The following is a 55,672-nucleotide window of genomic DNA, read 5'->3' as shown; positions in this document are numbered from 1 at the left end:
CGCGCGTCGAGGCCCGGCGGTGAGCCGGGCTCGACGCCTCGGCGCGCTCCTGTGCGGGGCCGCCGCGCTGTCCGCGCTCGTCGCCTGCGGCGGCAGCGAAGGCACCGTGGTGGCCAAGGCCGACCAGGGTGTGTACGACTACGGCTGTCAGGCGGGCGGCACCGTGACCAGTCCGGTCGGCACGCCCGCCTGGGGGTCGTGTGCCGCGCCCAAGTGCTGGAGGCTGGTCGTCCAGGGCAACGACGGCAACACGACGCAGCCCTGCGTGAGCCGTGCGGAGTTCGACCGCGCGCAGCTGGGCGCGTTCTGGCACGGACGGACCGACCTGTGAGCCCTCGCCGCTGATGGCCGGCGCACGCACCGCCGTGATCGTCGGCTCCGGGATCGTCGGCCTGACCACCGCGTGGCACCTGCAGGACCGCGGCTGGCGGGTGCGGCTGCTGGCCGACCGTCCGATCACTGCGACGACCTCCGCCCGGGCCGCCGCCGTGTGGTTCCCCACCCGTGTCGGGCCACGCGGCCGGGTCGCCGAGTGGGGCGCCAGGACCTACGACGTGCTTGCCGCCCAGGCCCGCGACGGCGTGCCGGGCGTGCTGATGCGCGAGACCCTGGCGCTCTACCGCGACCCGCCCGAGCACCCCTGGTGGGCCGAGGCGGTGCACGGCGTCCGGCCGGCGACCCCTGACGACCTGCCCCGCGGTTACGGGCACGGGCTGCGGTTCACGGTGCCCCTGGCCGACATGTCCGTCCACCTGCCCTGGCTCGTCGACGAGGTCCAGCGCCGCGGAGCGGTGACCGAGATGCGGCACCTGACGAGCCTCGCCGACGCCGGTCCCGCCGACCTCGTGGTCTGCTGCGCCGGTCTCGGCGCCCGCACGCTCGCCGGCGACGACAGCGTCGTCCCGGTACGCGGACAGATCGTGCGGGTGGCCAACCCCGGCCTCACGCTCTCGATCCGCGACGAGCACCATCCCGACGGCCGCGCCTACGTCCACCCGCGGGTGGACGACGTCATCCTCGGCGGCACGCTGGACGAAGGCGAGTGGGACGACATCCCCGACCCGGACACCGCGGCCGCCATCGTCGCGCGATGCACCGACCTCGCCCCGGCAGTCGCCGACGCTCCGGTGCTCGAACACGTCGCCGGCCTGCGCCCCGGACGTCCGACGGTGCGCCTGGAACGGGGAGCCGACCTCGCCAACGGCACCCCGCTGATCCACCACTACGGCCACGGCGGCTCCGGCATCACGCTCTCGTGGGGCTGCGCCGAGGAGGTCGCAGCGCTGGCCGAACCCCTGGCCTGAACCCCACGTCGCGCGCCGATCCGGGCGTGGCGCGTGCCGGAACCCGTGCACGGCCCGGCACGCCGCGCGGGGTGCCGGGGCGGGCGAGGTGCTCAGCCGTCGTCACGGCGCGAGCGGGCCCGCGGGATCTCCTGCGCGAACTCGACCACGAATCCGTCCGGGTCGGCGACGTGCAGCGTGCGGTGGCCCCACGGCCGGTCCGCCGGACCGCTCAGCAGCGGGACGCCGCGGTCCCGCAGCCCGGTCGCCACGGCGTCGACGTCCGGGACGAGCAGGACGACCTCGGCGCCCGGCCCCGGCGTCACCGGGTGGCCCGTCAGCCACTCCGCCCGGCGCCGCTCGTAGAGGGCGAAGCGGGTGGGACCCGTGGCGAACTCGGCGTACCCGGCGTCGGTGAACCGGTGCTCCAACCCGGCCACGTCCCGGTAGAACGCGACCGACGCGGCCAGGTCGGAGACGTAGACGATCACGTGGCCCAGGTGCGGCACGAGGCGACGGTATCCCGGGCCGATCGCGATCACCGCTCCTGGAGGAACTCCATGCGGTTGCCGAACGGGTCGTTCGCGTAGAAGCGCCGGAACCCGGGGAAGTCGTCGTCCCAGCGCAGGGGCCAGTCCGCGCGGGTCAGGCGGGCGGCCACGTCGTCGAGGTCGTCGACGAGGATGCCGGGGTGCCCCTTGCGGTCGGGGACGAAGTCGTCCTCGGCGCCCAGGTGCAGCTCGACCCCTCCGGCGCGGAACCACGCCCCGCCGCGCCGGGCCATGACCTCGGGCTTGGGCACCTCGGTCATGCCGAGCACGTCGACGAAGAAGGCCCGCGCCTGCGGTTCGGCGTCGCGGGGCATGGCGATCTGCATGTGGTGAAGCCGGGTGAACATCGGTCCACCTTCGCACGGTCCGGACGATCACGGGACAGCTGTTTCGGCGCCGCCGCCCGCCTCCACTCGGGGGTCACCTCACCCCGTCTCTGGGGGGTCCTCCCCGGCAGCCCCGCCCATAACGTCGTTGCATCCGTCCGACCGACGTGGGCACGCGGACCGGCCGGGCACGCACACCGGGAGGGTTGATGATCGAGAACGTGAACGGTCGACGGAAGACGGCGTCGTTGAGGAGGGTGGCCCTGACGTCGCTGTTGGTGGCGTCGGGTATCGGTGTCGTCGGCGTCGTGCCGGCGCTGGCCGCCAACGACAGCTCCCCCGCACCGGCGGCCTTCCAGTCCGACAACGACCGGGACCGCGGACGGGGCCACGACCGCGTGTTCCGCGACCGCGGCGACGTCCGCTACGTCTGGTACCGGGTCTGCGACGGCACCGCCGTCGGCGCGACGACCACCACCACGACCGCCCCGGAGACGACCACCGAGACGGTGGCCCAGGAGGCGCTGGCGGCCGCGGTCGACGGCGCCGCCACCGACACCACCACGACCACGACCCCGGAGACGACGACCACGACGACGTCCGACAATTCGGACGACGATTCGGACGACGATTCGGACGACGAGGCCTACCCGACCTTCGTCGTCGTCCCCCTGCCCAAGGACGAGGCGAAGGCGGTCCGCAAGCTGGACGAGCGGCCGTGCTACGACATGACCACCGGTGCGCCGAAGGCGACCACATCCACGACGGCATCCACGACCACGACGGACGCCACCACCGACGCGACGACCACCACCGCGACCACCGAGACCACGACCACCGCTCCGGCGGGCACCGGCTGACCCTTGAGGGCAGGTAGCCGTGAGCGGGTCATCAGTCGGGTCGGGCGCCGACTGGTGCTCCGCTCAGCCGCGCGCTGCAGCGCGACCGGCCGGTGTTCTCACCCTGCGGACGACGTTCCGCGCCCCGGCGGCCCGGTCTCCACCAGCCGTCCGCCCTCCAGCCGCAGCCACCGGTCGACGCCGATTCCGGCGAGGAACCGCTCGTCGTGGCTGACCACCACCAGTGCACCCGCGAAGGCGCCGAGTGCACTCTCCAACTGCTCGACGCTCACGAGGTCGAGGTTGTTGGTCGGCTCGTCGAGCAGCAGCAGCTGGGGCGCCGGCTCGGCGTGCAGGACGCACGCCAGCGTGGCGCGCAGCCGCTCCCCGCCCGACAGCACCCGTACCGGGAGGTGGATGCGGGAGCCGCGGAACAGGAAGCGGGCGAGCACGTTCATCTGCTGCGGCTGCGGCAGTGCCGGCGCGAAGTCGGCGAGGTTCTCGGCGACGCTGCGGTCGAGGTCCAGCAGATCGAGCCGCTGGGACAGGTACGCGACCCGGCCCGCCGCACGCGTGACCGCACCGCCGTCCGGCGTCCGTTCCCCGCTGACGACGCGCAGCAGGGTCGACTTGCCGGTGCCGTTGGCGCCGGTGAGCGCGATCCGCTCGGGGCCCCGGATCACGAGGTCGACGCCGTCGGCCGCGAACAGGGCCCGGTCACCGAGGCGCACCTGGATCCGCTCGCCGAGGAAGACCGTGCGCCCGGCCGGCACGCGGGTGTCCGGCAGCTCGAGCCTGATCCTCTGCTCGTCGCGCACCGCCCGGTCCGCCTCGTCCAGCCGCGCCCGTGCCTGGCCGACCCGTGAGGTGTGCGTCTGGTTCGCCCGCCCCGCCGACTCCTGCGCGTTGCGCTTCATCGTCCCGGCGAAGATCTTGGGCAGCCCGGCGTCGTCGAGGGACCGCGCGGCGCTGCTCGCCCGTCGGGCGGCCCGTTCCCGGGCCTGCTGCATCTCCCGCTTCTCGCGCTTGAGCTCCTGCTCGGCGTTGCGGACGTTGCGCTCCGCGACCTCCCGCTCCGCGCGCACGGCCTCGGCGTAGCGGCTGTAGCCGCCGCCGTACACCCGGACCTCGTCCGGCTCCAGCTCGGCGACGGCGTCCATGCGGTCCAGCAGCGCGCGGTCGTGGCTGACCACCAGCACGCAGCCGGGGAATCCCTCCACCAGCTCGTGGAGCCGCCGGCGGGCGTCGAGGTCGAGGTTGTTGGTGGGCTCGTCGAGCAGCAGGACGTCCGGCTGTCTCAGCAGCTGCGCCGCCAGCCCGAGGGTGACGACCTGGCCGCCGCTGACGGTGCCCAGGCGCCGGGTCAGGGGCACGTCGCCGAGACCGAGCCGGTCCAGCTGGGCCCGCGTGCGTTCCTCGACGTCCCAGTCGTCGCCGATCGTGGCGAAGTGCTCCTCGCTCGGATCCCCGGACTCGATCGCCGCCAGCGCGTCGAGCACCGGTGCGACGCCCAGGACCTCGGCGACGGTCAACTCAGCGGTCAGCGGCAGGCTCTGCGGGAGGTAGCCGAGCACCCCGGCGACGGCCACCGAGCCCGCGCGGGGCCGCAGTTCACCGGCGATCAACCGGAGCAGGGTGCTCTTGCCTGCCCCGTTCGGCGCGACCAGGCCGGTGCGGCCCGGGCCCACCGAGAACGACAGGTCCTGGAAGACGGGGGTGTCGTCCGGCCAGGAGAACGACAGGTGCGAACAGACGATCGACGCGTCGGACATGCGGGAGACCTCGACAGCGAGAGCGGGGGACGGGGGCGCGATCAAGGCACCTCCGCGCACACCGGCAACACAACGTTGCGGGCATCACCCGGAGATGCCGACGCCACCCGTCACGGTCGCTCCTCGCCTCTGCACTACTCGCTCCGAAGCTACCAGCGGGGATGCGCCCTCGCGAACGGGTCACCAGTCGGGTCCGGAGCCCACTGTTGACCCGTTCGTGACACTGTTCGGCGTCCCCTGACCCCACCTTTGCGGAAGGGCGCCGCCCGTGAGCCACGGCATGCAGATCGGTCTGCTCACCGACAGCCTGTCCACGATGACGCCGTCGCCACCCTCCGCGGTGCCCTCGCCGCGCCGCCCGCCGCCCGATAGCGGCCGGTGGCAACGCGTGAAAGGCACGCTGTTGCTGTTCGCTCAAGATCGAAAACCATGGTGCGCCTTTCACGCGCATCGCTCCGGGCTGTCGATGCCCGTAAGGGCAGGCAGGTGTGCCCGATCGGTGATCCTCCGCACTGGCACACTCGACCGGTGGTCGTCGCACGAGGCAGGGACCGCTCCGGCGACACGACCGGCGACGTCGCGGCTCCGCCAGCACGAGGCGACAGGACCGGAAACGGGCCCGCGGCGCTGATCCGGCTCCAGCGGACGGCCGGCAACGCCGCGGTCTCCGCGCTGCTCGGACCTGCCGGCGGGCTCAGCCGGCCGCCGGGCCTGGCCGTCCAGCGCGACAAGAAGAAGAAGGCGCCCGCGAAGAAGCCGCCCTCGACGGATCCTCCGCAGAAACAGCTCGCCGACATCCAGGGCCACGCGATGGACGCGCTGCTTCCCGAGCTCCAGGCGCTGGAACCGGAGGTCCGCGGCGACGAGGCACTCGGCGTGGCGGTCGGCGGGACGCGTCTGGTGATGGCGATGCAGACCATCGCCGCCAAGGTCGCCAAGACGTCGTGGACGACGTTCCTCGCCGCCAAGAAGACCGACTTCATGACGTGGCCGCCCGATCAGGTCGGCTCCATCCTGCGCTACCTCGGCGCCCCGTCGGAGACGGCTGCCATGCAGGAGCTCGCGGTGAGCGAGCTGCCCGAGATCGTGCAGAACACGCAGGGCGACCTCCCTCTTGTCGAGAAGGGCCGCACCGACCTGATCAGGACGACCGTCGCCGAGATGACGAAGAAGGAGCTGGGCTACGGGTCGACGACGCCGTTCGTCCAGGACGTCAAGCAGCGCGTCTTGGTCGCCCTGTACATGCGGGGGTCGCAGATGGTCGACAAGGACGTCGCCAAGGGCTTCAGCTACCCGAACCGCGAGAGTGACGGGACGAAGGGCGTCGCGGCCAAGGTGAACGACGCCGCGACGGCGTACTGGGGCCCCAACAAGAGCGGCGAGGCCTATCTCTTCCCCCTGTCCGCCGAGGGCAAGAAGCACGCGTACACCGCGATCACGTCTCTGTTCACGCCGCAGACCGACCCGAAGGCGCGCACGCTCATCCATTGCGACTATCTGGTGAGCCTCATCGAGTACCGGGCGTGGGCGGAGACGATCGGGATCGACACGTTCGACAAGAACGTCGCGTACGGCAACATCGAGCCCGTCCTGAAGTACGACGGCTTCGCCGACCTGGTCGGCGACGTCAGGGTCTCCGACGGCACGAAACCAACGACGATGCGGCCGCTCGAGAAGGTCACGCTCGGGAGCGAGACCGAGCTGGTGGTGGGCGACCACGTCGTCTTCTACAACCACCCCACCTACGACGCGCTGACCGTCGGCGACCCCGACGTCTGGAAGCTCGAGAACGCCATCGTCGTCGGCGCGAACAAGGGCGGGTTGCTCTTCCAGGGCCACGGCTACCCGAGCCCCGTCGACAAGAGCGTTCTCATGGCGGCCATGTGCAGCAAATACAACCTCCACGTCGACCGCGCACTGGAGCTCATCAACATCGAGAAGCAGGCGAAGGGCAAGGCCGCCAAGGACAGCGCCAAGGCGAACAGGCTCGCCAAGTACCCCGCCGTGACGCGGAAGCCCGGTGGCGGCTGGGAGGTCGTCGGCATGAGCACGGTCACCAACCGGGTGGAGCGCCGCGACCTCGGCCACCTCACACCGACGACCGCACCGGGGCTCCGGCACCCGAAGGACAACGCATTGATCGCCCGCCGGCCCACCCACGAGTGAGCGGCCGGCTCACCCGCGCCTCAGCGTCCGGCCCGCACCTCGGGCACGAGTGCGTCCTCCAGCGGGCGCCCCCGCGTCTCCACCCCGAGCAGCCCGACGACCGCCGCGCCGAGCAGGAAGCCCAGCGCGTACACCCCGAGCGGAAGCACGAGCGACGACGCGAGGAGCGCACCGCCGATCAGCGGAGCCAGCGCGCCGGCGATCCGGCTCATCCCGCTCGCCGCGCCGAACCCGGTGCCCCGTACCGCGGTCGGGTAGAGCTCGGGTGTGTAGGCGTAGAGCGCGCCCCACGCCCCCAGGGAGAACGCGCTCATCAGGATCCCGCCCGTGAGCAGCAACCCGGTGCCGGGCGCCAACGCGAAGAGGAAGGTCCCCGCGGCGCTCACGACCAGGTAGCTCACGATCGTCGGACGGCGGCCCCACCGCTCCACCAACCAGGCCGCGGAGAAGTAGCCGGGCACCTGGGCCAGGGCGAGGACGAACGCGTAGCCGTAGCTGGCCAGGAAGCTGTAGCCCTGCCGCACGAACACCGTCGGCAGCCAGGAGAACAATCCGTAGTAGCCCAACGCGATGCCGAACCACGCCGCCCACAGCATCACCGTGATCCGGCGCAGCCGGGGCCGGAACAGCGTGCGGACGCCGACCCGCTCCCCCGGCGGCTCGGGCACGATCTCCTCCGCCGGCATCGGCCGGCCGTTGACCGCGGCCACCTGCGCGACCACCGCTCGGGCTTCGGCCGTGCGACCGGCGACCACCAGCCACCGCGGCGACTCTGGAACGCGCGCCCGGATCCACAGCACGAGCAGGGCCGCCAGGGCGGACGCCGCCATCAGGGGACGCCAGCCCACGGTCGGCACGAGCAGCCACGCCAGTCCCGCGGCAATGATGGTGCCCACCGCCCAGAAGCTCTCCAGGAGCACCAGCCGACGTCCGCGCCCCTCGCTGGGCAGGTACTCCGCGTACAGCGAGAAGTCCAGGGGCAGCGCCCCGCCGAGGCCGAAGCCGGCGAGGAACCGGAACAGCATGAGCCAGCCCGGGCTCGGCGCGAACGCCGCTGCCAGCCCGAACACCGCGAACACCGCGACGGTGAGGACGAAACCGCGCCGCCGTCCGATCCGGTCGGCCATGGGCCCCCAGAACCACGCGCCGAGCAGCATGCCGACGAAGCCGGCCGTCGCGAGCAGACCGCCGGTGATGGCGTCGAGGCCGAACTCGGCACGGATCGACGGCAGGGCGAACCCGACGAGGAGCACCTCGGCGGCGTCGGCCGCCCACGTCACGCCGCAGACCGCCAGCAACCGGCGCTGGAATCTGCCGTAGCCGATCTCGTCGATCGCCTCTTGGACGGTGGCCGTGGCCCTGGTCGTCACATCACCTGGTTCCCACAGGATCCACCGGCCATACCGGCTACGGCACGACGGTCACCGGCCACCGCCCGGCGCGCACCAGCTTGAGGGCGAGGGAGCCGACGAACCGGTGGCCGAGCTGGGTCGACGAGCCCACGACGACCGCGTCGGCCTGGATCTCGTCGGCGATGCGGCAGATCTTCGTGTACGGGTCGCCGTGGCCGACCCGGAAGTCGACCTCCATCCCGTGGTAGCGGACGCCGGCGTCGACCATGGCGCGGACCTCGGCGACGGCTTCCTCCTCGGATCCCTCGAGCGCGGCGAGGCTCCCGGGTGCCAGGCCGGCCACGACGGGATGAGCGGGCACGACGTACACGACGGCGAGCCGGGCCTGCTGGCGCCGGGCGAGTCCGGCGGCGTAGGCACCGGCCCGCAACGACGTCGGCGACCCGTCGATCCCGACCAGGATGACGTCGGGCCCGTCTTTGGTCGTCATCCGGCGACCGGGGACAGGATCTTGTTCATGCGGCCATCCTCCGCTCCGAGGGAAGATGGCGGTCGTGACGGATCGGCTGCTGGTGATCGAGGACGACCCGACCATCGGCGAGGTGCTCACGTCGAGCCTGCAGGCGCAGGGCCACGAGGTGGTCTGGGAGCGCACCGGGCACGCCGGGCTGGCCGCCGCCGCGGCGACGGAGTTCGACCTCGTCCTGCTCGACCTCGGGCTGCCCGACCTCGACGGAGTGGAGGTCTGCCGGCGGCTGCGGCGGCAGCAGATCGGCGCCGTGGTCGTCGTGCTGACCGCCCGGGCCACGGAGATGGACGTCGTGGTCGGCCTGGAGGCGGGAGCCGACGACTACCTGACCAAGCCCGTCAGGTTGATCGAACTACATGCACGCATCCGGGCGCACCTGCGCCGCGGTGCGCCCGCCGCGACGCCGAGCACGACCCGCACGATCGGCGATCTCGTGATCGACACGGCCGGTCGACGGGTGACCGTCGCGGACACGGAGGTCGCGTTGCGGGCCCGCGAGTTCGATCTTCTGGCCAGGCTGGCGGCGGAGCCCGGCGTGGCGGTGTCCCGTTCCACGCTGATGTCGGACGTGTGGGACGAGCACTGGTTCGGCTCGACCAAGACCCTCGACGTGCACGTGGCGGCGGTGCGCCGCAAGCTCGGCGCGGCGCGTGCGGGTGCCGACGTGCGCCTCCCGGAGATCGCCACCGTCCGCGGACACGGCTACCGGCTCGAACTCGCGGCGTCCACGCAGAACCGGTGACCGCCGGGGTCAGCCCGGCCCGGCCGCCGAGGCGGCCATGTCGACCTGCTCCTGCCGGGCCGCGGGCAGGAGCAGGGTGAACGTGACCGGCGACCCGGCCTGGGTCAGCTGCAGCCGTCCCCCCTCCGCCTCGACCAGCCGGCGGGCGAGGGCGAGCCCGATGCCGTGCCCGTCGGTCCGATCGGCCCGCCGGGCGAACAGCTCCCCCTCGGTCAGCCGGATCCCGGGACCGGCGTCGGAGACGTCGATCGCGACGGCGTCGGTCGACTCCCGGACGACGACGGTGACGGTGCCGGCACCGTGCCGGTCGGCGTTGTCCAGTAGGACACGGAGGACCTGCCGGACGGCCGCGGCCGAGGCCAGCGGGCCGGGTGTTCCGGGCTCACGGATCAACTGCAGGTCCCGGCCGTCGCGAGCGAACGCGGCGCGCCAGTCCTGGTCGATCTCGGTCAGGAGCGCGACGGGGTCGAGGGGCCGGACCGCTGCGCCCCGGATATCGCGCGCCAGCGCGAGCAGCTCGTCGATGGTCTGTTCCAGGCGGTCCGCCTCCAGCAGGCTCGCCTGGATCGCGGGCCGCAGCTTGGAGTCGGGACGTTCGAGCGCGGCTTCGAGCCGCAACCGCAGGCCGGCGAGCGGCGTGCGCAACTGGTGCGAGGCGTCGGCGGAGAACGCCCGTTCCCGGGCCAGCAGGTCGTCGAGCCGGGCTGCGGTCGTGTTCAGCGACGCGCCCACCGCGTCGATCTCCGAGATCCCCTCCGGGCGGGTCCGCACGCTGAAGTCGCCGTCACCGAGCCGGCCCGCCGCCGACGTGAGGTGTTCGAGCGGCACGGCGAGCCGCCGGGCCTGACGACGCGCGACCAGCCAGGCCGCAGTGATCACGAAGACGGCGAGCGCGGCCATCGCCCCCCACGCCACCGCGACCTTCTGGACCACCTCGGTCTGCGGCCCTGACGCGCGTACGGCACCGATCACGTCCGCGTCGTGGGTGATCGGGACGACCACCACGAGGTCGTCACCGGACTTGTCGACGGCGTGCTTGCCGCGCAACGCCTCGGCGACCGGCGACCCGCCTCTTGACGGTCCGTCGCCCGCGATGCGGTCGAGGTCGTCGTCGTACACCGCGATCCTCGTCGAACCGGTCCAGTCACTGTCGTCGATCGAGTCCTTGCGCAGGACGTCCGCCGCGACCGCGACCGCGACCGCGTTGGCGTGGCGCTCGAGGTCGGTGCGCTCGGCGGTGAGCACGTACCGCCACACGCCGATCGCGAGCGGGACACCGAACAGCGCGACGGTCAGCACCGAGATCCACACCGCCAGGCCGACGATCCGCGTCCGCACGCTCACCTCCCGTCCGCGGCGCGCTCGAGCGCGCCGGGTTCCGCTCCAGCATGACTGCAGATCCGACGGGTCGGGTGTGGAGCCGGCCGACTTTGCCATCCGCTAACCCTGAGCTGGCCGACCGGCTACCGGTCGGTTCCTACCGTCGGAGTCATGGGTCCCCACCTCACGAACCAGGCAGTTGCCGACGCACCGACCGACGACCGTCTCGTCGACCGTCCGGCGGCCCTGGCGGTGCGGGTCGAGAGCCGGCCGGATACCTCGACTCTCGACGCGTGGGACCGGCTGGTGACGCGGACCTCGCGCAGCGACGTCGCCCAGCTGTCGTCGTGGGCGGACGTCCGCCGGACGGCCGGCTACGAGCCGACGTTCATCACTGCTCGTGCGGGCGGTGACGTGGTGGGGGACGTGGTGGGGGACGTGGTGGGCGGCGCGATGGTGCTGCACCGCCGCGTGGTGCCGGGCCTCGGCCCGGTGGCGTACCTGCCGCTCGGCCCGGTGCTCGCCCCCGGCACCCACCGCGCCGAGGCCATGGACGCGGTCTGCGACGCGATCGCCGACCTCGCCCGCCACTACTTCGCGGCGACGTTCGTGCAGCCGATGACCGGCGACCAGGGGGTCAGCGACCGGCTCCTGCAGCGCGGCTTCCGCCGGTCGGCAGCGGGCATCGCGCCGGTGGCCTCCATCGCCGTCGACGTCGCGGAGCCCTACGCCGGCCTGCGCAGCGGCACCCGGGCGAGCATCAAGCGCGCGGCCCGCGAGGGTGTGCAGGTCCGCCGGGCGGACGCGACCGACCTGCCGCTGGTGGCCGGACTGCTGGCCGAGACCGCCGAGCACCACCACTTCTCCGCGGCGTCGCTGGAGCACCTCCAGGGCCTGCACGAGGCCCTCGCGCCCGGCGGACACCTGCAGATCTTCCTCGCCGAGCGCGACGGCACGCCCCTCGCCGCCGACGTCCTCACCGGTTCCGGCGGCGTTCTCACCCTGCGCCTGACCGGTATGCGTCGCGACCCGGAGACCCGCAAGATCGGCGCAGCGGCGCTGTTGCGGTGGAGGACGATGCTCTGGGCCCGGGCCAACGGCTACGAGACCGTCGATGTCGGGGGCATCCCCCCGACGGCCGTCGACGCCCTGCGCACCGGGCATGCCGGTCTGGCGGCACGGGTGGACGGCCGGACCTACTTCAAGGCGTCGTTCGGCGGCGAGGCGTTCCACCGCCCCGAGGCCGTCGAGCTGCTGTCGACCCCGGTCCGCCTCGGCTACGACCTGATCCGTCGATCCCCGCAGGGCGGCCGGCTCGTCAGCGCCGCCGCACGGTTCCTCCGTGGGTCCCGGCACCGCTGATCCCGCGGAGTGGCGTGTTCCCTGAGGCGTGTTCCCTGAGACGTGTTCCCTGAGGCGTGTTCCCCGGGGCGTGTTCTCAGTGACGTCACAGTCGACTGGTGGGATCGTCGTCGGGCGGTGGACGACGACAGCCGCGACAGGAGATCGACAACGGTGCAAGAACGACCTCGCGTGTCCGTGTGCATTCCCGTCTACAACGGCGAGCGGTTCCTCGCCGAGACCATCCGCAGCGTGCTCGACCAGACCTACCGCGACTTCGAGCTCGTCGTGCTGGACAACGCCAGCACCGACGCCACCGGCCGCATCGCCCGCTCGTTCGGCGACCCCCGGGTCCGCGTGGAGACCAACCCCAGCACCATCGCGCAGCCCGAGAACTGGCGCGCCGCGGTCCGCCTGTGCCGCGCCCCCCTGATCAAACTGCTGTGCGCGGACGACCTCCTGCACCCGCGGTGCCTGGAGTACCAGGTGGGGCCGATGGTGGCCGACCCCGGGCTCGCCGTCGTCGCTGCCCGACGGCACATGGTCGACGAGCGCAGCCGGGTGCTCGCCCCCCGCCGCGGCCTGGCCGGCCTGACCGGCGTGCGCTCCAGCGTGGAGGTCGCACGGCGCGTGGTCCGCAGCGGCGCCAACCCGATCGGTGAACCGGGCGGGGTGCTGTTCCGCCGAGAGCACTACGACGCCGTCGGCGGCTGGCACCCGGAGCGGCGCCACGCGATGGACCTCGACCTGTGGATGCGGCTGCTGCAGTGCGGTGAGTTCCTCGGCCTGCCCGAGACCCTCGCCGCGTTCCGCGTGGTCCAGCAGAGCCTGAGCGTCGACAACGAGGCCGGTGTCTACGAGCACCAGAAGGCGATCATGGCCGAGCTTGCCGCTTCCCGGCACCTCCAGATCCGGCGCGTGGACTCGACGGTCGGGCACGTGCTCGCCCCGACCGGGCGGTTCCGCCGTCGAGTCCTGTTCCGCATGTCCAAGCACGCCACGCGCCGTGACGCGCGGCTGCCGAGCGCCGGGCGACCGGGCGGCTGACCGGCCTCAGCCGACGACGAGGCGAGCGGCGAGGTCCTTCAGGGAAGCCACGTTCAGATCGGCCTCGGGATCCGTGGCGGGCGGAGCGCCGCGGGGGCCGGCCTCGTCCGGGCGATACACGTACGCCGTCCGCAGGCCGCGCCGCCGCGCAGCCGCCAGGTCGTCGACGTGCGCGGCGACCATCAGCACCTGCTCCGGGGCGAGGCCGAGCAGGCGGGCCGCGCCGTCGTAGACCTCGGCGTCCGGCTTGTAGTGCCCGAACAGCTCCGCCGACAGCACCGCGTCCCACGGGAGGCGCGCGCGCTTGGCCATGTCGACGAGCAGGGAGACGTTGGCGTTCGACAGCGATGCGACCACGAAGCGTTCGCGCAGCTCGGTCAACCCGGCGACGGAGTCCGGCCACGGGTCGAGCCGGTGCCAGGCGAGCACCAGCTCGGCGCGCGTCACCTCGTCCGCGTCCTGCCCGAGCTCGTCGAGCAGCGCGTCGAGCGACTCGCGGTGCAGCGTGTCCAGGACCGCCCACGCACGCTCGCCGCGGCGCACCCGGTCCATCGACGGCTCGTACCGCCTCCGCCAGGCAGCGGCGAACGCGTCGGCGTCCACCCCGGGCAGGAGGCGCCGCACGTCGCGGGCCACACCGCCGTACCAGTCCACGACGGTGCCGAACACGTCGAACACCAGCGCCCGCACGTCCATGACGTCGACCCTACGATTTCAGTTGCCCACGCCGAGACCGGCCATGAACGCCGACGGGTAGCGGTCGCCGCGCGCCGCGCCTGCCGGAACCGCCTTCTCGATCTCGGCGAGGTCGTCTGCAGTCAGGTCCAGCTCCATCGCGGGCAGCGCCTCCGCCAGCCGCTCGCGGGTGCGGGCGCCGACCAGCGGCACGATGCCGCCCGCGTCGGAACCCTGCGCGGCCACCCAGGCGATCGCCAGCTGCGCGACCGTGCACCCCTTCGCCTCGGCGACCCGGCGTAGCGCCTCCACCAGGGCCAGGTTGTGCTCGACGTTGCCGCTCGAGAACCGGCGCCAGCGTCGGCCTGGTTGTCGGCGGAGCCCTGGCCGACCTGATCTCCTGGCGGGCCGGATTCTTCCTCAACGTCCCCATCGGCGCCGCGATGACGGTCACCGCCGTCCGGTACCTGCCCGACACACCTCCTGCATCCTGTTCGCCGGCACCATGATCGCCTACTTCTTCTTCACCACCCAGTTCCTCCACGGCGTCTACGGCTACAGCCCCCTGCAGGCCGGTCTCGCCTTCCTGCCCATGACGGTCGTGAACTTCTTCGTCGCGCTGCCCGTCCCCCGCCTGACCGCACGGTTCGGCAACGCAGCCCTGCTGGCCTCCGGGCTGGCCGTCACACTCGCGGGGATGAGCTGGCTGGCCCAGCTGACGGCCGCCGCGCCCTACCTCACCGGGGTCGCGCTGCCCATGGTCCTCATCGGCATCGGCCAGGGCCTCGCGTTCGCCCCGCTCACCGCGGCCGGCCTTGCCGGCGCGACCGCCCGGGACGCCGGAGCGGCATCCGGGCTGGTCAACACCACCCACCAGCTCGGCAGCACCCTCGGCGTGGCCGTCCTCGTCGCCCTGTCCTCCGACGTCGGCGCCGCCACCCTCGCCGACCGCGTGACCACCGCCTACAGCGGCGGCGCCGTCATGCTCGCCGCCGCGCTCGTCGCCGTACTCGTGCTGATCGTCCCGGCCGAAGCCGCAGCCCGGCGGTACGCCCGGGACATGTTCGATTCTTCACACATGTAGTTCGAGTACGCTCACGGATCACGCCTCGAAGTGCGGCCGGCCCGGCCGGAGGTCATGCAGGACGAGAAAACGATCTCCGAGCAAGGAGCAGACCGTGTCGGGCGGACGTCACCCGAGCACACCCCGCACCGTCACCGGTCGGGCGATGACCATCCTCGGTGCGTTCTCACCCGAGCGGCCGGCGATGGGGGTGAAGGAGATCAGTCGGCGAACGGGTCTTGCCAAGTCGACCACCCACCGGCTCGTGAGCGAACTCGTCGAGTGGGGGGCGCTCAGCCGTGGTGACGAACACGGCGACGAGTACACCTACCGGGTCGGGCCGCTGGTGCTCCGCCTCGCGGCGACGGCGACGCGCAGTGCACCCGGGAAGTCGGCCTGACGGCAGACGGCCCCGGGGGCCGGGCGGGTGCGAAGCACGCCGGGCGGTGGGACACTGACGGGACCAGCACGTCGGCATGGACCTCGTCGGGCGTATCCGTCACCCTCGTACCGACCGGCATGCACCTCGTCCGCCTCCTGGAGCCCGATGACAAAGCCCTGTGCCGTGATCGCCGGCATCGGCCACGCCCTGCCGACGACCATCGTCACGAACGACGACCTCGCCGCCCGCCTCGACACCACCGACGAGTGGATCCGCACCCGTAGTGGAATCCGGCAACGCCACATCGCGACGCCGGACGTGGGCACCGCGGACCTCGCGGTCGAAGCCGGCGCTCACGCGCTGAAATCCGCTTCGGTCGACGCCGTGGACCTCGTGATCCTCGCGACCAGCACACCCGACCGCCCGTGTCCGGCGACCGCACCCGCGGTGATGAGTCGGCTCGGTCTCGGACGGGTGCCGGCGTTCGACATGGACGCCGTCTGCTCCGGGTTCCTCTACGGCCTGGCGACCTCGGTCGCGATGCTGACCTCGGGCCAGTTCGGCACCGTCCTCCTGATCGCGGCCGACACCTTCTCGCGTCTCATCGACAACGACGACCGTGCTACGGCGTTCCTGTTCGGCGACGGCGCCGGAGCGGTCGTGCTCCGGCGCGGCGAGCAGGACGAGCCCGGGGCGGTGCTCGGGGTGAGCATCGGCAGCGACGGGAGCCAGGAAGACCTGATCACCGTCGTCGATCGGCAGTCGCACTTCACCATGCAGGGCCAGGCGGTGTACCGCCAGGCCGTGGTGAGCATGGCCGACTCCGCTTCGCGGGCGATGGCGGACGTCGGCTGGACGGTCGACGACGTCGACTGGTTCGTCGGGCATCAGGCGAACCAGCGGATCCTCGACGCGGTCGCCAACCGCGTCGGTATCGCGCCGGATCGCGCGATCAGCAACGTCGCCCACGTCGGCAACACCGCGGCGGCCTCGATCCCGCTCGCGCTGTCCGAGGCGGCCTCGGCAGGCCGGCTCCGAGCAGGCGACCGGGTGGTCCTCTCCGCGTTCGGCGGGGGCGCGACGTGGGGAGCCGCCACCCTCACCTGGCCCCGGCTCGACTGAACTGTCGAGAACGGCCCGGCGGCTCCGTCCCCGGGTGGACGCGGCCGCCGTGGCCGTCCGACACCAGGGAGAACACGCATGGCGATCCAGCGGATGGACAACGTCCTCATCGTCGTCGACGACCTCGACGCCGTCATCTCGTTCTTCGTCGAACTGGGTATGGAGCTGGAGGGCCAGGGGCCGGTCGAGGGCCGCTGGGTGGAGCGTGTCATCGGGATCGACGACGTCCGACAGGACGTCGCCATGCTGCGGATCCCGGGTGGCCACGGCCGGATCGAGCTGGCGAGGTTCCACACGCCCGAGGCGATCAGCGCCGAGCCGAAGGATGCGCCGGTCAACACGCTGGGCATCCGGCGCATCATGTTCGCCGTCGACGACATCGACGACGTCGTCGACCGCCTGCGCGCCCACGGCGCCGACCTCGTCGGCGAGGTGGCGCAGTACGAGGACGTCTACCGGCTCTGCTACGTCCGAGGCCCCGAGGGCATCATCGTCGGGCTTGCCGAAGAACTCCGGTGACCGCCGCCGGTTCCGTGGACGGCGCGGCGGCCTGGCGACAGAAGCACCAGGCCGCCGGACACTGCGCAGCCGTCAGACGAGCGAGGCGGTGTCGATGACGAAGCGGTACCGCACATCCGACTTCAACACGCGCTCGTACGCCTCGTTGATGTAGTCGGCAGTGATCAGCTCGGTCTCCGGGGCGATGCCGTGCTCGGCGCAGAAGTCGAGCATCTCCTGCGTCTCACCGATGCTGCCGATCCCCGAGCCCGCGAACGAGCGACGGTTCCCGAACAGCGTGAACACGTGCAGCGGCAGGGCCTCGGCCGGGGCGCCGACGTTCACCAGGGTTCCGTCCAGACGCAGCAGGCGCAGGTACGCGTCCAGGTCGAGCGGCGCGCTGACCGTGTTGATGATCAGATCGAACGTGTTCGCCAGCTGCTTGAACGTGTCCGCGTCGCTCGTGGCGTAGTAGTGGTCGGCACCGAGCTTGAGCCCGTCGTCCTGCTTGCGCAGCGACTGCGACAGCACGGTCACCTCGGCACCCATCGCGTGTGCGATCTTGACGGCCATGTGGCCCAGGCCGCCCATGCCGACCACGGCGACCTTCTTGCCGGGGCCCGCGTTCCAGTGGGCGAGCGGCGAGTACGTGGTGATGCCGGCGCACAGCAGCGGTGCAGCCGCGTCGAACGGGATCGACTCGGGCACCCGCAGCACGAAGTCCTCGACGACGACGACGTGCGTCGAGTAACCGCCCTGGGTGATCGAGCCGTCGACGTCGACGCTCGCGTAGGTCCCGACGTTGCCTTTCAGGCAGTACTGCTCCATGCCGGCGAGACAGTTGTCGCACTCCCGGCACGAGTTGACCATGCAGCCGACACCGACGCGGTCGCCGACCTGGTGGAGAGTGACCTCGGAGCCGACCTCGGCCACGACGCCGACGATCTCGTGGCCGACGACCTGCGGGTAGGTGATCGCACCCCAGTCACCGCGGACGGTGTGGATGTCGGAGTGGCAGATGCCCGCGTACTTGATCTCGATCAGCACGTCCTTCGGGCCGACATCGCGGCGCTCGATCGTCGTCGGGACGAGCGGCTCGGTCGCGGACGGGGCGGCATACGCGTTGACAATCATGATGGTGACGAAGGTTCCTTCTCGAGAGTGAAGTGGTGATGGGGTACGTCGGGCCACGTCGTGGCTGCGTGAGTGAGCTGCGCGGGGATCGACCTGTCGGGCGCGGCCTCACCTCCGACCGTACCGGCGCTGTGCGGCGCGTGTGAGTTGCTCCTCAAGCCTCGGGAATCTCGCGACCGAAGGTCTCCCGGGTGACCTCCTCCGGGGCCGGACCACCGCGAACGCCGGTGTCGAGGGCGTCGATCGCATCGAGCTCGTCCGCGGTGAGCGTGAAGGCGAAGACATCGAAGTTCTCCGCGATCCGCGAGGGAGTGACCGACTTCGGGATGACCTGGCGTCCCTGCTGGAGGTGCCAGCGCAGCATCACCTGGGCGGGCGTCTTGCTGATGTGGCTGACGGCCGACGGAGATCCGCGGTACTTCACGCGGTACGCGTCGTCGATGTCGTCGTCGAGGCCGTGGTCGGCGTCGACGAAGGCGACGTCCTTCGAGAGGCCGCCGGCCTGGATGTGGCCGTGCATCCGGGTGCGGGTGCCGCGGTACCAGGCGGCGTCGGACCCGTTGACGGACCGGACGTAGAGGCTGTCGCCGAGGCGGACGACCCAGATGATCCGGGCTTGCGCAAGGTGCCGTCGGCGCGGCGGGGTAACAGCAGAACCCGTCACGAGCGGGACTCCCTCGCGACGACGACGCCGGCGCATGATTCGCCGACCCTTCCTATCGAGGAGACACGACCATGGACAAGCGCATCCTGGGCACCGGCGGCCTGGAGGTGTCCGCTCTCGGGTTCGGCTGCATGGGCATGAGCCAGAGCTTCGGCCCGAACCCGGGCGACCGTCGCCAGATGATCGACCTTCTCCGCACCGCGGTCGATCGCGGAGTCAGCCTCTTCGACACCGCCGAGGTCTACGGCCCTTATCGCAACGAGGAACTCGTCGGCGAGGCCCTCGCGCCCGTGCGCGACCAGGTCGTCATCGCCACCAAGTTCGGCTTCGCGTTCGACGAGCAGGGCCGCCAGACCGGACTGTCCAGCGATCCCGAGCACGTCCGCCGCGCCGTCGACGGCTCCCTGCGGCGGCTCGGTACCGACACCATCGACCTGCTCTACCAGCACCGCGTCGACCCGCAGGTGCCGATCGAGGAGGTCGCCGGCACAGTCAAGGAACTCGTCGACGCGGGCAAGGTCCGCTACTTCGGCCTGTCCGAGGCAGGTGTGCGCACGATCCGCCGCGCGCACGCTGTGCACCCGGTCGCGGTGCTGCAGAGCGAGTACTCGTTGTTCTGGCGCGAACCCGAGGCGGAGATCATCCCGACGCTGCAGGAGCTCGGCATCGGGCTGGTGCCGTTCAGCCCGCTGGGCCGGGGTTTCCTCACCGGCCGCATCGACCAGAGCACCTCGTTCGGCGACGGCGACATCCGCGCCAACCTGCCCCGGTTCACCGCCGAGGCGCGGCAGGCCAACCAGGCGGTGGTCGACCTGCTCACCCGCATCGCCGACGACAAGGGCGCCACACCTGCCCGGATCGCGCTGGCCTGGCTGCTCGCCCAGCAGCCGTGGATCGTCCCGATCCCCGGCACCCGCCGCCTCGAACGGCTCGAGGAGAACCTCGGCGCCGTCCAGATCGATCTCACCGCCGACGACCTCGCCGCGATCGACGCCGCCGCAGCAGAGATCACCGTGCTGGGCGACCGCTACCCCGAGGCCATGCAGCGAATGATCGACCGCTGACCCTGTCGAGGCGTGCGCCGGGGAATTCGCCAATCTTCGGTCATTCGCCGGTGTGCCGGAACGGGACCTGGGAGCACACTGGGCCTTCCGGCCGTGCGGTGACGTCCGCCCGATCAGGGAGGTGCGGGGTCGTGGTTCTCTCGAACATCGTCCTTGTCGGCGTGGACGGCTCCCCCGAGTCCGCGGCGGCTCTCGAGTACGCCGTGGCCGAGGCCGACCGGCGAGGTGCCCGACTCCGCGTGGTGTCGACCTACTTCCCGGAGTATTCGGTGCACGGGCACAGTCGGCCGGTGACGGCGGCCGAGCCGGCGATCGAGGTCGACGTCGAGGCGCAGACCCGGCGCATGGTCGACGACGCCCTGGGCGGCGCCGCCTCGCCGCCGGTGGAGATCGTGGTCGCGGCCGGGCCTGCCGCCAATGTCCTCATCGACAGGTCCGGCGAAGTCGACGTGCTGGTACTGGGCCACCGCGGTCGTGGCGGCTTCGCCAGCATGCTGCTCGGCTCGGTCAGCCTGCAGTGCGTCCTGCATGCCCAATGCCCTGTGATCGTGGTACGCCCGGCCGCGGTGACACAGTCGACCACGCCCGCCGAGCCGGCCGTGGCCGCCACTCCCCCCGCGAGCTGACCGGCGACGCCGACCGCCTCCGGGTTCACGCCACCGTCAGCTCGGTGAGCGGCGCGGCGAGCAGCCTCCACTGCTCGTCGGGCACGCCGCGTTTCTCCGCCGGGAGCACCTGGACCGCGACGTGGTCGGCGCCGGCGTCGAGGTGCGCACGGACTCGTCCGACGACCGTGTCGACGTCGCCCCACGCCACCAGGGCGTCGACGAGGGCGTCGCTGCCGCCCGGCGGAGTCAGGTCGCCGTCGGTGAAACCGAGCTCCCGGAGATTGTTCACGTAGTTCGGCTGGGCCAGGTAGACGCTCGTGTGAGCGCGGGCGATGGTGCGCGCTCGGTCGCGATCGGTCTCCAGCACCACCGCCTGTTCGGGGCAGAGCAGCGGCGCAGGACCGAGGATGTCCCGGGCGCGGAGGGTGTGCTCCGGGGTGACGAAGTAGGGATGAGCGCCGGCGGTGCGTTCGCCGGCCAGGCCGAGCATGCGGGGGCGCAGCGCGGCGAGGACGTACCGGACGGGAGTCTCGGGACGGTGAGCGGTGTAGGGCGACCGCTCGATCCCGTCGAGGTAGGCACGCATCGCCGTGAACGGCTTGCCGTAGTCGTGCCCGCGGAGATCCCGAACGAGGTTCGCGTGGCTCGCTCCGAGCCCGACGACGACGCGTTCGGGGAACGCCTCGGTGAGCGTCTTCGCAGAACAGGCGGTTGTGACGGCGTCCCGCGCCCAGATGCTCGCAATGCCGGTGGCGCAGATGATGCGGTCGGTGGCCGACAGGAGAAGCGCCAGGTGCACGAACGGGTCACGGCCCGCCACCTCCGGCACCCAGATCGCGCCGTACCCCAGACACTCCAGCTCGGCGGCCAGGTCCCGGGCGCGGGCCGCAGGAACCATGTCCAACGCGCCGGTCCACAGACCGACCGGCGGTAGCGCAAACGTGCTGGTGCCGGTCCCCGCAGGTCCGGATGCTCGAGTCGTGGACAACTCTTCACCTCGCTTGTTTCTGGTGACGACGAACAATGCCCCCCGATCCAGGGCGTGGAGGCCGGGACCGGGAGGCATTGACGGGCACTGGGGGTAGATCCGTCCGTCGGTGGGCCGCGACCGGTGTGACCTTCCGGTCCTCGCACGACTAGCGCGGCGGCGGCGCCGCGCGGAGCAGCACGGCAACCGTCCTCAGTGTCGCTCGCCCACGCCGCGGGCCCGCAGATCGGCGAAGCGGCTGAGCTGTGTGACGTGCTTGGGCTCGAGCTCGTCGAGCGTGGTGACCTGGAGCAGTTTCATCGTGCGCACGATCTGCTCGGACAGGATCTCGATCATCCGGTCGACACCCTCTCGCCCACCGGCCATCAGGCCGTAGAGGTACGCCCGGCCGACGAGCGTGAACTTGGCGCCCATCGCGATCGAGGCGACGATGTCGGCGCCGTTCATGATCCCGGTGTCGATGATCACCTCGACGTCGTCGCCGACCTCCCGGACCACGTCCGGCAACAGGTGGAAGGGCACCGGCGCGCGGTCCAGCTGCCGCCCGCCGTGGTTGGAGAGCACGATCGCGTCGACACCGAGGTCGGTGAGCTTCTTCGCGTCCTCGACGTTCTGCACGCCCTTGATCGCGATCTTGTGCGGCCAGACTTTGCGGATCTCGGCCAGGTCGTCGAAGTTGATCGACGGATCCATCGCCGCGTTGAGCAACTCACCGACGGTGCCGCCGGTCGACGACAGCGACGCGAACTCCAGCTTCGGGGTGGTGATGAAGTCCCACCACCACCACGGCCGCGGGATGGCGTTCGCGATCGTGCGCACGCTGATCTGGGGCGGGATGGAGAAGCCGTTGCGCTTGTCGCGCAGCCGGGCACCGGCGATCGGGGTGTCGACGGTGAAGAACAGCGTGTCGAAGCCGGCGGCAGCGGCGCGCTCGACCAGGCCGAAGGAGATGTGGCGCTGGTTCATCACGTAGAGCTGGAACCAGTTGCGGCCGTGAGGGTTGGCCTCCTTGACGGTTTCGATGGAGGCGGTCCCCAGGGTGGACAGGGTGAAGGGGATGCCGGCGGCACCGGCGGCACCGGCCCCGGCCACCTCGCCCTCGGTCTGCATCAGTCGCGTGAAGCCGGTGGGCGCGATGCCGAACGGCAGGGCAGACGGGCCGCCGAGGATCTGGGCAGTGGTGTCGACGTGGGAGACGTCCCGCAGGATCGAGGGGTGGAACTCGATGTCCTCGAACGCCTGGCGGGCCCGGCGGAGCGACAGCTCGTCGTCTGCCGCGCCGTCGGTGTAGTCGAAGGCGGCGGCCGGTGTGCGGCGCTTCGCGATCCGGCGCAGGTCGTGGATGGTGAGCGCGGAGGCGAGGCGGCGCTTGCGGCCGTTGAACTCGAACTTCTTGAACTGCAGCAGCTCGAAGATGTCTGCCGGCTTCGGAACCTGACGCTGAACCATGGCTGGCCCTCCTTCTCGTGAGCGGTGCGAGCCGCGAGCGCGTCCGACCCTCGCACGCCGGGCCCGTCTTCGCCCACATCGAGGCCGAGCCGGCTCCCCCGTCTGCAGCACGAAGCCGGCGTCCGGCCCGAGGAGGAAGGCGGCGACGGTGGCCACCGCGCCCGACGGTGGCGACCACATCGCGCTGGATCGGTACACCGAAATTCCGGAACCTGACCGGGCATGCCGACGCTTGCTCGGGGAACATCCCGAGCCCGCACACGCTCACGAAGGGGTGATCGGAATGGCAACGGGCGAGACCGGCTTCGGCGACGTCATGTTCGACCTGATCTCGGTTCAGTACCACTCGCTGAAGGCCGGGCACGACTACGGGCAGTACGTCCGGGACGCCGAGAACGGCGGCTACAGCGACGTCGCGGACTTCTTCAAGCAGGTGATGGAGGAGGACTCGCGCCGGGCGGCGAAGTGCCACGAGTTCCTCGAGAAGCTGACGCACCAAGAGGACACCGGCAAGAGCTGAGCGGACGGGCCGGCACGCCGTCAGGCTTCAGCTCGAACCTGACGGCCTGCCGGGATCGTCGTGCCGGCGGCCGCTGCGCTGTGGGTGAAGGCCGAGCGGTAGGCGGTCGGCGTCGTGCCGGTCTGGCGCGTGAAGTGGATGCGCAGATTGGCCGCCGTTCCCAGACCGCAGGTCTGGGCGATCTGCTCCACGGGGAGTGGGGTGTCCTCGAGCAGTTGTCGCGCGCGCCGGACGCGTTCGGCGGTGAGCCATTGCAGCGGCGGCAGTCCCAGCTCGGCGGTGAATCGCCGTGTCAGTGTGCGGGTGGTGGTGCCCGCCTCTCTCGCGAGCAGCCGCAGCGTCACCGGTCGGTCCAGGTGCGTCCGGGCCCAGTCCAGCAGCGGCGCCAACGAGGAGTCCGGGACGTCGGGCATCGGGGTCGAGACGTACTGGGCCTGCCCGCCTTGGCGATGCGGTGGCACGACCAACCGGCGCGCCACCTCGGCCGCGACGGCGATCCCGTGATCGGCCCGAAGGAGCTCGAGGCACAGATCGATACCGGCAGCGGTTCCGGCTGACGTGGCGACCGCGCCTTCCACGACGTAGAGCACACGCGGGTCGACGTGCACGGCGGGAAAGCGCGCGGCCAGGGCGTCGCAGTACATCCAGTGTGTCGTCGCGCGGCGCCCGTCGAGCAGACCCGCCGCAGCCAGCGCGAACGCTCCCGTGCACAGCGCCGCGACCCGCGCACCGCGACCCGCAGCCGTTTGCAGCGCCGCGACGAGCGCGTCGGGCACCGGCGTGTCGAAGGACGGAAGGGCCGGCATCAGGACCGTGTCGGCCGCGCGGATCTCGTCGAGCCCGGCATCGGTACCGATGAGCATCCGGGCCCCCTCGGATCGCACCGGCCCCTCCCCGACCCGGCACACCTGCACCAGGTACGGCCGGGACAACAGGTCCGGGCGCGGCATCCCGAAGATCTCGCCGGCGACGGCGACCTCGAACAACGGCATGCCGTCCAGCACCGGGACAGCGACGCGATGGGGACGCACCCCTGAACTGTACTGTCCACATCCTGATGTGCACTGGCGATCTGGCCACTGTCTCGGCGGTCGGCCGGCGGCAACGATCAGTCACATGACGACGACACGGGAACATCCCGCCGACGCGCTTCGACGAGCAGCTCCAGGTATCGGGGCGGTGGCCGGCACCGCGCTGACGGTGGCGGGCGTGGTCGGGACCGGCGTCCTCGTGCTGCCCGCCCTGGCCGTCCGCCAGGCCGGACCGGCCGCTCTGGTGGCCGTCGGCGCGCTGCTGGTCCTGTCGGTCCCGCTCGCCGCGACCTTCGCCGCCCTCGGTGCACGTTTCCCCTCGGGCGGCGGGGTCGCCGGCTTCGTGGCACGGGCCATGGGATCGCGGACCGCCACGGTCACCGCCTGGTGGTTCTACTTCGGTGTCCCGCTGGGGATCCCGGCACTGGGGCTCTTCGCGGGCGACTACGTCGAAGCAGCGGTGGGCGGAGGCAGCGGGACCCGGGTCGCGACGGCACTGGCACTCATCGCTCTGGCAGCGGCCGCCAACGTCCGGGGTGTGCGGATCTCCGGCGGGGTGCAGGTCGCGCTCACCGGCGTGCTGGTCGCGTCACTGATCGTCGTTCTGGTCCTGTGCGTTCCCGCCGCGGACTTTCATCGTCTGACGCCTGTCGCGCCTCACGGCTGGGCCGCCGTGGCCCCCGCTGCCCTGGTGCTGGTGTGGCTGCTCACCGGGTGGGAAGCCGTGACGCACCTGACCGGTCGCTTCCGCAACCCTGCACGAGACGTGCCGCGCGCGACGGCGGCCACGTTGATCGTCGTGGCCGTCCTCTTCGGTGGTCTCACCCTTGCGTTGATCACCGTGCCGGGCCCCGCGACCGCGACTGCGCCCGTGACCGCGCTGCTTGCCACGCGCCTCGCGTCAGGGGGCGGGCTGATCGCCGCGGCCCTGGCCGTGGTGGTGACCGTCGGCACCGCCAACGCCTACCTCGCCGGGCTCGCCGAACTCGGCGCCGAGATGGGACGCACGGGCCGGGGCCCGCGATGGTTCGCCGGTCACCCCTGCTCCGACATCCCCGGTCGCAGCCTCTCCGTCGTCACGGTCCAGGCGTTGGTCAGCCTCGGGCTCGTCGCGGCCTTCGGCTGGTCGACCGAGCACCTCGTGCTCCTCACCGCCGCGTCGCAGGTCGCCGTCTACGCCGCCGGGCTCATCGCCGCCCTCCGGCTGCTCCCACGCCGATCGAGCGGCTGGTGGGCGGCCGCGGTGTCCCTGCCACCGATCGTGGTCCTCGGCCTGCTCAGCGGCTGGTACCTGCTCGCACCCGCAGGCCTGGCCGTCGCAGCACTCGCCCACCGGCACCTGACGACCGGCGGTCAGAACGTGGCGATCGGGTTGACCGGGCTGCCGGACGTGCCGGCGAAGCGGACCGGCGCAACTGCGAGGTGAAAGTCCCACTGGCCGAGCTCGGCGGCCGTCGTCGCACACGCCTCCAGGTCGCAGTTGTCGAGCAGCCACAGCCCCATCGCCACGAGGCCTACGGCGTGCACCGGCATCAACACCTCGTCGTACCCCGACGGCTGGACGTCCTGGGGGGTGTCGGCGCCGATCAGCGCGACCTCCCGTTCGTGCAGCCACGGCAGGCAGGACGCGTGCCAGCCGGCCTGCGTGACGCCGTGCGTCACACCTGACTCGTACCGGACACGGCCGTAGCCGGTCCGCAGCAGTACCGCGTCGCCGGGCCGCACCCGCACGCCCTGCCGACGCTCGGCCTCCTCGAGGTCGTCGGGAAACACGCCCTGCCCCGGCTCCAACCACGGCACGTCGCGGACCCTCGCGACATCCAGCAGGACACCACGCGTGCCGATCCCGTTCGCCGCCGCCGTGACGGCCGCCCACGCCGATCCCGTTGCCGGGTCGACCAGCGAGTGCGAGCGCCCGTTGTACATCGTGCCGTCCCAGAAGATGTGGCACGGCGAGTCGACGTGGGTGACGGTGTTGCCGTGGAACATGATGCCGACCTGCTCGGACGAGAAGCCCCAGCGCCGGTCGGCGTGGAACCGCGCCGGCATGTTCTCGGCGCCCGGCATGTCGGCGGCGCACGGGCACGTCGTCGTCGACCGCTCCATCTCCCCCGGCACGGCGATCTCCCACGCGCACGACACGCTCCTGCCGTGGCGCACGGCCCGCGACGCCGCCAGCCTAACGTCGTCGGTGATGTGGTTCAGCGTGCCGAGTTCGTCGTCGTCGCCCCACCGTCCCCAGTTCGACAACGTGTCGAAGTACCCGAGCACGTCGCCCGGTGTGGGCATCGGTCGCCCCGCCGTCATCCCAGCATCGACTCCTCCGGTCACGCGGTTCGAGGCAGGCTAGAGCAGCCCCCGATCAGCGTCAGCCGTAGCTACCGCTCGGGCCGGGCGAGGGCAGTGTCGTCGAGGTTCTCGGCGAACTCGCGCAGGGAGTCGAACACCCGCTCGGCGCCGGCGTCGAGGAGTTCCTCGACCGAGAAGCCCCCGGTGCGCACAGCGAAGGACGGCACGCCGAGTTTGCCCGCGGCGATGCAGTCCCACGTCGAGTCGCCGATCATCACACCGGACGCGCCTTCGACCTTGTCGAGCGCCGTGGCGACGAGGTCGGGTTCGGGCTTACTGCTCTCGACGTCGTCGGAGGTCGTCCAGGCGTCGGCGACGGACCTCGCCCCGATCAGGTCGAGGAAGTGCTCGACGTGCTTGGACTTGCCCGAGCTCGCCAGCACCACCCGGAAACCGCGTGACTTGACCGCCTCCATCAACTCGCGTGCGCCGTCGAACGGCCGCACCTCGTCGATCATCTTGTCGAACTCCTCGACCCACGCCTCGCGCAGCGCCGAGCCGTGTCGCCGCTCGACCTCGTCGCCGGCGACGTGGGCGACGATCTGGTCACCGCCCATGCCGGTCGCGCGGTGCAGCCGCCACATCGGCAACGTGATGTCGAAGCGGCGGAACGCACGGTAGAAGGCCAGGGCGTGCTGGTAGTTGGTGTCGACGAGGGTCCCGTCGATGTCGAAGATCGCAGTGTCGGCCATGAAAGGTATGTCTCCTCGTTCACACGACGTCGGCCCGGTCGTCCCGATGGGTATCCGTCTGCCTCATGGACACTCCTGACGTCGATTACGGCCGCTGCAGCGGCTGCCACGAGCTCAAGCACGTCATCGCGGGCGGAATCGTGGCGGACCACAACGGGTACGACACCGACGGCACCTCGGTGGCCGTCGTCCGCTGTCCCGGGTCCGGCCGTCCGCCCCTCGACGCCGAGGAGGAGGTCGCGCCGGTGGCCTCTTAGCGGACCGTCCCCCGGCGCCGCAGTGCGCCAGTTGCTCAGGCGGCGGTCCGGGCCTGGAGGCGGGTAGGTGAAACGCTGCAGCAGTAGCTGACGCTGACGCTGCATGACGACGAGACATCGTTGCCCTTGCCCATCACGCGCGTGCACAGGGTTGTCGTAGTGATGTATCGCGACCACTTCGACCGACGCGCGCACACAGAGCCAGGTCCGTCATGTCCGCAAGACCCCGACGCCCGACGCCGATCATCGCGTTGGTCGTCGCGCTGCTCGGCGCCACCGTGGTCATGATCAGCCCGATCACGCCGTGGACGACGGCTGCGACGGTCCTCGGCCTGGCGCTCGTCGTACCGGGAGTGACCGTCCTGATCTGGTGGTTGCTGCGCAACTGGAACTGGTGAGTAACACCCTGCCCGCCGCCAGCGCTGAGGAGCAATGACGTGCGGGCAGCGCTCCCCGGTGCCCGACCACTCTGAACCGTTCAGGAGGGCAGTTTGCGTGCCGGACCGGTGCAGACGGTGGTCGTACCAGGACCGCGAAGGACTGTTGAGGACGACGACGAGCAGGTCAGCGGGCGGACGACCGGTGAGCTGACGGCCGAACTCGCCGACGCGCTGCACCGTGCCCGGCAGGGTGACGAGGAGGGCTTTGTGGTGCTCTACCGGGACCTGCAGCCCCGGCTGCTGCGATACGCCACCGTTCTGGTCGGCTGGGACTCCGCCGGGGACGTCACCGGAGAGGCGTGGTTGCAGATCACTCGTGACCTCCACACGTTCACCGGCGATCTCGATCGCTTCCGCGGCTGGGCGGCGAAGATCGTGCACAACCGCGCCATCGACCTCTGCCGGGCGAATGCCCGCCGCCCCACCGTTGCGCTGGACGCCGGCGCGGACCGGGGCTACCCGGACGAGCCCCCGGGCGACCGTGACGCCGCCACCGCCGTGCTGGACGAGCTGTCCACCCGGAAGGCACTTGCGCTGATCGCCGGCCTCCCCCGCGACCAGGCCCAGGCCGTGCTGTTGCGCGCGGTGGTCGGGCTGGATGCCCAGACCGCCGGCGCGGTGTTGGGCAAGCGCGCGGGTGCGGTCCGGGTGGCCGCGCACCGCGGGCTCAAACGGCTCGCCCGACAGGTCCGCTACGACGACGAGGAAGGACGGTGGACCCTTGTCTCCCCTGGCCCGACGTCGTGACGACCGGAACACCGTCCGCGCCACAAGAGTCCAGATGCCGTTCTCACGACGTCGCCGGGCGCGGAGCACCACCACCCTGTCCGGTGCAGTAGCCCACCGTCTGCTCGACGGAAGCGACGACGCGCCTGCCCCGCTGCGGCAACTCCTCGCCGCTGCGACCGCCCCGGCCAGCGAGGCGGAACTGCAGGGCGAGGATGCGGCCCGCGCGGCGTTCCGTTCCGCTGTGCACGCCACCCCGGACCCGCTCCGCGATTCACGGAGAGTCCGCGCCACGACCACGACCGGCATCCTGACGGCAAAGATCATCGCTGCCCTCGCCCTGACGGCCACTACCGCGGGTGGCGTCGCGCTCGCCACCAACTCCTACTCTGCACATCTCCAGAGCCCGGTCGTCAGCGGCAGCGCCGGAGCCGGCGCCCAGGTCAGCGGCGTGTCGCCGTCGGGGATGACGACCTCGACGTCGACGCCGACTCCTGAGGGCGACGACCGGTCCGACAGCTCCGCTTCGCTCGGCGACGACGGCGAGGCCGCCGCCGACGGCACCGTTCCGTCGCGGGCGCCTGCAGCGCCCTCCCGGGGTCCGGGCGGGCCGTGCGAGGCACGGTGCACGACGAACGCGACAGAAAGCCCGGTGGGGCCTCCTGGACAACCCGGTCAGCACAGCAGCCCACCGTCCCGTGCCGGCAGCGGCGACAACTCCGGCAACGACGACGAACCCAAGAAGGAGAACGCCGACAACGGCGGCCCCGACAACGCCAAGAACCCGAACAGCGGCAACAAGCCGGTCAAAGAAAAGAAGGAAAAAAGCGCCGACAACGGCAAGAAACCCGAGAAGAGCAACAAGTCCGACGGCGCCAAGAACCCTGGGAAGAACGACAAGGTCGGCGGGAACGGGCGGAGCGATCCCGGGAGCAAGCAGGCAGGCGCCGAGAAGGGCGCGAACAAGAAGAAGACGGATGCCTGAAAGTCCACGACCATCCCAGGAGGCGAACGAACCCCTTCCGGTCCGGTGCACGACAAGCAGGCCTCGGTCCGATGTCTGTGTGGCGCACCTGGCCGGTGAGCTCGACATGGCCACTGTCCCGGTCGTCGCCGACCATCTGAGGCGAGAGACGGCCATGCCGCCCGCGGAGCTCCTCCTCGATCTGAGCGGGGTCACGCACCTGGCCGCGGCGGGACTGGCCCTGATCGTCGCGGCGATGAACAACGACAGGGACATTCACGGTCGACTTCATCTCGTCGGCGTGTCCGGCAACAGACCGGTAGAACGAGCGCTCCAGGTCACCGGCCTCCTGGCGGTCGTCGACGTCCACGACGACCTGCAGGCCCTACTCGACGCGCTGCGCTGACCCGGCTGCGTGCTGGCTGCACTGCGTCCACCGGCGGTCGGCAGCGGGTGATGTGCCTATCGTCGCGCAGTGGGCAAGCGTCGGCGGCGTCTCGTTCTCGGACCTCCCCTGCCGCCGATGCTCGCGCGGACGGTCTCAACCCTTCCGACGGGGTCGGGGTGGGCGTTCGAGCCGAAGTTCGACGGCTACCGGGTGCTGGCGTTCCACAGCCGGGCACGGGTCGAGCTGCAGTCACGCCAGCAGCGCATCCTGACCGCCCACTTCCCCGACGTCGCGGCCGCGGTCGCCGGCCTGGGCGACGAGGTGGTGCTCGACGGGGAACTGGTGATCTGGAACGCGGGCCGGTTCGACTTCGCCGCCCTGCAGGACCGGCTACGCTCCGGTCCCCGCCGCGCCCACACCCTCGCCGCCGCCACTCCGGCCGCCTATGTGGTGTTCGACCTGCTCGCCCATGGCCGCACCGACCTGCGCGAGCAGCCCTACCAGCACCGCCGCGACGCACTCGAGGCGCTGCTCGGCCGCGGCCTGCCACCCGGGCTGGTGCTCACCCCCTCGACCACCGATCCCGCCGTCGCCCGCAGCTGGCTGATCCACCACGGCAGCACCGGGATCGAGGGCGTCGTCGCGAAACGCCTCGACCAGACCTACCGCCCGGGCATGCGGGGCTGGCAGAGACTACGGACCCGGCTCACCGCCGAAGCGGTCGTCGGCGGGGTCATCGGCCCCCTCGACGCGCCACGCGTGCTGCTACTCGGGCGCCACGACCACGACGGGCAGTTCCACCTCGTCGGGCGGACCACCGAGCTCGCCCCGGCCGGCCGCGGCGCGGTCGCCGCGCTGCTGCACCCGCACACCGGTTCGGCTCATCCGTGGCCGAACCCGCTGCCGTCCACCCGCTGGGGACGCCCCGGCCCACCCACCCTGTACACACCCGTCCGACCCGGCGTGGTCGTCGAGCTCACGGTCGACACCGCGATCGAACACCACCGCTGGCGCCACCCCGCCCACTTCGTCCGGACCCGACCCGACCTGCGCATCGACGACCTCACCCCGCTGCCCGGACACCCGTCGGCTGGTCGGTCGGGGACGGCGGCCGCCGGGTAGTCATGCGGTCGGCGAGTGAGTCTGCGCCGGTCAGGTCTCTCGAAGGCGTCTGAGGACGGCCTGGGGTGGGTAACACCGGTGCCTGCAGCGGTGAATCGAGCCGACCTACCCCGGACCGCCCCGGCCGTCACCGAGGGGCAACGGGGTCGTCACAGAGTGGGGAGAGGCGTGACCAACACCAACACCAACAGCGGGGCGCGCCAAGCCCCGAATCGCAACGAACGACCGACACCGCCGCGACTGGCGGATCGGGTCGGCAGCATCCGCCTCCGGACGCTCGGGATGATCGGCGTCGGCGGGCTCGCGATCCTGGTCGTGGGGCTCATCGTGTCGCTGGCGTTCCTGCGGCCGGACGAGCGAGCCACCGCGCCCGCTGCAGCGCCGCCCACCGCACCACTGGTGGCGGACGCGAGCGGCCGGCCACAGCCGGGCCCGACGCCGGCGTCCCCGCCGGTGGCGCAGGCTCAGGCACAGTCGAAGTTCGGGCTGAATGCGCAGAAGCTGCTGGACGAGATGCGCACGCACAAGCCAGACATCCTCGATGCGGATGCGCTGAAACTGGTGCAGGTCGGTGACGCGAACCTGGCGCGGAATCAGGCGAACCTCACCGCGGACGACCCCCAGATCCGCGACCAGGTCCGCGCCGCGTTCCCCAGCGCGACCGACGAGCAGTTGACGACCATGACCCGGTGCACCGCCGAGTACGTCGAGCGGGAGTGGGCGCGCCTGCACAACACGACACCGCCGGACTCGGACGACCACGGCGGCTGACGGGCGAACTGCGTAACCCACCCGTCCGGGGCCGCACCCACCGACTGGCTTATCCCGTTGCCCGGACGACGGCCTTCCCGGCCTTCTCGTCGACCGGAGGGAGTTCCCCGTGGACCTCATCGCCGCCTGTCCCTGGTACCCCGCCACGGGGTCCGCCGTCGGGCTGTTCATGGAACTGGTGGCTGTGCCCTACAGCGAGGAGTTCGGCGGCCCGGCCGCACCCGCGGCGAGGTGGCATGTCGACATCGCCGGGCAATGGCGCGAGCTGCCCGCTGGGGTGGTCGCGGAGTTGCATCTGACAGCCCTGCCGACGTTCACCAGCACGGGCACGCTCAACGTCCTGGCGCTCAACGCCGCGGTCGAGCGGGCCGTCGCGCGGACGGCAGCGGCGCCGCGATGATCTTTCAAGCCACGGCACCCCCGAGCGAAGCGACCCGATCTCTCGTCACTCCCCACCGATCACGAGAGACCGGGCCGGGGGCAAGCTAGCCGAATTCGGTCGACCCAAACCTGGCCCGCACTGCTGCGACCTCGTGAAGCTAAAGAAGGTCACCAGCTTCCGCCGGTGTCTCAAACTGAGACGATTCGCCCGGATGCGAGGCGTCACCATGTTCGTTGGTGCTGGCCGTGTCCCCTCCCGGCCAGCACCACGGTTCGGCTACTCACGCGTGGGCACCCGGTAGCCCGCAGCCGCGGAGGTCTGCTTGAAGAGGTGCACGAGCGTGTCGATCTGCTCGTCGGTGACGGTCGGCTGCTGCGCCATCTGCCAGAGCCGGGCGGCGACGTCAGGCGGCAGGATCGCGAGGGCCTCGTCGTGTGTCACGGGTAACCCAACGAGCCACGTCGGGCAAGGTCGCGGGTGACCTTCGAGTCACGACCTGCTTCTCGGTGGTTCGGACCTGGACGGGGACCGCGGTGACCTCGACCCAGCTCTTCCCGCCGAAGTGCAGGGTGTTGCGGGACAGGTAGGGCGGCACCGGCAGGTCGAACTGGGCGTAGCCCTCGCTGGGGTCCTTGCGCAGCAGGTCAGTACGGCTGCCGACATCGAGGCGCAGGGTCTCGCCCGCCCGTAGCAGGACCGGGCCCGCAGTGAGGCTGAAGCGCAGCGTCACCGGCTCGCCGGGAACGAGCGGTTCGCGGCGACCGGAGTCGATCGCGATCTCCATGGTGGAGCCGCGGGTCGGGTCCACAGCCCGGCCGGCTGGGCGGATCGCGCCCATTGACAGCTGGTGCGCGTCGCCCGCGGCGTCGACCCGGCTCAGCCGGGCGACCACGTACGAGTCGATCTCGTTGCAGCTGAAGGACAGCTGCGCGGTGACCGGTCCGGCGAGCTGCAGGTCCTCGGTGACCGGGAGGTCGAAGGACAGGACCTGCGGGGCGAGGTCGTCGAGGCCGGGCAGGACGGGGACACCCAGGGGAACGGCGACCCACGAGCTCTGCCCCTCGGCTGTCAGCTCGGAGGCGAGCTGGTGGGTGTCGGAGTCTTCGGAGCCCAGATGAAGCCGTCGGACCTCGCCTTCGGCGGGTGGGAACGCGGTCGCACCGGCGAACCCATCCGCGCCGTCGACCCAGTAGCGGACGTGCGGCTGCTCGGCGTAGCCGTTGTCCGTGCCCCGCAGCACGTGATCGAAGAACGCGAGCGCCTCGAGTTGCCACTCGTAGACCGGAAGGTCGTACACCGGCGGGCCGAGGATGAGCCACTTGTCCGCGCCCGGCGTGCCGGCGTGCTCGAACAGGTCGTAGCTGCCGAACTGGTGCAGGTTGAAGTAGCCCAGGTTCTGCACCGTCACGAACGGCACGTCGATGGCGGCGAGCCCGGCGCGGGTCACCTCCTGCGCGGTCGACTCCTCGCGGGTCTTCCCGTCGAACATCCACTCCGCGTAGAGCTCGGCCATGCCCGGAGTGGGGGCGTTCTCCAGGAAACGGGCGAATGTCCGGCTCACGTTGCGGTGCACGACCTTCTCCAGCAGCGGGTGCAGCGGCCCGTTCGTCAGGTGGCTCAGCAGCGCCCGCCTGACCGGCGACATCCGATGGTCGATCTGCTCGTCGGTGAAGTTCGCGCCCAGCCAGACCCCGAGGAAGAAGCTGCCGGGGACACCACCGAATTGCATGCTGTGTCGGAAGCCGTCGGTATCCGGCTCGTGGGCGAAGAACGCCCTCAGCGCAGGCGGGCGGCGGGCGGCCACGAACACCTGGGTGATGGCGTAGTACGAGGTGCCGAACAGCACGACATCGCCGTTGCACCAGGGCTGCTCGGCGGCCCAGGCGATGACCTTCTCGTGGTCGTCGACGTCCTGCGGGTCGAAGAACGGCACCGATTCGCCGGTGGAGCGGCCCATGCCTCGGCGCTCGACGATCACGGAACAGTAGCCGCGGTCCGTGAAGACCGGGGGCGAGCCGGCCTCGTTGGTGCCTGTCGGAAGGCCCGCTGCGTGCGTCTCCGAGTTGTAGGCGGCGAAGGAGACGACGGCCGGGTAGCGGCCGGGCGTCCTCGGGGTGTAGATGTCCGCGTTCAGGGCGACGCCGTCGGCCACCGGGACGCGCTGCCCGGCGAACACGCGGTTGCCCAGGCCCTGCGTCGCGACGGTGCGGGGCTCCCAGCCGGCGTACTGCCTGCCGGCGGTCGAGCCCCTGAGCGGAATGGTCAGGTTCATGACGCTCGCTCCTCAGACCGTCGACGGCTGCGTGATCCGCAGCGTGTCGGCGAGGTAGTCATGCAGGACGCCAACGTCAACCGAGGCGGCCACGAGGCCGAGATAGCCGTCGGGGCGGATCAGAGCCATGCCGCCGGAGCTCCAGCCGTACGCCCGGCCGATGACGTCGCCCCGGTCGACCACACAGTCCCCGGCCGCCCCGGCGGCGTCAGCCACGACCCGGACCACCGTGCCGAGGTCGCCAAGGGCGTCACGCAGGTCGTCGGCGTCCGCCGAGCCGCGGACGAGCAGCAGCATGCCGGGCCGGGCCAGCAGGTCCTCGACGGCCACCGGCGTGCCGACGGGGCGCAGCAGGCCGTCGGGGTCCGGTGCGTGGTCTCCCGCCCGGGGCGCGCCGCGGTGGTGGGCGCCGTGGTGCACCGAGAGGGCGCTGTGGCGGTAGGCGACCGTCGTCTCGGTGAGCGTTGCGGCGGCGGTGTCGGCGAGCGGGGGGAGGTGGCCGACGAGGAACAGGGCGAGGTTGCGAACCGCGCCCTCGGCGCCCGTGGCGGCACCGACGTCGGTCAGCACCGTGGTGGACCGCACAACCATGGCGCCGACCGGGTGGCGTTCGTCGTGGTAGCTGTCGAGCAGTCCCGCGTCGGCCCGGTGGCGGGCGACGAGGGCGAGCTTCCACGCGAGGTTGGCGGCGTCCTGGATGCCGGTGTTCATGCCCTGCGCCCCGGCCGGGCTGTGGATGTGCGCGGCGTCGCCCGCGAGCAGCACCCGCCCGAGGCGGTACTGCGGAACCTGAGCGTGGTGGACCTCGAAGTAGGTCAGCCAGCGCGGGTTGCTCACCGTCACGTGACCGCCGTGCATGCGCGCGTCGGCGAGGGCCTGGATCTGCTCGAGGGTGGGGTCGGGGGCACCGGCACCGGGGTCGTCGACGAGGAACATGACCCGGGCTCGGCGCCCGGCGAGCGGGAACAGGATCCCCATGCCGTCGGGGTGGGTGCACATGCGGATGGTGTCCGGGGGCCACGCCATGTCGACGTCGACGTCGGCCATGGCGAAGTGCTGGCCGTGGAACCCGCCCTCCAGCTTGGTGCCGGCGAGGGCGCGGGTGGTGCTGTGCCCGCCGTCCGCGCCGACGACCCAGCCGACCCGCGCGGTCTGCTCCCCGTCGCGGGACCGGAGGGTGACCTCGACGCCGTCGGTGTCCTGGGCGAGTGCGGTGAGCGTGACACCGCGTTCGACGACGACGCCGAGCTCGGTGGCCCGCTCGGCCAGGACGGCTTCGGTGTCGGGCTGGGGGATGTCGAGGACGTAGGGGTGGCGGCTGGCCACGCCCGTGACGTCGAGGCGAGCCCGGGTCGCTCCGGTGCGACCGTCGAGCAGTTCGAGGGCAGGCATGTGGCGACCGCGTGCCTCCAGCCGGGGCATGACGCCCAGCGCGGCGAGCATCTCCATGCTGCGCGCGTGGACGCTCACCGCCCGCGACTCGGTGGTCGGCTGCTCGAGGGAGTCGACGATGCGTACGGGCACGCCCAGTCGGGCGAGCTGGCACGCCGTCGTCAGCCCGACCGGCCCGGCACCGACCACCAGTACCTCGTCCGTCGTGTTCATGGTCATCTCCTTCGTTCCGGTGCGCCGTCGCCCGGTCTCGTGTGTGTTCATCGGGTTGCTGCGTTCTGGTCGTCGTCGGCGTCGAAGGCCCGCAGGAGGGCGGCCTCCTGCTCGCGGTCGAGGGCGCCGACCACCAGGTCGCCGGATGCGCCGGTGAACCCCTCGCGGATCCGGTCGACAGCGGCGCGGTCGGTGAGCAGGAACAACGCCGAGGTGCCTGCGGTGATCCGGTCGCGGAGATGCGCCAGGGCCTCGTCGGTCAGGCCGAACCGGGCGAGCACGGGGTCACCGTCGGCCACTCCCGCCAGTGGGAGCAGGAACAGCAGTCCGAACAGCAGTCCCCAGAAGGCGCCGGAGAGCGCGCTGGTCCCGGCCGCGGTCCCCACCTGATAGGCGTGGGGCCTGCGCGAACCCGGGTTCCAGACGACGACGGCCGCGTCGTCGATTGCGACGAGCCGCCGCGTCTGCAGCCGCTCGAGCGCGCGCAGCGCGACCTCGGCGCCGTCGGAGGTGTCGAACCTCCAGATGCTGACCGTGTTCACCGCGGATGCTCCGTTCCCGGTGGGCGGCGTGTCCGCCCTGCCCTCGTACGGTGCCCGTGGGCGCTTCAATCGACCTCCAACGCCCGGCTGCGGTTCGCTGGACGGCCCCGGCACGGGCGTGACGAGCGGGCTCAGCCCGCCACTTTGACCACGAGCTTGCCCACGTTCGTGCCGTCGAAAAGCATGTTGATGGCCGTCGGCAGCTGCTCGAACCCGTCCACGACGGTCTCGAGCGCTGTGAGCTTGCCGTCGGCGACGAGGGCTGCGATGTCGGCCCGTGCCTGGTCCATCTTGGCGAAGTCGTCCAGCATCACGAAGCCCTGCAACGTCGCGCGCTTGACCAGCAGATTGCTGAACGACCGTGGCCCGCGCGGCAGCTCGGCCGAGTTGTAGCCGGAGATCATGCCGCAGAGCGCCACGCGGGCGTGGACGGCGAGACGCGCGAAGACCGCGTCCATGATCTCGCCGCCGACGGACTCGAAGTCGACGTCGACACCATCCGGCGTCGCGTCGGCGAGTGCGTCCTGCCAACCCTCGGCGCGGTAGTCGACCGCGGCGTCGAAACCGAGCCGATCGGTCAGCAACGCGCACTTCTTCGGACCACCGGCGATGCCGACGACCCGGGCACCGGCGGCCTTGGCGAGCTGGCCGGCGACCGAGCCGACCGCGCCCGCCGCGGCCGACACCACGACGGTCTCACCGGGCTGCGGCCGGCCGATCTCGTGCATGCCGGTCCAAGCGGTGAGCCCGGTCTTGCCGAGTGCGCCGAGGTACTTGCTCGGCGAGACGCCGTCGGCGACGTCGAACGCCTGCATGAGGGTCGCGTCGGATACGACGGCGTACTCCTGCCATCCGACGACGCCCTGCACGGTCCTGCCGACCGCGAAGGCGGGATTTCTCGACTCGACGACGGTACCGAGCCCGTACCCCCGCATGACCTCGCCGATACCGACCGGCGGAAGGTACGTCGGGGTCGCGCCGACATAGGCGCGGTTGGACGGGTCGAGCGATATCCAGTCGACGCGGACCAGCGCCTCACTGTCGCCGATCCGCGGCAGCGGCTCCTCGCGCAACTGGAAGGTGTTCGCGTCGATGCGTCCGACGGGGCGCTCGCGGAGGACGAAACGACGGTTCAGAACGTGTTGCTCGGTCATGGGAAGTTCCTCGTGACGGTGGGGTGTTGACACCGATCACCGTGCAGCGGACGCCTTCAACGTCGCTTCAACCCGCTTCAACCCGGCCGTGACGACTGGTGGCCCGTGCTGCGCGCAGTCAGGCCTCGGCGAGTTCCGCCAGAGTGGCTCGGGCGCCCTTCGACCGGGCTCGCTCGGCCGCGGCTTGGCCGAGCTGGGTGGTCATCGCGGCGATGAGCGCGACAACGCTCGGATCCCACGGCCACACCACGCCTGCTCCGCGGTGCTGCTCCTCCACGGCGCCGAACACGCGCAGCGCGGCGGCATGCTCCCCGGCCCGGCCGAGCGCGGCGCCGTAGACCTCCAGCGCGTACGCGTTGTGCCGCAGACCCGCCTCAGCCGAGGCCCGCACCGCGGCCCGAGCCCATAGGACAGCTTCGGTGGCCCGGCCGTCGGCCAGCATCAGACGGGCGGCGTTCGCGGCGGTGAGCCACGCCGTGAACAGGTTGTCCTCGGAGCGGGCCTCGCGGTGCAGGGCCAGGTACTGCGCGACGAGGTCGGGGTGCGGCGCGACGATCGTGGCGTGGACCAGCTCGACGTGCCGGGCGGCGACGTCGAGCGCGGCCGACCCCGCCGCGGTCCGGTGCATCGCTGCGGCGAGCTCCGCGAGCAGCTCGCGGTCGCCTGCGCGCGCCACAGCACCGGCGGCGACGGTCAAGGACGCACACATCAGGACCGCGTCGTCACCGGTCACGCCGGCCCCCTCGGCGATCCCCACCCGGACCTGGGCGCCGCCCTCGGCGACCCGGCCCTGCACGAGCAAGCGGGCCCCCAGGTCGACATGGACGGCCGCGCGGTCGGCCGGTCGGCCCAGCTCCGCATCGGCGGTACACGCGTCGGCGGCCGTGCGCAGCCAGCGGTCACCCTCCACTCCCATTCCGCTGAACGCCCAGTACACGCCGAGCCTGGCGGCCAGCGCCAACCCCGAGGCGGACGGATCGTCGACGAGGGTGTGCTGCAGGGTGGCGCGGAGCGCGGCCAGGTCGTCGTCGAGTGTGTGGTACCAGCCGACGTGACGGGTCGAGCCCAGCAGGGGCCGGGCGCGGACCAGCCGTTCGATCCAGGCGTCGCGCGCCTGAGTCGAATCCTCTCCGGCCCGCTCCGCCTCGTGGACGGCATGTCCGCGGACCGTGGCGAGCTGCGCGAAGCGGGACGCCCCGCCGTGGCGGTCGGCGGTCAGGGGCGTCAGCAGCGAACGGTGCGCCAACCCGGCGGCGGCGTCCGTGACGTCGGTGCCGACCAGGCCCGCGGCCAGCTTCACGGTGAACGGCCCGGGGATCACTCCGACGGCCCGGTGCAGCGCTGCGAGCGGCGCGGGGAGGTCCCGGTAGCTGGAGTCGATCGCCTCGCGGACGGTCCGGGGATGGCCGCCGCGCCGCCCGACCCTGCCCCGTCCGACCCGGCTCAGCGTGCTCGCATCCGCCCGGACCTGAGCGGCGATCTCCGCCAGGCTGTAGGCCCGGGCACGGCCCGCGGCCAGCTCGAGGGCCAGGGGAAGGCCGTCGACGGCGGCCGCGATCTCGGCCACGAAGGCCTGCGCCTCCGCTGCGACCGGTCCGTCGAGCCGCTCGAGGAAGAGCTCCACCGCGGCGGCCCTGAGCAGCGGATCCAGGCGGTCGACGTGTTCGCCGTCGACCTCCAGGGGTTCCCGGCTCGTGGCGAGCACGACGAGCGCCGACTCTTCGACGAGGAGCATGTCGACCAGCTCGGCGGCGGCATCCAGCACGTGCTCGCAGTTGTCGAGCACCAGCAGCATCCGCCGCGCCACCGTGTACCGGCGGAGGGCGTCGACCGGGTCAGCCGAACCCGTGGCCGGCAGCTCCAGAGTCGAGGCCACGGTCTCGAGAACGCGCTCGGGGGTCGCCGAGGTCAGGTCCACGAACCACACCCCGTCGGGGAACCGCGGCGCGGCCCGTCGGGCGGTCTCCACCGCCAGCCGGGTCTTCCCGCAGCCCGCGGCGCCCACCAGCGTGACCAGCGGCCCGGTCTCGAGCAGACGGTCGAGCCCCGCGAGCTCGTCGTCGCGCCCCACGAGCCTGCTGCGCGTCACGGGCAACGTCCGGGTGGACCCCGATTCGTGCTGTGTGGACGGCGCAGTGGCGACGACCGCGGACGGGTCGTCGCGGAGCAGGTCGGCGTGCAGGGTGCGCAACTGCGGCCCGGGCTCGATCCCGAGCTCGTCGACCAGCACGGTGCGGGCCTGCGTGTAGGTGGCCAGCGCGTCGGAGCGGCGACCGCCGTCGCGGTAGGCGGCCATCCGGTAGGCCCAGAGCTGCTCGCGCAACGGCTCCTCGGCGAGTGCGACCTCCAGCTCCGCCAGCGCACGATCGACCGCGCCGACGCCGAGCAGCGCGCCGATGTGCGCCTCGCGCAGCCGACCGCGGATCTCCTCGAGGCGGGCGACCGCCGCTCGGGCCCACTCCTGGTCGGCGGCCGCACCATAGGGTCGCCCGCGCCACAAGGCGGTGGCCTCCTCGGCCCGCTGCAACGCACGGCCGGCCTCACCTGCCGCGAGCAGGTCACCGGCCTCGGCCGCCAGCACGGCGAAGTGGGCGGAGTCGACCGTGCCCGCTCCGACGACCAGGCGGTAGCCACCGGGTTCCCGCACCAGAACCGTCGGGGCTTCACCCCGAACCCGGTCGGGCTCGAGGAACCTGCGCAGCCGCCACACGTGCGAGTCCAACGTTCCCGCAGACCGGCTGACACCCTGCTCACCCCACATGGCCTCACCCAGCGCGTCCGGTCCGACCGGATGATCCGCGTGAATGAGCAGCAGGGCCAGGGCGGCCTCGAGCCGACTTCCGCCGACGGGCCGGACGACGCCCGCGTGCTCGACCTCCACCGGTCCGAGGTCCCGGAAACGCAGGTGCTCACGCGTGGTCATGCCGTCCTCCCCCCGTCCCGTGATGAGCTTGCCGTCAGCAGGACGGAGTGATCCAGTATGACTCAGCTCGCACTGATCTGGAGGTCACGACCGAGCGCGCGCACGAAAAGGCGTTGGCGGGCCACGGCGACCGCTGCTACCTTCCCGGCGGCCGTGCGAGAGATCGAGGAGGTGGTACCCGTGAACGCAGTATCGACATGGGTGCTCCCCTCTGGGGTCACGGTCGGGCGATAGGTCGTCCGGGAGCGCCGTCAGGAGCACTCCCGAAAGGCACGACCATGCGATTCACTTCCGAACAGCACCTCGACGACGGCGTCCACGAACGCAGGTTCAGCCTGGGCGAGATCCCCGGCATCCTGTGGACGCCCGGATCCGCATCCGCACCGGCCCCGCTGATCCTGCTCGGCCACCCCGGCGGACTGCGCCGAATGCACCCCCGACTGGCCGCCCGGGCCCGGCACTCCGCCGCGGAAGGCTTCGCCGCGGCCACCATCGAGCTCCCCGGGAGCGGTGACCGGCCCCGCTCCGCCGCAGCCGAGGAGGCCCGCGCCGACCTGCGCCGGGCGTTGGAGGCCGGCGAGCCGGTCGACGACGAGATCGTCGACCGGCTGGTCCTCCCACTGGTCGAAGAGGCGGTCCCGGAATGGCGAGCCACCCTCGACGCCCTCCTCTTGCTGCCTGAGATCGGCGGCCCGGTCGGGTACGCGGGAGGCGTGATCTCCATCGGGATCCGGCTGGCGGTCGTCGAGCCGCGCATCTCGGCCGCCCTTCTGTTCGCCGGGAGTTTCGTGCCCCGCACCCTGTTCGAGGAGGCCCGTCAGGTCAACATTCCGCTGCAGGTCCTGCTGCAGTGGGACGACGAAGGAAACGACCGGCAGATGGCCCTGGAACTGTTCGACGCCTTCGGCACCAGAGAGAAGACGCTGCACGCCAATATGGGCGGACACACGGGCGTACCGGAGTTCGAGGGGGACGACGGAAACCGGTTCTTCGCCCGGCACCTGAAGTGAGGCCGGACGGTGTGCAGGACCGTGTGAGAGCCGTGTGAGAGGCCTACCCGAACCTTGAGCCACTCGACCGGTTCCACCGAGGAGGATCCCGTGGCCAGGTTCATCGACGACGACGAGCTCAACGAGCAATTCCAGCGCACTCTCACCGCCGCGGCCCGCGGGGGCGCCGATCTCGGCGAGGCCCTCGCCGTCGCCTCCCGCATCACGCCCGGCGACTTCGGCTCCTGGGCCGCGGAGTGGACCGCCGCCGCCGGCAAGGCGCAGACAGAGGCCCACGCAAGCCAGGAGGCCGGTGACCTCGTCAGCGCCCGCCGGGCCTACCTGCGCGCCGCGGAGTACTACCGCCAGACGTTCTTCTTCGCCCGCACCGACCTCGACGACCCGACGTTGCACTCGGCGTACGCGGGACACGTCGCCGCATTCCGAGCCGCCCTGCCGCTGCTGGCCTGCAGCACGACCCCGATGGACTTCGAACGGGACGGGATCGCCGTACACGGCTACCTCCTCCGGCCTGACGGTTCGGACCTGCCGCGCCCGACGGTGATCGCACCGGCCGGCTACGACTCCACTGCGGAAGCCGGTTACTCCGTCACCGCTGTCTCCGCCCTCGAGCGCGGCATGAACTGCCTGGTCCTCGAGGGCCCCGGCCAGGGAGGTGTGCTCTACACCCGCCGGATCCCCCTGCGGCACGACAGCGAGGCCGTGATCACGCCGGTGATCGACTGGCTGCTCGCGCAGGAGGGTGTCGACCCCGACGCAATGATCCTCTTTGGGCGCAGCTTCGCCGGGTACCTCGCTCCTCGGGCAGCCGCCTCGGAGCACCGACTGGCAGCGTTGATCTGCGACCCGGCCCAGTACGACTTCGGCGCGGCGATCCGTGTGCGGCTGGGCGAGGCGAACTGGGCTCGGCTGCAGAGCCACGACCCCACCTTGGATGCCGACCTCGCCCCCATGCTGGCCGATCCGGGGGCCCGCAACGGCTTCGAATGGCGGATGGTCGCGCACGGCGTCAGCACCACGAGCGACTACCTGCGCGAGCTGTGCCGCTTCAGCATCGCCGGCATCGCCGACCGCATCACGTGTCCCACCCTCGCACTGGCCGGAGAGGGCGACTTCGCCGGAACAGGTCAGCTGGCCACGTTCGCCGACGCCCTGACCGCACCGGTGACTACTCACGAGTTCACCGCGGCCGAAGGCGCAGGTGGCCATTGCGAAGGGCTCGGCCAGGACCGCCTCGACCAGTTCGTCTACGGCTGGCTCACCCGGACCCTCGCCGACCGGCAGGCGCCTGTCACCGTGTGAACGATGTGAAGTGTCTACCAACGGCAGGGGAGAACGATGCGAGGCACACAGGCGACGACGGCCGACCCGGCGCACACCATGGCCCGTCGACGCCGATCGGACGTTCTCGCACTCCGGCACACTCGCGGCACCGTCCTGTCGATCCTTCTGGCAATGCTGGCACTCGTCGCAGCACCAGGCACCGCTGCCGCGGCAGCGAAGGACAGCAGCCACCCTGAACGACGCCTGCCGACGATCGCCGCGGCGCGCAAGATGCCGCTCAACACCATCGTCACCATCGAGGGAACCGTGACCACGCCGTCCGGCGTCTTCGCATCCAGCTACTCCGACCAGGGCTTCGCGATCCAGGACAAGACGGCCGGGATCTTCGTCAGCTTCCCGAAGACGAACATCGGTGTGAAGCCGCCGCGGCACGTCGTGGTGACCGGCGTGCTGCAGAACCCGAACGGCCTGCTCATGATCGCCCCGGCGAGCGCCGAGGGCGTGAAGGTCGGGGGCAACGACAGCCCGGTCGGACCGAGGAGGGTGCGCACCGGCTCGGTCGGAGAAGCGAACCAGGGCTTGCTGGTGCGCACCGTCGGCAAGATCACCGAGGGGCCGATCGACGACCTCCCCTACGGCCACAAGTTCTTCATCGACGACGACTCCGGCGCGATCAACGTGTACGTGAACCTGGGCACGCACGTCGACGTGCGCCCGCTCGCGGTCGGACAGAAGATCACGGTGACCGGCTTCAGCAGCGAGTTCGACGGCGTCCCCGAAATCGACATTCGCAGCCCTCAGGATCTCGCGGACGCGAGGGGGCGCGTCTCTCCTCGTTGACCGTCCTGCCGGCCACGGATAGCGTCGCGACGGCGACCGGGTTCGTCGGGAGCCACGTCACCCGGTCGGGCGCACGTTCGGAACCGGTTGGTGGGGGCCGCCAATGGGACTCGTCACCGGTCCGCCGGCGCGCCGCCGCATCCTGGCCGCCGTACTGGCCGTGCTCCTCTGCACCGCCACGGCCGCGTGCGCAGCCGAGCCCGACCAGCGGGCGGGGCCGCCCCTGGACGAGATCACGTTCCTCAACATCCTGCCGCTGGAGAGCCTGTCGTTCGCGCCGGAGATGGTGGCGACGGCCGGGGGCTACTTCGAGCGGCACGGGTTGGACGTCCACTTCGAGGCGACGCAAGGGTCCCCGCCCGCCCTCCAGACGGTCATCGCCGGGTCGGCGTTGCTCACGCGAGTGGGCGACATCGAGACGATGGTCGCGGCCGGCGAGCGCGGCGCTCCGCTGGTGGTCGTGGGCTCCGCGCTCCCCCGGGGGCCGGTGCGGATGGTCTCCAGCCGCCGGGAACCCATCACGACGGCGGACGGGTTCCGCGGCAAGCTCGTCGGCATCCCCTCACAGGGCGGGACCAGCGAGTTCACACTGAACCTGGTCCTCGCCGCGAAGGACGTGCCGGCCGCCGACGTGCAGCGGCAGGTCGTCGGGCTCGCTCCCGGCGTGTTCGACCTCGTCCGCGCCGGCCGGCTCGACGCCTACGTCGTCTCGCTCGACACATCCGTCATCCTGCTGCACCAGCAGCCCGATGCCGTGGTCTACGACCCCAACGCCGACATCGCTGCAGGAGCACAGGTCTACGTCACCTCGGCGGACCAGGCGGCGGACCCGGCCCAGCAGGACCGCCTCCGTCGCTACCTGCTCGCCGTCCGCGAGGCCATGCAGTTCATCGCCGACGACGCGCCCGGCGGCTTCGCGCAGACGAAGAGGATCATCGCCTCGCGGTACGAGGTGCCCTCGCTGACGGACCCCGGGGTCGCCGACGACGCGTTGCAGCGCTATCTCGCGTCCTACACGGCCCCTGACGGCGGGGGTTACCTCAGCACCTCGCCGGACCGCTGGGCCGTCGCCTACGAGGAGATGGCCGGTCTCGGGCTCGTCCGCCCGGATCTCGACCCGTCCCGTTGGATGACCAACCAGTTCCTTCCGACATGACCACGGATTCGGAAGCTCTCGAGCGGACCCGGACCGGTGCGGTGGCAGGACTCCGGGTCACGGCGGTGGACAAGGTCTTCGACACCCGCCGCGGTCGGGTCGAGGCCCTGCGGGGTGTCGACCTCTCGATCGGGCGGGGCGAGTTCGTTGCCGTACTCGGCCGCTCCGGCTGCGGCAAGACGACGTTGCTGCGGATCCTCGGCGGCCTGCTCGCCCCCACCCGAGGGACGGTGGAGGCCGGAGGGCGCAGCATCCGACGTCCGGACGGAACCCGTGACGACCGGGTGCTCTCGGACGTCGGGATGGTGTTCCAAGACCCGAACCTCTTCCCGTGGTACACGGTCGCCGACAACGTCGCGCTGCCACTCAAGCTGCGGGGGGTGGGTCGGCTCGAGCGGCGCAAGCGCGCCGAGGAGCTCTGCGAACGGTTCGGGTTGAGGGGGTTTGCCGCCGCCTACCCGCGGGAGCTCTCGGGGGGCATGCGGCAGCGGGCTGCACTGGCCCGCGCGGTGAGTTGCGATCCGTCCGTGCTGCTGATGGACGAGCCGTTCGGCGCCCTCGACGCGGTCACCAGGGACAGGATGGACCTGGAGCTCCAGGAACTGCACGACGCAGCGGGGGCGACGACCGTGTTCGTCACGCACTCGATCCCCGAGGCCGTCCTGCTGGCGGACAGGGTGGTGCTGCTGACGGCGCGACCGGGCCGCGTCAGGTCGATCGTCGAGGTGCCCTTGGCGCGACCGCGGTCGATCGAGGTCGAGACCACCGCGGAGTTCGGGAACGCGGTGCGCACCCTGCGCCGGCTTCTCGACGAGGACGGGCCGCGTTGACCGGGGCGCGCTCCGGTCGACGCCGGTCGGAAGTCCTCCCGGTGGTCGGCTCGGCGGTGCTGATCGCACTGCTCCTCGGCACGTGGCAGTTCGCCGTCTCCGTGCTCGAGGTGTCGTCGTTCATCCTGCCGGCACCGGCGGCGGTGGGCCGCTCGCTGGTCGACGTGGTGACCTCGCCCGGCACCTGGATGCATGTCCGGGTGACGCTGGTCGAGGTCGTCGGAGGGTTCGCCGTCGCGCTGGCGGCCGGGATCGCGACGGGCGTCGTGCTGGGGCGGGTGCCGTGGCTCGAGCGCGCCACCCGCCCAGCCCTCGTGGCCTTCCAGGTGGTGCCCAAAGTGGCCTTCGTCCCGGTCCTCGTCATCTGGTTCGGGTTCGGGCCCACGTCGAAGATCGTGATGGCGGCGATCCTCGCCTTCCTGCCGATCGCCCTGAACGTGCTGCTCGGCGTGCGATCGGTCGACAAGGGCCATCGTGACGTCATGCGCGGGCTGGGCGCCGGGCGGTGGGCCACGTTCCGCGATCTAGAGCTGCCCACCACCCTGCCCTACGTGTTCACAGGAGCCGAAGTGGCGATCGTGTTCGCGGTGATCGGCGCAGTCGTCGGCGAGTACCTCGGCGGCAACGCGGGGCTGGGTTTCGTCGTCGTGCGGAGCCTCAACGCCCTCGACGCGCCACGGCTCTTCGCGGTGATCGTGCTGCTCACGCTGATCGGCGTGGTCCTGCACGCCGCGGTCGCCACCGCCAGGTGCCTGGCCGTGCCGTGGCACGACGGCGTGGTCGTGGGGCGGAGGTAGGTCGTCAGGCCTGACGCCGGGCGACCGTGGTGGCAAGCTCGACCCGCGATGTGAGGTCGAGCTTGCGCAGGCTGTGCGAGATATGGGTCTGCACCGTGCGCGGGGAGATGAAGAGCCGGGTCGCGATCTGCCGGCTCGTCATGCCCTGCCCGACGAGGTCGGCCACCTGCAGCTCCGTAGGAGTCAGGCTCTGCCACCCCGTGGCGGGTCGGCGGCGGGCGCCGGAGACGCCGAGCCTGACCGAGTGCGCGCGCAGGCGGGCGATGATCCGCCGCTCCACCCCGACGGCGCCCAGCACCGACGCGAGCTCGCGACATCGCACCGCGCACGTCCGCGCCACGTCCTGATCGCCGCGCGCGGCTGCGGCGACCGCCGCCTCCTCCCACCCCGCGAGCTCGCCGACGAAGTTCCCGCGGTTGCGGAAGGCCGTGGCCGCGGCCATGGCCCGATCGGGATCGCGCCGGGCCATGGCTTTGACGAGGTCGGCTGCGGGAGCCAGCGCGGTGACCTGGCCGACCGGCACCCGGGCGGTGTCGGCCGCGACACGATTCAGCAGTTCGTCGTCGCCGGCGCCCAGGGCGACGCGGGCGACGTCGGGACCGGCGAGCAGCGCCCAGAGCAGCCGACCGCCGTCGAGCGTGGTGCTCCACGATCGGCGGGCCTGCTCGGCAGCCTCCGACGCTCGGCCGTGCGCCTCACCGAGCAGGATCTCGGCCAGCCCGACCTGGGGCAGCCCGAACTGCTCGGGCAGGCCACGCAGCTTCCACCGCGACAGGTCGCGCTCTGCCACGTCGAGCTCGTTGCGGCAGGTCCTGATCTGCAGCAGCGCACCCGTCGGCCGCGCGAGCCAGCCCGTCCCGGTGGCGGTCGCGGCCTCGAGTCCGGCGTCCAGTTCGGCGACGGCGTCGTCCCACCTGCCACTGAGGTGGTCGATCGTGGCGGCGACGAACAGGTGGTATGGCAGGAGCCAGCCCCGGCCGCGCTCCTGCGCCTCGCGCCGGGCCGCCACCGACAACACGCGGGCCGCCTCCGGTCCGCGGGCGAAGAGCGCGATCCAGGGCGGCCAGATCGGCGCCGTCGCGCCGTCCGCCCATGGCGACGACCCGGCGGCCTCACGGGCATCGACCGCCTCCGTGGCGAGGGCCAGCGCCTCCTCGCACCGGGCGGTCAGGAACAGGTCCATGACCGACGGAACCAGCGCGGCAGCACCTGACGCTCCGCGCCGGCCGTTCCCGTGGCCCGTGACCGGTGAGATCCCGATCGCCTCCCGCCCCCCGAGTACGACGACCCAGCGCCGGAGGTGGATCAGCGCCTCGCGCTGAGCTCGGTCATGCACGCCCGCGAGCCTCTCGTCGATGGTGGCGATCGCATCGGCGGTGTCGGCCGCGCTCACTATCGCGTGCAACCGCAGTCGAGTCAGCTCGTCACGGGTGGCCGCGTCCCGGGTCAGCAGGAGGCGCTCACGGGCGACGGACTCCGCGGCCCCGATCTCGCCCGCCGCAGCCAGCGCACCCGCCCGCGCCACCGCGATCGCGTCCGCATCAGGTCCGTTCCCGGCCAGCTCGGCGGCGTCCGCGAGCAGGTCCGCAGCCTGGGCGGGTGCGTACGCCAATTCGGTCGCGGCGACCTTGAGCGCCGATCGGGGCTCGGTGCGGTCGGCAGCTCCGCCCGCGTGCCCCAGGATCTGCGTGGACATCCCCCCGGAGGCGTGCAGCTGCGTCGCGCACGCCGCATGCAGGATGCGCCGCAGCGGCGGGGCGAGGTCGGCGTAGACGACGTCGCGGTACACGTCGTGCCGGAACGTCAGCATCTCGTCGTCCGTCCAGCGGGCGACGCGGGAACTGACCACGGCCTGCACCGGACCGAGCAACGACACCGGGTTCGCCCCGGTGACCGCAGCGAGCTGTTCCACTGTTGCCGGACGGCCCCACACCGCGAGGACCTGCAGCAGATCGCGGGCAGCGAGGTCGAGGAGCGCGAGATGGGCCCGCGCCCCGGCCTGGACGGACGCCGGCGCATCTTCTGTCGTGCCCGAGACCGTCACGACGCCATCGACAACGGCGAGCCGGCCTCGCCGTTCAAGGTCGTCGAGCAGGACGTCGGCGTGGAACGGGTTGCCGTGGGTGGAGTCGAGGAACGAGCGCAGCTCGTCCCCTGGCGGTGCCGCGAACCGTGCCCGCACCAGCTCGGCCAAGCCGGCCTCGTCCAGCCCGACGACCTCGACGACGCGCACGTCCGGACGCGCGAGCAACGCGGTCAGGGCGTCCCGGACCGGGAGCGGGCGACAGGCGATCAGCAGCGTCAACGGCAGGACACGCGTCGCACTGGCGATCCGGCCCAGCAGCGCAAGCGAGTCGGCGTCCGCATGATGCACGTCGTCGGCGCAGAGGGTGAGCGGTCCCTCGACGCACAGGCTCTCCACGGCGTCCAGCACCCGGTCTGCGGTGTCCGACCGTGGCGGGTAGACCGGCTCGAGCCCGAGCAACCCCGACACGAGCCCGAAGGGCTGCCGCCGGCTGATCTCGTCCGCAGCGATCCGGTGCACCCCCACACCGCGCTCGCCGACCGCCTTGACCAACGCGTCCAACGTGGTCGACTTCCCGATCCCGGGCATGCCGAGGAGCACCAGTGTCCGCGGCCCACCCGCGGCCGGGGCCGCGGCGTCCACCACATCGAGGAGCGCTCCGACCGATCCCGACAGCACGGTCGCAGAGGGCGAGGAGGCGACCCGCACGAGATCGAGCCTACGTCGACCCGACGCTTTTCCCCTCCTCCACGTAGGCGACCACCAGCGGCCTAGAGGTGGCCGTCGCCCTGCTCACAGCGGTCGCGCTTCGGGTGGAGCCGGTCGGCCCACATGCCCGGGTCGCCGACGCCGTAGTCGGTCGCACCGAGCGCGTCGCGGAACTGGACGTCGAAGGTGTCGTCGGTGACGGTCATGGTGTTCCTCCGGTCGTGGTCAGGCGGGAGCCGGGGTGGTCGGGAAGCCAGGTGCCGTGCAGCCCGAGCGGTACGCGGACGGGCATCCGCACGCGGGCCTGTGGCCCGGCGCCGGGGTCGGCGGCAGGGATGACCAGCAGCCAGCTGCCGCCGGTGGCGCGGTGCGTGGCGAAGGTGAGCCACCAGCCGTCGTCGGGGTCGTCGGAGTCGGGGTGCGGGGCGTGGGCCAGCTCGCCGACGGCGAGGTCGGGGCTGGTCCAACGCGTGGTCGCCCCGGTGCGGGGGTCGAACCAGAACAGGGTGTCGGCGGCCTCGGGATGCAGGCGGGGCCGGCCGCTGTCCCCGGTGAGGGCGATGGTCGGGTGCCGGCGGGTGAGGGCGCGGTCGTCGATGCGCGGGAACTCCACGTCGTCGTCGGAAAGCTGCTCGCGGCGGACCGTGCCCGCTGCGGGGTCGATGGTCGCCCGGGTGAGCCGGCCTGCGCCGGGGCCCGTCCGACCGGGTGCGAGGCCGGCGGGGGCGTCCCACTGCACGTAGTCGAGGACGACGGGATTGCCCGCGCCCGGGTCGTCGGCCTCGTAGGCGTTGGCGGAGTGCCAGGTCCAGAAGGTGTCGTCGGCGCACCATCGCACGGGCCCACCGTCGCGGGGGATCAGCGCGACGCGTGTTCCGCGGTCGGGCTCCCAGGACAGGAGCGACCCGCCCGCGAGGGCCTGGCCGAGGTCGAAGAAGAGCGGGGCCGTGACCAGGACGAGGTAGTGCTCGGTCAGGGCCATGTCGTGCACGAGACCGGGCCGGTCGACACCCTCGACCGGGGTCGGCCGGAGGGCCGTTCCGTCCGGTCGGATGACCGTCCAGGTCAGGAACGGCGGGGTGAGGTGGTAGCAGAACACCGCCATCTCGCCGGTCCGCGGATCGATCTTGGGGTGGGCGGTGATGCCGGCGGGCAGGTTGCCGCCGAAGGTGTCCGGGCCGAGGGTCTCGAGGCAGGGGCCGAGCCGGAACGGGCGCTTGGACTCGGCCAGGGCAAGCAGGCGTCCGCCGTGGCGGACCACGTTGACGTCGGGCAGATCGCGGACGGTGCCGGCCAGTGCCGGTCCGACGAGGTCTTCACCCGGCCGGTAGGCGTCGGTGATGCCGGCCCAGAGGGCCTGCCCGGCGGCCTCCTCGGTCAGCAGCGCAGGCGTGCGGACGAACCGGTTTCGGTAGCGGGCGCGCCCGCCGGCGAGCTGCACCTCGTGGACCATGCCGTCGCCGTCGAGCGGGTACACGAACCGGCCGATGGGGCTGAAGCGCGGGTTCGGGCCGTTGCGCAGATACGAACCCTCCAGCTCGGGCGGCAGCTCGCCGACCGTCTCCAACCCCGCGACGTCGACCTCGGCGTCGACCGGGGTGTACGGACCGGTCAGGTACGGGCTCGCAGCCGGCTCGGGGATCGGCCGGGCGGCGTGTGTGGTGGTCACCGGGTCCAGCCTGCGTCCGAGGCCCGGTCCGTCGCCGCGGGAACGGTCGGCGCGTCGTCGGGTGCTGCGCCGGGTCCTGCGCCGGGTCCTGCGCCGGGTCCTGCGCTGACGCGCTGGGTGTAGCGGGCGGCAGCCCACACGAGAAGTCCGGGCACGACCCAGTTGAACAGCAGGTCGACGGGGTGGTGCAGCAACCGGCCGTCGGGGCCGGACGTCTCGAGGGTGCCCGCCACCGCGTGGCTGACAGCCATCGCCGCGACGACACCACCCCAGGCTGAGCTGATCCGCCGGTTGATCGACCGGAACTCAGGTGTGTGCCAGTACTCGCGCGGCACACTCTCCCGGGCGTACTGCTCGGTGAACGGCATGACAGGCAGCAGCAGGAAGATCACAGCTGCGAGGACCGCCGCTGCAAGGGCTCGCCCGTACCCGGACAGGAATGCGTCCGCAGCGGGGTAGACGAGCGACACCAGGCCGAGCCCGAGGAACACGACTGCGCCGACCACCTCGAGGACCTTCGGCGACTGCCCTCGGGACACCGAACGGGCGATCAGCCCCGCCGCGACGAGGAACGCCAGCGCGCACGCGGCCCCGACCGCACCCGGGCCGATCCGGGTGGCGACCAGTGTGAACACGATCCAGGGGACGAACCCCACGAGCACCTGTTTCATCGACATGACACGAGGCTCGGGCAGCGGAGGCCGCAGAACATCCGCCACATCACAGAGATGCCGTGCAGGGAACCGGGTGAGATGGCGGATGTTTCCGGACGGCGGGCCGAACAGGCTTCTGGATGTCGACGACGTCCCCTCCGCACCACCTCGAAGGAGCATCCTGTGTCCAACTCGTCACACGCCGCCGGCAACGGCCCGATCGCCGAAACCATTGCGTTCCTGATCGGCAACTACATGACCACGTTGTTCGTCGTGGGGTTGATCGTCGCGGCCGTCCGTATCCTCCGGATGCGCGGGGAACGAACACCCATTCACGTTTCCGGCATACTGCTCAATGCCTTCGTCTTCTGGGCGATCGGGTGCGCGCAGGTCGTCAATTTCATCATGCACTCCGTCTTCGGCGACTTCGCAGCGAAGACGATCGGGTGGGCGCAGAGCCCGTTTCAGATGGAACTGGCGCTGAGCAGCCTGGGCGTCGGCGTGATGGCGTTCCTGCTGTACTCGGAGCGCAGCGCGTTCCGGGGCAAGGTGGCGCTGGTGATCGCGACGGTGATCTTCGGCTGGGGTGCGGCCCTCGGGCACATCTATCAGATGGTGGTGAACCACGACTACGCGGTGAACAACACCGGTCTGCTGCTGTACTCGGACATCGCCATCAACGCCGTCGGGCTGGCGTTCGTGCTGTGGCATGCCTGGGCGCTACGCCAGGCGACGACGACCGACGACGTCGCCGTGCGCACCGACGCCCAGGTGGTCGGTCGGTAGCCGGCGCGCCCGCGACCACCCGAGAGGAACCACCAGAATGTCACCCATCGAGATCGTGATTCTGGTCGCGATGATCGGATACGCCATCTACCGCCAGACTCAGCGCCACGAGATCATCGGGGCCAGCCGGTTCAAGCTGGCGATCATCTACGCCGTGATCGGCGTGGCCGTCGGCGATTTCTCCCGGCCCGATAGTGCCGGGGAGTGGGGCCTGCTGATCGCGAGCCTCGCGTTGAGCGTCGTCGTCGGCCTTGCTCGCGGACGACTGACGCGGGTGTGGGCCGACGATGATGCATCCGGTGAGCGCAAGGTCTACAGCAAGGGCACCGCACTCACCGTCGGACTGTTCCTCGGCATGGTCGTCGCCAAGTTCGGCCTGGGCACCTACGCTTACTTCGCCCATATCAGCGACGACGGCGGCTTCGGCGAAATCCTCATCATGATCGCGGTCATGGTCGCCTTCCAGGCTGAACTCATCTGGCGCCGCGCACGGCCGCTGGGCGCCCGCGCCTCGTTCCGCCAGGCAGCTGTTGCCGCCCAGCGGTAGCGCCCCGTCTTGAAGCAAGGTGCCGCCACGGATGTGCGGCGCGCTGAGTGGCATCCGACCGATCGGGGCCGGTGAGCAGCCAACTGCTCACCGGCCCCGTCGACATGTGGTCAGGATCGGTTGCCTCGCACGTCGTCGCGCAGGTTCGCGTCGCCGCGGTCGAGCTCGATCTCCTCCTTGCGGACCTCGCCACCGACGGTCTCCTGGTCGGTGACGGTCTCCTTGCCCAGCCGCACCCGCTCCACCGCAACCGCCTCGGTGTCCACCACCGGGCGCTCGGCGTGCAGCGTGACCTCGTGCTCCTCCTCGGAGATCGCGGGGCCGTCGTAGGCCTCGCCGCGGTTGGTCTCGGTGATCGGCTCGCGCTCGAGCGTGACCTCCTCGCGGGTCACCGGCACCGTCACCTGCTGGTGCTCGGTGACGACGTGCTTGCGCAGCCGCGCCCGGCCCGCCTCGTGGGTCTCGGTGCCCACGTTCAGGCGCTCCTCCGAGCGGGTCATCGCCTCGTCGGTGTTCGGCCCGGACGTGTCCCGGCCCACAGTGCCACGAGCGTCGCCCCGGACGCCGTCACGGTCGACGTCACCGTCGCGGTCGAACGTCCCACCGGTGTCGGCCACACCCCGCGTCTCCGCGCCACCGGCGTACCGACCGGTCTCGGCGCCGCCGGCGTACTGCACCCCGTAGTAGCGGTACAGCTGCTCCTCCTCCTGCGGCGAGAGGTGCCCGTCCTCGTCGACATTCGGGGCGCCCTTCACCGTGGCCTTGTCGTACTGCAGAATCACGCGATCGCCCGTGACCTCGGCACCCTGCACGGGGATGAACGTCTCCTTCGTGCCGAACAGTCCGGTGTGCACGGTGAGCCACGACGGCTCGTTCGTGGCGTCGTCGTAGTAGAGGCCACCGATCTTGCCGACCTTGTCGCCGTCCTTGTCGTAGGCGGTACTGCCGACAACGGTGTCCAGCTGCTCCTGCGTGATCATTGCTCTCCCTCGAACTGGCGTTGCGTCGACAGTTGACTCCTGTCCGACGCGCCTTACAGCGTCAGCCTTCCCACTCGAGTGGGGTCTAACCACAGATCTACGACGGAGGAAGGGTCACGCCCTTCGACCTCATGTCGAGCCGCGACGTGCTGCGTGCGAGCTCGACCCACACGGTTTTGCCGTCGTCGTGCACGATGACGCCCCAGCGGGTGGCCAGCGCGGTCACCATCAACAGTCCCCATCCACCGGACCGTCCGACGCACCGCAATTGCGGCCGGGGCGGAGTACAACGAAGACCGTCGCGGACGCTGATGGTGATCCCGCTCCTGTGCAGCGTGAGCGTCATCTGCGGTGCGCAGCGTGCGTGCTCGACCGCATTGAGCACCAACTCACCGGCAATCAGCCCGGCGTTAGGGGCGAGGTCCGGCAGTTCCCAGTCCCGGCAGCCGCCGGCGGCCGCAGCTCGGGCGATCACACACGCTCCTGAGAAGTTCGGCAAGCCGACCTGGCGATGCACCACCTCAGGCGGGGTATCCACCCGGCCTCGCGCAGCCCAGTAGTCGACGGTGAGGGGCACCCGCTCGTTCACCCGCACGGTGTGCAATGCCTGCGCCAGATCCGCGTTCGCGCCGAATAGCACCATTCGTGCGAGGGGCCAGCCTCCCCCGGCTTGTAGAACCGCCGAGAAGACCTCGACTGCCGGACCCCACCCCAGTTCGAGACGGGACACATCAACGACGACTGGCCGGTTGCGGGCGAGCAGTTTCATCAAGGTGTCGCCCACACGTGGCGCAGTCGACAGGGACAAGGGACCGGACAGTGCGACGAGCGTGTGATCATCGACGTGTCGGGACTCGATCTGCACCGTTCCGCCGACCTCAATCACCATGACACGTGCCGCCCGCACCAGCTGCGCACCTGGCCACCTGCTCGATGTCAGGTTGTCGGACGGTTTGTCGGTAGCGGTGCTGCGGGGGCAACCGGCGCAGCGTCTGACTCGCGGGCGGCACCCGCGGGCGCTGTGACGGTTGCGGTCGAAGCCGCGTGACGGGCTCCTCGTTTCGGGAAGGACGGAAGCCGGCGGGCGCGCCGGTTGGTGCTCGGTCCGGAGTCGTTGCCGTTCGGTGAAACCTGCTCCGAGGCGTTGCCAACCGCCCGACCGGTAGCTTTGATCAGCTGCTCTTTGCCACTTTTCACACTGCCGGCGGTCGCGTCCCGGCTGGTGGTGTAAGTCCGGGGCCTGTCCCGGCGTGCCTGAGCACGTGGGAGGGGCCACCGCGTGAGTCTCTGCGTGAACCGACCAAGGATCTCGTAGAGAGGTGCCACGCGATGG

Annotated in this window: 57 protein-coding genes and 2 pseudogenes; 31 read left to right on the top strand and 28 right to left on the bottom strand. The window is 71.5% G+C overall.

Going from position 1 to position 55,672, the window contains the following annotated elements:
- Window positions 1-19: 19 nt before the first annotated feature.
- The gene (locus RM445_RS22070; RefSeq protein ID WP_311558726.1) at window positions 20-331 is read left to right on the top strand and encodes a hypothetical protein; all 312 of its coding nucleotides are present in this window, start codon (window positions 20-22) and stop codon (window positions 329-331) included.
- A 13-nt stretch (window positions 332-344) separates the two neighbouring features.
- Window positions 345-1,304 (top strand): FAD-dependent oxidoreductase, encoded by a 960-nt coding sequence (locus RM445_RS22065; RefSeq protein ID WP_311558725.1) that lies wholly within the window; start codon window positions 345-347, stop codon window positions 1,302-1,304.
- A 92-nt stretch (window positions 1,305-1,396) separates the two neighbouring features.
- On the opposite strand, the gene RM445_RS22060 is transcribed toward RM445_RS22065, so the two are convergent.
- Together RM445_RS22060 and RM445_RS22055 are read right to left on the bottom strand one after the other, a co-directional pair.
- Complete coding sequence (locus RM445_RS22060; RefSeq protein ID WP_311558724.1) at window positions 1,397-1,792, bottom strand: VOC family protein; 396 nt, start codon at window positions 1,790-1,792, stop codon at window positions 1,397-1,399.
- 29 nt (window positions 1,793-1,821) lie between these two features.
- The gene (locus RM445_RS22055; protein ID WP_311558723.1) at window positions 1,822-2,181 is read right to left on the bottom strand and encodes a VOC family protein; all 360 of its coding nucleotides are present in this window, start codon (window positions 2,179-2,181) and stop codon (window positions 1,822-1,824) included.
- A 188-nt stretch (window positions 2,182-2,369) separates the two neighbouring features.
- Between RM445_RS22055 and RM445_RS22050 the strand changes: the two genes are divergently transcribed.
- Window positions 2,370-3,020, top strand: a complete 651-nt coding sequence (locus RM445_RS22050; protein ID WP_311558722.1) for a hypothetical protein — start codon at window positions 2,370-2,372, stop codon at window positions 3,018-3,020.
- Between the two features lie 98 nt (window positions 3,021-3,118).
- On the opposite strand, the gene RM445_RS22045 is transcribed toward RM445_RS22050, so the two are convergent.
- A complete protein-coding gene (locus RM445_RS22045; RefSeq protein WP_311558721.1) occupies window positions 3,119-4,771 on the bottom strand; it encodes an ABC-F family ATP-binding cassette domain-containing protein in 1,653 nt (550 codons plus the stop codon).
- Between the two features lie 528 nt (window positions 4,772-5,299).
- Here RM445_RS22045 and RM445_RS22040 point away from each other — a divergent pair.
- A complete protein-coding gene (locus RM445_RS22040; RefSeq protein ID WP_311558720.1) occupies window positions 5,300-6,937 on the top strand; it encodes a hypothetical protein in 1,638 nt (545 codons plus the stop codon).
- 20 nt (window positions 6,938-6,957) lie between these two features.
- On the opposite strand, the gene RM445_RS22035 is transcribed toward RM445_RS22040, so the two are convergent.
- Complete coding sequence (locus RM445_RS22035) at window positions 6,958-8,307, bottom strand: MFS transporter (protein ID WP_311558719.1); 1,350 nt, start codon at window positions 8,305-8,307, stop codon at window positions 6,958-6,960.
- Window positions 8,308-8,344: 37 nt separating this feature from the next.
- Complete coding sequence (locus tag RM445_RS22030; RefSeq protein WP_311558718.1) at window positions 8,345-8,779, bottom strand: universal stress protein; 435 nt, start codon at window positions 8,777-8,779, stop codon at window positions 8,345-8,347.
- 64 nt (window positions 8,780-8,843) lie between these two features.
- On the opposite strand from RM445_RS22030, the gene RM445_RS22025 reads away from it, so the two are divergent.
- The gene (locus RM445_RS22025; RefSeq protein WP_311558717.1) at window positions 8,844-9,560 is read left to right on the top strand and encodes a response regulator transcription factor; all 717 of its coding nucleotides are present in this window, start codon (window positions 8,844-8,846) and stop codon (window positions 9,558-9,560) included.
- 9 nt (window positions 9,561-9,569) lie between these two features.
- Here the strand turns inward: RM445_RS22025 and RM445_RS22020 are convergent, their stop codons facing one another.
- The gene (locus RM445_RS22020; protein WP_311558716.1) at window positions 9,570-10,904 is read right to left on the bottom strand and encodes a sensor histidine kinase; all 1,335 of its coding nucleotides are present in this window, start codon (window positions 10,902-10,904) and stop codon (window positions 9,570-9,572) included.
- A gap of 147 nt (window positions 10,905-11,051) precedes the next feature.
- Between RM445_RS22020 and RM445_RS22015 the strand changes: the two genes are divergently transcribed.
- Together RM445_RS22015 and RM445_RS22010 are read left to right on the top strand one after the other, a co-directional pair.
- Window positions 11,052-12,242, top strand: coding sequence for a lipid II:glycine glycyltransferase FemX (locus RM445_RS22015; RefSeq protein ID WP_311558715.1), 1,191 nt, complete (start codon window positions 11,052-11,054; stop codon window positions 12,240-12,242).
- Between the two features lie 171 nt (window positions 12,243-12,413).
- Window positions 12,414-13,268 carry a glycosyltransferase family 2 protein gene (locus RM445_RS22010; RefSeq protein WP_311558714.1) on the top strand — a complete coding sequence of 285 codons (855 nt, stop codon included), beginning with the start codon at window positions 12,414-12,416 and terminating at the stop codon, window positions 13,266-13,268.
- A gap of 6 nt (window positions 13,269-13,274) precedes the next feature.
- Here the strand turns inward: RM445_RS22010 and RM445_RS22005 are convergent, their stop codons facing one another.
- Window positions 13,275-13,964: a haloacid dehalogenase type II gene (locus tag RM445_RS22005; protein ID WP_311558713.1), complete on the bottom strand. Its 690-nt coding sequence runs from the start codon at window positions 13,962-13,964 to the stop codon at window positions 13,275-13,277.
- Window positions 13,965-13,982: 18 nt separating this feature from the next.
- On the bottom strand, window positions 13,983-14,357 hold the full coding sequence (locus RM445_RS22000) for an aldo/keto reductase (protein WP_311558820.1): 375 nt from the start codon (window positions 14,355-14,357) through the stop codon (window positions 13,983-13,985).
- Between RM445_RS22000 and RM445_RS21995 the strand changes: the two genes are divergently transcribed.
- The 4 genes from RM445_RS21995 (at window position 14,266) to RM445_RS21980 (ending at window position 17,029) form a co-directional block, all read left to right on the top strand.
- Window positions 14,266-15,027: an MFS transporter gene (locus RM445_RS21995; protein ID WP_311558712.1), complete on the top strand. Its 762-nt coding sequence runs from the start codon at window positions 14,266-14,268 to the stop codon at window positions 15,025-15,027. The two genes, RM445_RS22000 and RM445_RS21995, sit on opposite strands and share 92 nt — an antisense overlap.
- Window positions 15,028-15,121: 94 nt before the next feature.
- Window positions 15,122-15,406 (top strand): helix-turn-helix domain-containing protein, encoded by a 285-nt coding sequence (locus RM445_RS21990; RefSeq protein WP_311558711.1) that lies wholly within the window; start codon window positions 15,122-15,124, stop codon window positions 15,404-15,406.
- Between the two features lie 147 nt (window positions 15,407-15,553).
- Window positions 15,554-16,510 carry a beta-ketoacyl-ACP synthase III gene (locus RM445_RS21985; RefSeq protein WP_311558710.1) on the top strand — a complete coding sequence of 319 codons (957 nt, stop codon included), beginning with the start codon at window positions 15,554-15,556 and terminating at the stop codon, window positions 16,508-16,510.
- A 78-nt stretch (window positions 16,511-16,588) separates the two neighbouring features.
- On the top strand, window positions 16,589-17,029 hold the full coding sequence (locus tag RM445_RS21980) for a VOC family protein (RefSeq protein WP_311558709.1): 441 nt from the start codon (window positions 16,589-16,591) through the stop codon (window positions 17,027-17,029).
- Window positions 17,030-17,101: 72 nt separating this feature from the next.
- On the opposite strand, the gene RM445_RS21975 is transcribed toward RM445_RS21980, so the two are convergent.
- From RM445_RS21975 to RM445_RS21965, 3 genes and pseudogenes are all read right to left on the bottom strand, one after another.
- Entirely contained in the window at window positions 17,102-18,142 is a 1,041-nt protein-coding gene (locus RM445_RS21975; protein ID WP_311558708.1) for an NAD(P)-dependent alcohol dehydrogenase, read from the bottom strand.
- Window positions 18,143-18,296: 154 nt separating this feature from the next.
- A pseudogene (locus RM445_RS21970) lies at window positions 18,297-18,524 on the bottom strand (aldo/keto reductase); the annotation flags it as partial.
- Between the two features lie 39 nt (window positions 18,525-18,563).
- Window positions 18,564-18,842, bottom strand: a pseudogene (locus RM445_RS21965) (DUF2255 family protein); the annotation flags it as partial.
- Window positions 18,843-18,877: 35 nt separating this feature from the next.
- Here RM445_RS21965 and RM445_RS21960 point away from each other — a divergent pair.
- Both RM445_RS21960 and RM445_RS21955 read left to right on the top strand, forming a co-directional pair.
- A complete protein-coding gene (locus RM445_RS21960) occupies window positions 18,878-19,870 on the top strand; it encodes an aldo/keto reductase (protein WP_311558707.1) in 993 nt (330 codons plus the stop codon).
- A gap of 131 nt (window positions 19,871-20,001) precedes the next feature.
- Window positions 20,002-20,496: a universal stress protein gene (locus RM445_RS21955; protein ID WP_311558706.1), complete on the top strand. Its 495-nt coding sequence runs from the start codon at window positions 20,002-20,004 to the stop codon at window positions 20,494-20,496.
- A 25-nt stretch (window positions 20,497-20,521) separates the two neighbouring features.
- Here RM445_RS21955 and RM445_RS21950 read toward each other — a convergent pair whose 3' ends face one another.
- The gene (locus RM445_RS21950) at window positions 20,522-21,466 is read right to left on the bottom strand and encodes an LLM class F420-dependent oxidoreductase (protein ID WP_397469381.1); all 945 of its coding nucleotides are present in this window, start codon (window positions 21,464-21,466) and stop codon (window positions 20,522-20,524) included.
- A gap of 192 nt (window positions 21,467-21,658) precedes the next feature.
- Window positions 21,659-22,915, bottom strand: coding sequence for an alpha-hydroxy acid oxidase (locus RM445_RS21945; RefSeq protein ID WP_311558705.1), 1,257 nt, complete (start codon window positions 22,913-22,915; stop codon window positions 21,659-21,661).
- A 283-nt stretch (window positions 22,916-23,198) separates the two neighbouring features.
- On the opposite strand from RM445_RS21945, the gene RM445_RS21940 reads away from it, so the two are divergent.
- Window positions 23,199-23,435: an acyl carrier protein gene (locus tag RM445_RS21940; RefSeq protein ID WP_311558704.1), complete on the top strand. Its 237-nt coding sequence runs from the start codon at window positions 23,199-23,201 to the stop codon at window positions 23,433-23,435.
- A 20-nt stretch (window positions 23,436-23,455) separates the two neighbouring features.
- Here the strand turns inward: RM445_RS21940 and RM445_RS21935 are convergent, their stop codons facing one another.
- Window positions 23,456-24,466: a helix-turn-helix domain-containing protein gene (locus tag RM445_RS21935; protein ID WP_311558703.1), complete on the bottom strand. Its 1,011-nt coding sequence runs from the start codon at window positions 24,464-24,466 to the stop codon at window positions 23,456-23,458.
- 85 nt (window positions 24,467-24,551) lie between these two features.
- Here RM445_RS21935 and RM445_RS21930 point away from each other — a divergent pair, with 85 nt between their 5' ends.
- Window positions 24,552-25,892, top strand: a complete 1,341-nt coding sequence (locus RM445_RS21930) for an APC family permease (protein ID WP_311558702.1) — start codon at window positions 24,552-24,554, stop codon at window positions 25,890-25,892.
- On the opposite strand, the gene RM445_RS21925 is transcribed toward RM445_RS21930, so the two are convergent.
- Together RM445_RS21925 and RM445_RS21920 are read right to left on the bottom strand one after the other, a co-directional pair.
- Complete coding sequence (locus RM445_RS21925) at window positions 25,820-26,773, bottom strand: cyclase family protein (RefSeq protein ID WP_311558701.1); 954 nt, start codon at window positions 26,771-26,773, stop codon at window positions 25,820-25,822. The two genes, RM445_RS21930 and RM445_RS21925, sit on opposite strands and share 73 nt — an antisense overlap.
- Window positions 26,774-26,844: 71 nt before the next feature.
- Window positions 26,845-27,507 (bottom strand): HAD family hydrolase, encoded by a 663-nt coding sequence (locus tag RM445_RS21920; protein ID WP_311558700.1) that lies wholly within the window; start codon window positions 27,505-27,507, stop codon window positions 26,845-26,847.
- A gap of 65 nt (window positions 27,508-27,572) precedes the next feature.
- Between RM445_RS21920 and RM445_RS21915 the strand changes: the two genes are divergently transcribed.
- The 8 genes from RM445_RS21915 to RM445_RS21880 all read left to right on the top strand — a co-directional run bounded on the left by RM445_RS21915 (window position 27,573) and on the right by RM445_RS21880 (window position 32,575).
- Window positions 27,573-27,764, top strand: coding sequence for a hypothetical protein (locus RM445_RS21915; protein ID WP_311558699.1), 192 nt, complete (start codon window positions 27,573-27,575; stop codon window positions 27,762-27,764).
- Between the two features lie 212 nt (window positions 27,765-27,976).
- Entirely contained in the window at window positions 27,977-28,162 is a 186-nt protein-coding gene (locus RM445_RS21910) for a hypothetical protein (protein WP_311558698.1), read from the top strand.
- Between the two features lie 93 nt (window positions 28,163-28,255).
- The gene (locus tag RM445_RS21905) at window positions 28,256-28,951 is read left to right on the top strand and encodes an RNA polymerase sigma factor (RefSeq protein WP_311558697.1); all 696 of its coding nucleotides are present in this window, start codon (window positions 28,256-28,258) and stop codon (window positions 28,949-28,951) included.
- A 34-nt stretch (window positions 28,952-28,985) separates the two neighbouring features.
- Window positions 28,986-29,915 carry a hypothetical protein gene (locus RM445_RS21900; protein ID WP_311558696.1) on the top strand — a complete coding sequence of 310 codons (930 nt, stop codon included), beginning with the start codon at window positions 28,986-28,988 and terminating at the stop codon, window positions 29,913-29,915.
- On the top strand, window positions 29,908-30,300 hold the full coding sequence (locus RM445_RS21895) for an STAS domain-containing protein (RefSeq protein ID WP_311558695.1): 393 nt from the start codon (window positions 29,908-29,910) through the stop codon (window positions 30,298-30,300). Before RM445_RS21900 ends, RM445_RS21895 begins: the two co-directional genes overlap by 8 nt.
- Before the next feature lie 117 nt (window positions 30,301-30,417).
- Window positions 30,418-31,404: an ATP-dependent DNA ligase gene (locus RM445_RS21890; RefSeq protein ID WP_311558694.1), complete on the top strand. Its 987-nt coding sequence runs from the start codon at window positions 30,418-30,420 to the stop codon at window positions 31,402-31,404.
- A 168-nt stretch (window positions 31,405-31,572) separates the two neighbouring features.
- On the top strand, window positions 31,573-32,175 hold the full coding sequence (locus RM445_RS21885; RefSeq protein WP_311558693.1) for a hypothetical protein: 603 nt from the start codon (window positions 31,573-31,575) through the stop codon (window positions 32,173-32,175).
- A 109-nt stretch (window positions 32,176-32,284) separates the two neighbouring features.
- Window positions 32,285-32,575 (top strand): hypothetical protein, encoded by a 291-nt coding sequence (locus tag RM445_RS21880; protein WP_311558692.1) that lies wholly within the window; start codon window positions 32,285-32,287, stop codon window positions 32,573-32,575.
- A 258-nt stretch (window positions 32,576-32,833) separates the two neighbouring features.
- Here the strand turns inward: RM445_RS21880 and RM445_RS21875 are convergent, their stop codons facing one another.
- The 6 genes from RM445_RS21875 to RM445_RS21850 form a co-directional block, all read right to left on the bottom strand.
- The gene (locus tag RM445_RS21875; protein ID WP_311558691.1) at window positions 32,834-32,998 is read right to left on the bottom strand and encodes a hypothetical protein; all 165 of its coding nucleotides are present in this window, start codon (window positions 32,996-32,998) and stop codon (window positions 32,834-32,836) included.
- Window positions 32,961-34,829 (bottom strand): CocE/NonD family hydrolase, encoded by a 1,869-nt coding sequence (locus RM445_RS21870; protein WP_311558690.1) that lies wholly within the window; start codon window positions 34,827-34,829, stop codon window positions 32,961-32,963. The genes RM445_RS21875 and RM445_RS21870 overlap by 38 nt, the downstream gene beginning before the upstream one ends.
- Before the next feature lie 12 nt (window positions 34,830-34,841).
- Window positions 34,842-36,434, bottom strand: a complete 1,593-nt coding sequence (locus tag RM445_RS21865) for an FAD-dependent monooxygenase (RefSeq protein WP_311558689.1) — start codon at window positions 36,432-36,434, stop codon at window positions 34,842-34,844.
- Between the two features lie 47 nt (window positions 36,435-36,481).
- Complete coding sequence (locus tag RM445_RS21860; protein ID WP_311558688.1) at window positions 36,482-36,976, bottom strand: DUF1269 domain-containing protein; 495 nt, start codon at window positions 36,974-36,976, stop codon at window positions 36,482-36,484.
- A gap of 131 nt (window positions 36,977-37,107) precedes the next feature.
- Complete coding sequence (locus RM445_RS21855) at window positions 37,108-38,130, bottom strand: NADP-dependent oxidoreductase (RefSeq protein WP_311558687.1); 1,023 nt, start codon at window positions 38,128-38,130, stop codon at window positions 37,108-37,110.
- Between the two features lie 118 nt (window positions 38,131-38,248).
- The gene (locus RM445_RS21850) at window positions 38,249-41,053 is read right to left on the bottom strand and encodes a BTAD domain-containing putative transcriptional regulator (protein WP_311558686.1); all 2,805 of its coding nucleotides are present in this window, start codon (window positions 41,051-41,053) and stop codon (window positions 38,249-38,251) included.
- 278 nt (window positions 41,054-41,331) lie between these two features.
- On the opposite strand from RM445_RS21850, the gene RM445_RS21845 reads away from it, so the two are divergent.
- The 6 genes from RM445_RS21845 (at window position 41,332) to RM445_RS21820 (ending at window position 46,970) form a co-directional block, all read left to right on the top strand.
- Window positions 41,332-42,063 (top strand): alpha/beta hydrolase family protein, encoded by a 732-nt coding sequence (locus RM445_RS21845; protein WP_311558685.1) that lies wholly within the window; start codon window positions 41,332-41,334, stop codon window positions 42,061-42,063.
- A gap of 90 nt (window positions 42,064-42,153) precedes the next feature.
- Window positions 42,154-43,365, top strand: coding sequence for an alpha/beta hydrolase family protein (locus RM445_RS21840; RefSeq protein ID WP_311558684.1), 1,212 nt, complete (start codon window positions 42,154-42,156; stop codon window positions 43,363-43,365).
- Between the two features lie 153 nt (window positions 43,366-43,518).
- A complete protein-coding gene (locus tag RM445_RS21835) occupies window positions 43,519-44,187 on the top strand; it encodes a hypothetical protein (RefSeq protein WP_311558683.1) in 669 nt (222 codons plus the stop codon).
- Between the two features lie 103 nt (window positions 44,188-44,290).
- Entirely contained in the window at window positions 44,291-45,343 is a 1,053-nt protein-coding gene (locus tag RM445_RS21830; protein WP_311558682.1) for an ABC transporter substrate-binding protein, read from the top strand.
- Window positions 45,340-46,173 (top strand): ABC transporter ATP-binding protein, encoded by an 834-nt coding sequence (locus RM445_RS21825; protein ID WP_311558681.1) that lies wholly within the window; start codon window positions 45,340-45,342, stop codon window positions 46,171-46,173. The genes RM445_RS21830 and RM445_RS21825 overlap by 4 nt, the downstream gene beginning before the upstream one ends.
- Entirely contained in the window at window positions 46,170-46,970 is an 801-nt protein-coding gene (locus RM445_RS21820) for an ABC transporter permease (protein ID WP_311558680.1), read from the top strand. The genes RM445_RS21825 and RM445_RS21820 overlap by 4 nt, the downstream gene beginning before the upstream one ends.
- Window positions 46,971-46,974: 4 nt before the next feature.
- On the opposite strand, the gene RM445_RS21815 is transcribed toward RM445_RS21820, so the two are convergent.
- The 4 genes from RM445_RS21815 to RM445_RS21800 all read right to left on the bottom strand — a co-directional run bounded on the left by RM445_RS21815 (window position 46,975) and on the right by RM445_RS21800 (window position 52,050).
- A complete protein-coding gene (locus RM445_RS21815; protein ID WP_311558679.1) occupies window positions 46,975-49,704 on the bottom strand; it encodes a helix-turn-helix transcriptional regulator in 2,730 nt (909 codons plus the stop codon).
- Window positions 49,705-49,766: 62 nt separating this feature from the next.
- The gene (locus tag RM445_RS21810; protein ID WP_311558678.1) at window positions 49,767-49,910 is read right to left on the bottom strand and encodes a hypothetical protein; all 144 of its coding nucleotides are present in this window, start codon (window positions 49,908-49,910) and stop codon (window positions 49,767-49,769) included.
- Complete coding sequence (locus RM445_RS21805; RefSeq protein WP_311558677.1) at window positions 49,907-51,373, bottom strand: carotenoid oxygenase family protein; 1,467 nt, start codon at window positions 51,371-51,373, stop codon at window positions 49,907-49,909. Before RM445_RS21805 ends, RM445_RS21810 begins: the two co-directional genes overlap by 4 nt.
- Window positions 51,370-52,050, bottom strand: a complete 681-nt coding sequence (locus RM445_RS21800) for a hypothetical protein (RefSeq protein WP_311558676.1) — start codon at window positions 52,048-52,050, stop codon at window positions 51,370-51,372. The genes RM445_RS21805 and RM445_RS21800 overlap by 4 nt, the downstream gene beginning before the upstream one ends.
- Before the next feature lie 75 nt (window positions 52,051-52,125).
- Between RM445_RS21800 and RM445_RS21795 the strand changes: the two genes are divergently transcribed.
- Both RM445_RS21795 and RM445_RS21790 read left to right on the top strand, forming a co-directional pair.
- Window positions 52,126-52,812 (top strand): DUF6790 family protein, encoded by a 687-nt coding sequence (locus RM445_RS21795; protein WP_311558675.1) that lies wholly within the window; start codon window positions 52,126-52,128, stop codon window positions 52,810-52,812.
- Between the two features lie 37 nt (window positions 52,813-52,849).
- Window positions 52,850-53,359: a hypothetical protein gene (locus RM445_RS21790; RefSeq protein ID WP_311558674.1), complete on the top strand. Its 510-nt coding sequence runs from the start codon at window positions 52,850-52,852 to the stop codon at window positions 53,357-53,359.
- A 110-nt stretch (window positions 53,360-53,469) separates the two neighbouring features.
- On the opposite strand, the gene RM445_RS21785 is transcribed toward RM445_RS21790, so the two are convergent.
- Complete coding sequence (locus RM445_RS21785) at window positions 53,470-54,339, bottom strand: PRC and DUF2382 domain-containing protein (RefSeq protein ID WP_311558673.1); 870 nt, start codon at window positions 54,337-54,339, stop codon at window positions 53,470-53,472.
- Between the two features lie 97 nt (window positions 54,340-54,436).
- Window positions 54,437-55,246 (bottom strand): hypothetical protein, encoded by an 810-nt coding sequence (locus tag RM445_RS21780; protein ID WP_311558672.1) that lies wholly within the window; start codon window positions 55,244-55,246, stop codon window positions 54,437-54,439.
- Window positions 55,247-55,672 lie beyond the last annotated feature (426 nt).

The sequence above is a fragment of the Pseudonocardia charpentierae genome (genome assembly GCF_031845345.1).
GTDB lineage: Bacteria > Actinomycetota > Actinomycetes > Mycobacteriales > Pseudonocardiaceae > Pseudonocardia > Pseudonocardia charpentierae.
This window is presented reverse-complemented; position numbering and strand designations above follow the sequence as displayed.

Bases quoted from the DNA above. Each gene is read 5' to 3' on its own strand.
- RM445_RS22015 (WP_311558715.1), top strand. From the start codon at position 11,052: ATGGGTCCCCACCTCACGAACCAGGCAGTTGCCGACGCACCGACCGAC.
- RM445_RS21800 (WP_311558676.1), bottom strand. From the start codon at position 52,050: ATGTCGATGAAACAGGTGCTCGTGGGGTTCGTCCCCTGGATCGTGTTC.
- RM445_RS21940 (WP_311558704.1), top strand. From the start codon at position 23,199: ATGGCAACGGGCGAGACCGGCTTCGGCGACGTCATGTTCGACCTGATC.
- RM445_RS21920 (WP_311558700.1), bottom strand. From the start codon at position 27,507: ATGGCCGACACTGCGATCTTCGACATCGACGGGACCCTCGTCGACACC.
- RM445_RS21870 (WP_311558690.1), bottom strand. From the start codon at position 34,829: ATGAACCTGACCATTCCGCTCAGGGGCTCGACCGCCGGCAGGCAGTAC.
- RM445_RS21785 (WP_311558673.1), bottom strand. From the start codon at position 54,339: ATGATCACGCAGGAGCAGCTGGACACCGTTGTCGGCAGTACCGCCTAC.
- RM445_RS21830 (WP_311558682.1), top strand. From the start codon at position 44,291: ATGGGACTCGTCACCGGTCCGCCGGCGCGCCGCCGCATCCTGGCCGCC.
- RM445_RS21790 (WP_311558674.1), top strand. From the start codon at position 52,850: ATGTCACCCATCGAGATCGTGATTCTGGTCGCGATGATCGGATACGCC.
- RM445_RS21795 (WP_311558675.1), top strand. From the start codon at position 52,126: ATGGCGGATGTTTCCGGACGGCGGGCCGAACAGGCTTCTGGATGTCGA.
- RM445_RS21825 (WP_311558681.1), top strand. From the start codon at position 45,340: ATGACCACGGATTCGGAAGCTCTCGAGCGGACCCGGACCGGTGCGGTG.
- RM445_RS21980 (WP_311558709.1), top strand. From the start codon at position 16,589: ATGGCGATCCAGCGGATGGACAACGTCCTCATCGTCGTCGACGACCTC.
- RM445_RS21985 (WP_311558710.1), top strand. From the start codon at position 15,554: ATGACAAAGCCCTGTGCCGTGATCGCCGGCATCGGCCACGCCCTGCCG.
- RM445_RS22050 (WP_311558722.1), top strand. From the start codon at position 2,370: ATGATCGAGAACGTGAACGGTCGACGGAAGACGGCGTCGTTGAGGAGG.
- RM445_RS21855 (WP_311558687.1), bottom strand. From the start codon at position 38,130: ATGACCGAGCAACACGTTCTGAACCGTCGTTTCGTCCTCCGCGAGCGC.
- RM445_RS21865 (WP_311558689.1), bottom strand. From the start codon at position 36,434: ATGAACACGACGGACGAGGTACTGGTGGTCGGTGCCGGGCCGGTCGGG.
- RM445_RS21890 (WP_311558694.1), top strand. From the start codon at position 30,418: ATGCTCGCGCGGACGGTCTCAACCCTTCCGACGGGGTCGGGGTGGGCG.
- RM445_RS21975 (WP_311558708.1), bottom strand. From the start codon at position 18,142: ATGATTGTCAACGCGTATGCCGCCCCGTCCGCGACCGAGCCGCTCGTC.
- RM445_RS21900 (WP_311558696.1), top strand. From the start codon at position 28,986: ATGCCGTTCTCACGACGTCGCCGGGCGCGGAGCACCACCACCCTGTCC.
- RM445_RS21930 (WP_311558702.1), top strand. From the start codon at position 24,552: ATGACGACGACACGGGAACATCCCGCCGACGCGCTTCGACGAGCAGCT.
- RM445_RS21810 (WP_311558678.1), bottom strand. From the start codon at position 49,910: ATGACCGTCACCGACGACACCTTCGACGTCCAGTTCCGCGACGCGCTC.
- RM445_RS21910 (WP_311558698.1), top strand. From the start codon at position 27,977: ATGTCCGCAAGACCCCGACGCCCGACGCCGATCATCGCGTTGGTCGTC.
- RM445_RS21945 (WP_311558705.1), bottom strand. From the start codon at position 22,915: ATGGTTCAGCGTCAGGTTCCGAAGCCGGCAGACATCTTCGAGCTGCTG.
- RM445_RS21960 (WP_311558707.1), top strand. From the start codon at position 18,878: ATGGACAAGCGCATCCTGGGCACCGGCGGCCTGGAGGTGTCCGCTCTC.
- RM445_RS22030 (WP_311558718.1), bottom strand. From the start codon at position 8,779: ATGACGACCAAAGACGGGCCCGACGTCATCCTGGTCGGGATCGACGGG.
- RM445_RS22045 (WP_311558721.1), bottom strand. From the start codon at position 4,771: ATGTCCGACGCGTCGATCGTCTGTTCGCACCTGTCGTTCTCCTGGCCG.
- RM445_RS21915 (WP_311558699.1), top strand. From the start codon at position 27,573: ATGGACACTCCTGACGTCGATTACGGCCGCTGCAGCGGCTGCCACGAG.
- RM445_RS21835 (WP_311558683.1), top strand. From the start codon at position 43,519: ATGCTGGCACTCGTCGCAGCACCAGGCACCGCTGCCGCGGCAGCGAAG.
- RM445_RS22065 (WP_311558725.1), top strand. From the start codon at position 345: ATGGCCGGCGCACGCACCGCCGTGATCGTCGGCTCCGGGATCGTCGGC.
- RM445_RS22005 (WP_311558713.1), bottom strand. From the start codon at position 13,964: ATGGACGTGCGGGCGCTGGTGTTCGACGTGTTCGGCACCGTCGTGGAC.
- RM445_RS21845 (WP_311558685.1), top strand. From the start codon at position 41,332: ATGCGATTCACTTCCGAACAGCACCTCGACGACGGCGTCCACGAACGC.
- RM445_RS21925 (WP_311558701.1), bottom strand. From the start codon at position 26,773: ATGACGGCGGGGCGACCGATGCCCACACCGGGCGACGTGCTCGGGTAC.
- RM445_RS22055 (WP_311558723.1), bottom strand. From the start codon at position 2,181: ATGTTCACCCGGCTTCACCACATGCAGATCGCCATGCCCCGCGACGCC.
- RM445_RS21850 (WP_311558686.1), bottom strand. From the start codon at position 41,053: ATGACCACGCGTGAGCACCTGCGTTTCCGGGACCTCGGACCGGTGGAG.
- RM445_RS21895 (WP_311558695.1), top strand. From the start codon at position 29,908: ATGCCTGAAAGTCCACGACCATCCCAGGAGGCGAACGAACCCCTTCCG.